Consider the following 57,394-nt stretch of genomic DNA (forward strand, 5'->3'; position numbering starts at 1 on the left):
AAAAATACCCCCCCCCCACTGCCCTGCTTGACAATAGATTTTACCGAATAAAAAACAAGAACCATAACCATATAAATAAACAAAGAAAACAAAAGAAACAATTAAAAAAATAATACAAATACCTAAATACAACCCACTACTTCCACGAAAAATAGCATTAGCCACATCCATTCTTGAATAAAATAAAAAAACTAAAATCTCCAAAAAAACCATTGCTAAAGAAACAAACCTATAACCATATTGGTAAAGAGCCGCCGAGTCACCAGAAACAAAATAATTTACAACCAAAGAATCAATCAAAATAAATAACGACCCCCAAAGCATAGGAAACCCATAATTTGAAAATATTTTCCAACAATCAATTTTAGAACCACGAAATACATTGCTAATATTAAGAAAACGCCAATTCAAAAAAGGAAAGCCCCTCATAACCACAAGAAATTGCATCAGCCTTGAGCAAAGCAAGGCCAGAGAAAAAGTCAACACTGATAAAGCGCCAAAATAAACAAAACAGAAAAAAATAAATATAAAAAAAACAACAGCCAACATCAACCCATTACGCTCTTTATTTAGATCACCTGAAAGCCGATAGTGATACCCGAAATAGACACAGATAGACTGCAGCATAAAGCTAAGCCAGAAGAGCAGTCCCACCCACCCCAAGAGGAAAATAAACGCAACCAGTCCAACTGCACCCATGCTAACAAATAGCCTAATCCTAAAAAAGCCGAGACTCTTTAAGAAAAATTTCTTCCGTTCCTTCCATGATTCTGCAACAGCATAATAAAGCCCCCAATCCTGAATCACATGAAGCAAAGCACCTAAAGTGAATGCCAAAGCTACAATAGCAAAATCAGACGGATTTGAATATTTTGCAAAGAAAAAAAGAACTAAACTCCCCAAAAAAATTCGAAGCATGTAAATAATTATAACGTTTATAATCATATTAATATATCTTACATGAATTCATCAAAAAACTTTTCTCCAACAAAGCACCGAACAATACAAAAAAGTAAGCAAAAACGACCGGCACTAAATAAAACCAAAATATAAGTACAGTTCCAGATGTAATAACCCTAATCGTAAAAACTAAAAAAATCACAAAAAACATTCTATATATATATCCGCGACAAAAAACAAATTTAGACAGCAATAAAGTCACTCCCCCAATCAAAAAACCAAACAAAAAAACCCCAAGCATGCCAAAATTCAAATAGGACTCACCAATAATAGTTATGCTTACACCCTCTCCATCAAATTTAAGATCGAGAATATCCTTTATATGATGCCCCGTGAACTTACCGTCACCTAAAACAGGGGAAATCATATCCAGCATGAAATACTCACCATACGAAAAACCTTGCCAACCAACAACATCAAAAATCAATTCAATATTTCCACCATAGACTATTAGCGGCCAAAAGAAAGATAACGCCCCAAACCCTTCGGTTCCTTCTTTGTATCGAACGTACCCCAATAATGACATAACTAAAAACAACAAGAGGGTTCCAGCAATCACTTTCCCACTAAGCAAAGTTTTAAATCTCAGCTTTTCACGACATAATAAAAAATACAAAACGACATGAACCAGTAAAAAGAAACATAGAGACCTATACCCTATCCCTATTAGCAGAAGAGATACGACCAACCAAGTCATTGGTAGCAAAAAACACCTTGCCAGCCTACTTCCATCTTTAAGACACATAACACTTAAATAAGAAATAGACACATAAATAAACCCAACCCCAAATATAATATACTTACCCACTCCCTGCTTCATCTGCACTCGCGCATTTTCTACATTTTCTGAAAGAGCTGGAACTCCACCCATTAAATAGTAGGCGTAAACAATCAGCGCAATTCCAACAAAAAGCCCAAGATGCATAGAATATCTCATAGGGACATTCGTCCCATACACGGGCCCTCGCCCAACTTTAAAAAATAAAAATCCAAAAATTAATGCCCCAAAACAATAACCACCTAAATGCAACAATACCAACCAAAATACATCTACCGAAACTAATTCCAACTCAAAGAAATAGGCAAGCGGAAAACTACACCCAACCAAGAGAGTCAAAAATAAAGGATAAATAAAAACAGCTCCCATACATACCTCTATAGAATTCCATTTAATGCATCACATATCCGTGACGCAGCTTTACCATCTCCGTATGGGTTATGAGCAAAACTCATTTTTTGGTATGCGTCATAATCCGCAAGTAATGCATTCATCTCTAAGACTAAACTACTTACTTGCGTTCCAACCAATTTAACTGTACCTGCTTTTACCGCTTCTGGGCGCTCCGTAGTGTCTCGCATAACTAAAACTGGCTTACCTAGGGACGGTGCTTCCTCTTGAATGCCACCAGAGTCGGTGAGAATCATGTAGGCACGGCTCATTAGGTAAACGAAAGGCAAGTAGTCCAACGGCTCAATCAGGTGGATATTGTTAATACCCGTTAGCAGGCGATTCACTGGCTCGCGGACATTGGGGTTGAGGTGGACGGGATATACGATATCCACCTCTGGATGCTGCTGGGCGACCTTCATCAAGGCCTGACAGATACGTTCGAAACCATCACCAAAGCTTTCTCGGCGATGACCGGTAACCAGTATCAACTTCCGCCGAGGATCAAGAAAGGCTGTCGGCTCGGCAGCTTGGGCCTTAAGGCTTACATCCTGATCGAGCCGCTTGACCACATCCAGCAACGCATCGATCACTGTATTGCCAGTGACCACTATGTTCTGCGAGTTGACCCCTTCGCGTAGCAAGTTGGCTTTTGAAGTTTCTGTGGGTGCGAAATGAAGATTGGCCAAGGCTCCCGTCAGCTTGCGGTTGGCCTCTTCTGGCCAAGGTGAGTACAAATTTCCAGTACGCAGACCTGCTTCCACATGTGCAACAGGGATTTGCTGATAGTAAGCAGCCAGGCTGGCAGCAAACGTAGTGGCCGTATCGCCGTGAACCAATACCACATCTGGCTTGAACTCTGCGAAGACGCTTTTCATTCCTTGGAGAATTGCGGTCGTTACGTCGGTCAGATCCTGGCCGGGCTTCATGATATTCAGGTCAAAATCCGGCTCAATGGCAAACAGCCGCAAAACTTGATCCAGCATTTCCCGGTGCTGCCCAGTCACGCATACTTTTGCCTCAAAACGTTCATCGGCAGCCAGCGCCAAAGCCAGTGGTGCCATCTTAATAGCTTCGGGACGGGTACCAAACACACAAAGGGTTTTCATCTATGACTATTCCTTGACCAGAGCATCCAACGGCCGTTTTTAACCAAAAAAACACAACTTCGACTCGGAAGCTGCTCAGATGTTCCAAACGATGTTTTATTCGATTGCACCACCTACTCAGCGACAATAGCCAAGTCAGGTTTTACGTTAATTTTAACCGTAACAATGGTTTAGTAACGCCTGTTCGATCACCACACATTGTTGTTAAGTAAGTCACATCGGTCTGCATTATTTCTTCTGGACAATGCCCGAAATTATAGCGACGGTACTCGGCAGGAGCAGAACCTGGCACTACCCCAGCGGTTTGCATTGCGGATAACGACTACCCAAAAAATCAAAAGTAACACGACGGGACACGGAACGCCGTCCGCTCCTCTACAAATGCATGCACGGTAGAGGTTAGATCTGCTTCACACACGCTACCGCCCCAGGATTTACCGTTGGTTTCCTGAGAACGTCAAAATCATCAAATTTTACTGGCGTAGCCAGGGGTGTTGCCTTGGTCTCGGCCAATGCCGAGGGTATTCAGTTCTTTATCACGCTCGTCAGCGGCATGCTGATCTGCTGCTGGCGGTTGAGCATATTGAGCAGCAGTAGCACGCGCTGCTCGCCATCCATGGCGACGAAGATGGCGTCCAGTTCGGCAAAGCCACCTTGGGTAATGCGTACGCTGTCCCCTGCTTCGAGGGCTGGTTTAACGATTGTCGCCGTACGTTGCTGCAGATGAGCAATCAGGCTGTTGTCGAGCCGCAGCGGCATGCCACCGAAAGCGACGATGCGGCTGACCCCACGGGTCGAGCGCAGCGGTGCCCAGTTGGCATCGGATGCCAGCTGTATAAATAGGTAACTGGGGAATAGCGACTCGCTGACGGTTTGCCGACGGCCACGCACAATACGTTCGCAGCTATGCTGCGGTCGATAGCAGGTATAACCCTGGCGCAGCAGGTGCTCTTCTGCACGCGCATCCTGGCGGGGCTTGCAATGCACGAGATACCAGGCCGGAGCCGTATCTACACTGCAGAGGATATTTGTGGCGCTTTGATTCATATGGGTAACAAGCAAATCGGTGCAACATCTGCAGACCGACAGTTCACTCCTGTTTGCAACTGGCCTGGTTGAGCCGGTTGCAGAATTCGTTTCAGCCTAGCCAGCCGTGGGATAGATAGGAAGGTCTTTTGGGCGTTGAGGCCACATTTATCTGTGTTGTCGGGCGCTGGTTAGGTGGCGGCCTGCTGGATCGCAGGAATGTTGGATCGCCAGCAAGCTGGCTCCTACAAAAAACGGACATTTACGCGCTTCCATACGGGTCACAGGCTGGCACCTACAGTTAGGCATCGTTAGTGCCGCTAGGGATTAACAGCTGCAGATTCCGTTGAGCCTTTTTGTAGAGCGCTTTCAGGCGTTCGCCGAATGCATGCTTTGCGCCAGGCTCACCATGCACAATCCTCACCTCTGACGGCCACTCTCGCATCCGCGTAACAAAATTCACCAATCCTTTTTGGTCCGCATGGGCCGAATAGCCACCTATGGTATGGACTTTAGCGCCAATCTTATAGCGCTCTCCGTCTAAATCCACGTAACCGCCACGCTCACCATACATCTGCATGGCACGGCCGGGAGTGCCTTGCGCCTGGTAACCGATGAAGAGTACGTCGTGCCGGGGGTCATGGAGCATGGCTTTGAGGTAATTGACGATTCGACCGCTGCTACACATTCCGTTCCCGGCGATGACAATGGCCGGACGTACGGTAGACGCCAGATGACGCACCATGGCCAGATGGGCCTGATGGCTGTCGACGGTGAGCAATTGCTCGAAGCCCAGCGGATTACGGCCTTGCTTGACGCGCTGCAGGGCTTCGTTATCCCAGAAGGGCTTTAGCTCGCGATACACCTGGGTAAAGCGGCTGGCCAGGGGCGAGTCGAGGATGATTGGGAGTGTAGGCCAGTCAGGGGGGACGAAGGAATCTTGGGCCCGCACAACATTCTGACCCTCACCCCTAGCCCCTCTCCCGGAGGGAGAGGGGAAACAAGCCCGCCCTTCTCCATCGGCATTCAGTTTTTTGCGGTGGATGATGTCTTCCAGTTCGTAGAGCAGTTCCTGGGTACGGCCGATGCTGAAGGCGGGGATCAGGACGGTGCCGTTGTTGGCCAGGGCCTGTTCGATAACGCGTTCCAGGCGCTGCCGGCGGGTGCGGCGGTCTTCGTGTAGGCGGTCGCCGTAGGTGCTTTCGATCACCAGGATGTCGGCGCGGTAAGGCGGCTTGGGTGCTGGCAACAGTGGCGCATGGGGCGCACCGAGGTCGCCAGAGAAGACGATGCGCTTTTTTTCACCGGACGCTGGGTAATGCAGATCGATTTCCACATAGGCCGAACCGAGGATATGCCCGGCGCGCTGCAAGCGGATTTTGGCCGTGAGCTGCGGCGTATCGATCAGGCTGAACCAGGCTTTGTAGGGCAAGGCGATGAGGCGCTGCTCAATCAGCTTGAGGTAGCGCTCGACCTGCTTCTGGTCGCGGCTGAAGCCCAGTTTGAAGGCATCCTCAAGCACGATCGGCAGCAATTTAGCCGAGGGTTCGCTGCAAAGGATCGGCCCCTTGAAGCCGGCGGCCAGCAGGTAGGGAATACGCCCAACATGATCGATATGCACATGGGTCGCAACCAGGGCCTTGATGCTAGCCAGCGGGAACTCAATGGCTAGACGATCTGCCGCAGATTTGCCCTCGGCAGAGGTTTCCGCGCCCTGGAACAGGCCGCAATCGATCAGCAGGCTGTGCTGGGCGTCCATCAAGAGCTGGTGACAGGAGCCGGTCACGCCGTCCTTGGCACCATGGTGGAGGATATCGGGGTAATCCATGTATTGATCCGTGTTAGTCCATTAACCATTGTGTCGCCAGCCCCGACCGCTTCCGTGCTCGATTTTTGGCTGAAAGCTGCTGACTGCCGACTGATAACACGCTTCCAGCTATGCGCTATGAGTTTCTCTAGCCGCTTCCCCCGCGCCCAAATCAAGCATGTCCGGCTTGCGTCGCACCATATTGCGAATCAGGGCAATAAACAGCCCCAGCATGCCGCCAAGCACCAGACCTAGCGCCAGGATCAGCGCTTTCTTGGGCTTGATCGGGCGCAAGGGCTCGACGGCTAGCTGATCGATGGAAACCAGTTTCAGGTTGGAAGCATCGACTTGAAGGTTGCGCAAACGTGCAGCCTCCTCACGCCAGACAGCCAAATCCTTGAGAAAAAGGTCTTCGTTTTCGCGCTTTTTCAGCGTTTCAATCTGCCGATTATTCGCCAGCAACTGCAGCTCTTTAGCGATTTGCGCGATACGCGGCTCGGTGAAATCATCCGAGCGGCGCTGGCGCAGTGCAGCCCGCTCGGCTTCTAGCGCTTCGCTGCCCATAAAGTACAAGGGAATCTGCTGATTGTTGACCTCGGTGCGGATTATGCTGCCTTGCGCCTCTCGCCCAACCTCGCCCAAAGCAGATGGCGTAGTGGGCTTGACGATATCCAGAGCCTTGGCGATACGGGCTGCTTCATCCAGCTGAGCGATGCGATTGTCGCGATGTGTCTTGAGTTGCTGGCGCAGGGCCTTGAGTTCGTCTTGCAACTCGGCGCGCTTGAGGTTATCTGCCTCCTGCAACTCAGCGATCTTGGATTCTTTACTGGCCTCATAGCTGGCGCGGGCCGCCGCCATCTTCAAATCGAGTTGATTCAGACGATTCTGGATCATGACCGCCAAATCATCGGCGATGCGCTCACGCTCATGCTGAAGCACATAGCCGACCAGACCATTGAGCAAGGCAACGCCATCGACGTCCTGCGGATAAGTCAGCTGTATACCGATATAGGCGCTCAGGTTATCGGTTTTTTTAGCGTCGGGCTGGAGCATCTTGAAGGCTTCATTATTAAAGCGTTCAAAGGTTTGCTCCAGGCTACGGTTAGGTTCACGCAGCGCCTCGAACAGCCCTTGATTGGCGCGAAAAAACTCCAGCCGGCTGTCATAGGAATCCAGACTAGCACCTATCCTCTGCATAGCCTGCTCTGGAGTAAGCTCATAGACACCGGTGCTGTTCAGCGCATCGAGATCCTTGATCGCTGCAGGCCGCACTACGCTTTTCACCTGATATTCAGGGGTGGCGAGAAAGGCATACGCCAATGCCAGCATACCAACCAGCAGCGTGACCAGAACGATCAGTACCTTTTGCGCCCAGAGTGCTTGAAAGAGCGCAACCAGGTCGATTTCATCATTGGAGGTTTGTTGCATTGCGGGAGAAACAACATTCACGTTCAAGATCCGTCTTCGGATAAAAGCGCCACTAACGCACCGACGAGCTATCCAGGAGCCTAACTATCCATTCAATCGCTACCACAAGAGCATATGGCAGGAATGGAGGGCACCCGTCCCGTCAGCAATAATTGCGCTGCATTGTGCCAGTGACTGGCGGTATTACAAGTCTTGACAACTTTTTGCATCCGCAAGCTGATAGACGGAAACCTGTGATATTCGCCTCTTTCTAAAGCGAAGCAGATATTGACAGAAGGCACCGCAGCAAATCTGCCGATGCAGCTCCTGCCGCTTTACTCGTCCTCATTCACCCGGTCGCGCAGCTCCTTGCCGGGCTTGAAGTGCGGCACAAACTTGCCATCCAGGCGTACCGAATCGCCCGTCTTGGGGTTACGCCCCACGCGTGGCGCGCGGTAGTGCAGTGAGAAGCTGCCGAAACCGCGGATCTCGATCCGATCCCCAGTCGATAATGCCTGCGACATCTGCTCCAGCATGGTTTTGATCGCCAACTCAACATCCTTGGACGAGAGCTGCCCTTGATGGGTAACGATGCGCTCGATCAACTCCGACTTGGTCATGGTTTTCCCTTCTTTTTCAAGCGGCTAGATCACTAGATAAAGAGGTTTTAGCACGCCTCGCCAGATTTGAACAGCCTATAAAACAACACCTTAGCGATTTTCAGGTACAAAAAAGGGCGACCGAAGTCGCCCTTTTTCTATGGATTAACCGAACTTAGTTCTGTTTTTCCATTTGTGCGCGGAGCAGATCACCAAGGGTGGTTGGACCCGCAGTTTCAACTTCCTGCTTGCGCATTTCTTTGATGGCTTCTTTTTCGTCTTCAACGTCTTTCGACTTGACCGACAAGCTGATTACGCGGCTCTTACGGTCGACGCTGATGATCTTGGCTTCGACTTCTTCGCCTTCTTTCAGAACGTTGCGCGCGTCTTCAACGCGGTCACGACTGATTTCGGAGGCTTTCAGAGTGGCTTCGATGCCATCGGCCAGGGTGATGATGGCACCTTTGGCGTCAACTTCTTTAACGATGCCGCGCACGATGGTGCCCTTATCGTTAACAGCAACGTAGTCGGAGAACGGATCTTCTTCCAGCTGCTTGATGCCGAGGGAAATGCGCTCACGCTCCGGATCAACGGAGAGGATCACGGTTTCCAGCTCGTCGCCCTTCTTGAAGCGGCGTACAGCTTCTTCGCCTACTTCGTTCCAGGAGATGTCGGACAGGTGAACGAGGCCGTCGATGCCGCCATCCAGACCAATGAAGATACCGAAATCGGTGATCGACTTGATGGTGCCGGAGATTTTGTCGCCCTTGTTGAACTGACCGGAGAAATCTTCCCACGGGTTAGTTTTGCACTGCTTGATACCCAGGGAGATACGACGACGCTCTTCGTCGATATCCAGAACCATAACTTCCACTTCGTCGCCGACGTTAACGACTTTGGACGGGTGGATGTTCTTGTTGGTCCAATCCATTTCGGATACGTGCACCAGGCCTTCCACGCCTTCTTCCAGCTCTGCGAAGCAGCCGTAGTCGGTCAGGTTGGTTACGCGCGCAGTAACACGGGTGTCCTGCGGGTAACGCGCCTTGATGGCAACCCATGGATCTTCGCCCAGCTGCTTGAGGCCGAGGGAAACACGGTTGCGCTCGCGATCGTACTTGAGGATCTTGACGTCGATTTCATCGCCAACGTTGACGATTTCCGACGGATGCTTGATGCGCTTCCAAGCCATGTCGGTGATGTGCAGCAGGCCGTCGACGCCACCCAGATCCACGAACGCGCCGTAGTCGGTGAGGTTCTTGACGATACCTTTGACTTGCTGACCTTCCTGCAGGGATTCCAGCAGAGCTTCGCGCTCGGCGCTGTTCTCGGCTTCCAGCACGCTGCGGCGGGAAACGACAACGTTGTTGCGCTTCTGGTCCAGCTTGATGACTTTGAATTCGAGCTCTTTGCCTTCCAGGTGGGTGGTATCACGCACCGGACGGACATCGACCAAGGAACCTGGGAGGAACGCACGGATGCCGTTAACGTCGACAGTGAAGCCGCCCTTAACCTTACCGTTGATAACGCCCGTAACCACTTCCTCAGCGGCGAAAGCTGCTTCCAGAACGATCCAGCACTCGGCACGTTTGGCTTTTTCGCGGGACAGCTTGGTTTCACCAAAGCCATCTTCAACCGCGTCCAGGGCAACGTGAACTTCGTCACCGACCTTGATGGTCAGCTCGCCAGCGTCGTTGTGGAACTGTTCCAGCGGGATGAGGCCTTCCGACTTCAAACCAGCGTGAACGGTTACCCAACCAGCTTGGTAATCGATGTCGACGATGATAGCGGTGATGATCGAGCCAGCCTGAAGGTTCAGGGTTTTTAGGCTTTCTTCAAACAGTTCAGCAAAGCTTTCGCTCATTTTAATTCCTGTTGATTCAGGGCAGGGAATCCGCCCAAACCACATTCCAGACAATGTGGGTACGTTCATATAAAAAGAGGCAAACGGGACGAGGACTGGATTCCCGTGCGCCTCCTTGCGAGCCGGTCAGCTTAAGCAGCTGTAGCTCTTATCATCCGGCGAGATCGCGATTGGCGACTTCACTCAGAATTCGTTCAAGCACTTGTTCGATGGAGAGTTCGGTTGAATCCAGCTGGATCGCATCGGCTGCCGGCTTGAGCGGGGCCACTGCACGCTGGGTATCGCGCTCATCGCGCGCCTGAATCTCATCAAGAAGACTCGCGAGATTAACATCATCGCCCTTGGCCTTCAACTGCAAGTAGCGGCGACGGGCACGCTCCTCGGCGCTGGCGGTGAGGAACACCTTCAGCGGCGCATCGGGAAATACCACGGTGCCCATGTCGCGACCATCGGCGACCAACCCCGGCATTTCCTGAAAGGCCTGCTGACGCTGCAGCAGCGCTTCACGCACGGCAGACAGCGAGGCCACCTGCGAAGCACCAGCACCGACCTGCTCATTACGAATCAGATCAGTGACTTCTTCACCTTCGAGAATGATGCGCTGACCATGGCCATCACCGGCAGCAATAAACTGCACATCCAGATGAGCGGCAAGCAGCTTCATCGCCTCTTCATTGGTCAGATCAACCCCGTGATTACCGGCGGCAAACGCCAGCAGACGATACAGCGCGCCCGAGTCCAGCAGATTCCAGCCCAGTTGTTTGGCCAGCAGGCCAGCAATAGTGCCCTTGCCTGAGCCGCTCGGGCCGTCGATGGTGATAACCGGTGCGACGATCATGCCTTGCCCTCCTCGGCCACACGGATGCCGATCTGGGCCGACAGCGCGAGGAAGTTGGGGAACGAGGTGGCGACGTTGGCGCAATCATGGATGCGGATTGGCGCCGTGGCACGCAACGAGGCGACGCTGAATGACATGGCAATGCGGTGATCGCCATGCGCCCAGACTTCACCGCCGCCGATGCTGCCACCTTCAATAATGATGCCGTCCGGCGTTGGCTCGGCCTTGACGCCCAGGGCGAGCAAACCATCGGCCATCACCTGAATCCGGTCGGACTCCTTGACCCGCAGCTCTTCGGCGCCACGTAGCACGGTGCGACCTTCGGCCACCGAAGCAGCAACGAACAACACCGGGAACTCGTCGATGGCCAGCGGCACCAGGTCTTCCGGAATGTCGATGCCTTTCAGCTTGGCGCTGCGCACGCGAATATCAGCCACGGTTTCGCCGCCGACTTCGCGCTGGTTTTCCAGCGTAATGTCGCCGCCCATCAGCTTGAGGATATCGATGACGCCGGTACGGGTCGGGTTGATCCCGACATGCTCCAGCACCAGTTCCGAGTCTTCGGCAATACTGCCGGCGACCAGGAAGAATGCCGCCGAGGAGATATCCGCCGGCACTTCGACATGGGTCGCGGTCAGCTTGTGCCCCGACTCGACGCTCGCCGTGCTGCCATCCACCGTGACCGGATAACCGAAGCCGCGCAGCATACGTTCGGTGTGGTCACGGGTTGGCGCCGGTTCGGTCACCGAGGTACGACCTGCGGCGTAGAGGCCGGCCAGCAGCAGGCAGGATTTCACCTGAGCGCTGGCCATGGGCATTTCGTAGTCCATGCCGGTCAGGCGCTGGCCGCCTTTGATATTCAGCGGCGGACGACCATCCGGGCCGGTTTCGATCACCGCGCCCATTTCCCGCAGCGGCTTGGCGACACGGTTCATCGGCCGCTTGGACAGCGAAGCGTCGCCGGTCAGCGTAGTGTCGAAGGGTTGCGCGGCCAACAAACCGGAGAGCAGACGCATCGAGGTACCCGAATTGCCCATATACAGCGGGCCAGCCGGCGCTTTCAGGCCATGCAGACCCACCCCGTGAATGGTCACGCGGCCATGGTGTGGGCCTTCGATGACCACGCCCATATCGCGGAACGCCTGCAGCGTTGCCAGGGCGTCTTCACCTTCCAGGAAGCCTTCGACGTGCGTAGTGCCTTCAGCCAACGAGCCGAGCATGATCGAACGGTGGGAGATGGACTTGTCGCCCGGAACGCGAATACGCCCGGAGAGTTTGCCGCCAGGGTTAGCCAGAAAAACCAGATCATTCGAGTGCATAGCGTCCACATAGGCCCTGCGGGCCAGAATTTTGCCGAAATGCTCACGGGCCACGCGGGCGCGGGTGAATACGCCCAGCAACTGATGCCCATCCCCTGCGTCAACCGCGTCGCGCAAGGCGTCGAGGTCGTCGCGAAATACATCCAGCGTGCGCAGCACCGCCTCGCGGTTGGCGAGGAAGATGTCGTGCCACATGACCGGATCACTGCCGGCAATTCGCGTGAAGTCGCGGAAACCGCCGGCGGCGTAACGAAAGATCTCCAGGTTCTCACTGCGCTTGGCCAGCGAGTCGACCAGGGTGAAAGCCAGCAAATGCGGCAGGTGGCTGGTCGCAGCCAGCACCTGATCGTGATGCTCGACCTCCATATGTTCCACATCCGCCCCCAGCTCGCGCCACAGGACGTCGACCAGCGCCAAAGCCGCCTCATCGCTGTGCTCGCAGGGGGTGAGAATCACCTTATGGCGGCGGAACAGCTGCGCATTGGATGCTTCCACCCCGCTCTGCTCGGAGCCGGCAATCGGATGGCCGGGGACAAAGCGCACCGCCTTGCCGGTAAAGGCCAGGCGCGCAGCACGCAGCACATTGCCTTTGGCACTGCCGACGTCGGTGAGGACCGCATCGCCCAGATCCAGCTTGGCCAGCTCGGTCAGCAGTTTCTCCATGGCCAGGATAGGCACCGCCAGCTGGATAATAGCGGCCCCCTGACAGGCGGCAGCCAGATCGACCTCGCAGCGGTCGACCACACCCAGCTCAACCGCCAGCCGCCGCGACTCGGGATCGAGATCGACACCTATCACTTCGCGAAACAGGCCGCGTTCACGCAAGCCCTTGGCGAAGGAGCCGCCAATCAGACCCAGGCCGATAACCACCAGGCGGCCGAGCTTAGGGGCAACAGGTTGCACCCGAGTGACAGCAGATTTGGCCTCACTCACGCGCTCAGCACCTTGGCCAGAGCCTCAAGAAAGCGCGCATTCTCAGCCGGCAGGCCAATCGATACGCGCAGGAAGTTCGGCATGCCGTAACCGGCTACCGGCCGTACGATAACGCCTGCGCGCAGCAGCGCCTGGTTGATCGCGGCGGTATCTCGGCCAAAGTCGACGGCAATAAAGTTGCCTTTCGAGGGTATCCAGCTCAGACCCAACTCGCGCAAGCCTGCTTCCAGCTGCGCCATGCCGGCATCATTGAGCTGACGGCTTTGCGCCAGGTAATCGGCATCATCCAGTGCCGCACAGGCCGCGGCCAGGGCCAGGCTGTTGACGTTGAATGGCTGACGCACACGATTGAGCACATCGGCGATCTGCGCCGAGCTTATGGCGTAACCGACGCGCAGCGCCGCCAGGCCATAGGCCTTGGAGAAAGTGCGCGAGACCAGCAGATTTTCATACCTGGCCAAATACGCCAAACCGTCCGGCAACTTATCGCCTTCGGCGTATTCGATATAGGCTTCATCCAGCACCACCAGCACATTGCTAGGCACGCGCGCGAGAAAGCGCTCCAGCGCGTCAGGGCCGAACCAGGTACCGGTCGGGTTGTTCGGGTTGGCGATAAATACCACACGGGTATTGGCGTCGATGGCGGCCAGCATGGCTTCCAGGTCGTGGCCATGATCCTTGGCCGGCACCACCTTGCCCTGGGCACCTACTGCCTGGGTCGAAATGGGGTAAACGGCAAAGGCATACTGGCTGAACACCGCATTAAGGCCGGGAGCCAGATAGGCACGAGCAACCAGATCGAGAATATCGTTGGAACCGTTGCCCAGGGTGACCTGGCTGAGCTGCACGCCGCAGCGCTCGGCCAGACGGCTTTTCAGCTCGAAGCCATTGCCATCAGGGTAACGGGTCAGATCATTCAACTCGCTGCGAATCGCTTCCAGCGCCTTGGCGCCGGGGCCTAGCGGATTCTCGTTGCTGGCCAGCTTGACGATGCTGGCCGGGTCCAGATCCAGCTCACGGGCCAGCTCATCCACCGGTTTGCCCGGCACATAGGGCGACAGCTGCTGTACGCCTGGCTGGGCCAGGGCGAGGAAATCGGTCATAGCAAAGCCTCACGCTTAAAGCCGCAAGCCTCAAGTACAGCCCGGCGTCGATGCGCGTGTAGCTTGAGACCTGAGGCGTGCCGCAGCAGTTTTAAAGTACCGCTTTGGGGTAGGAGCCCAGCACCTTGAGCGCCACGGCTTCCTGATTGATCTTTTCCAGCACGTCCTTGATCAGCGGGTCACGATGGTGCCCCACGAAGTCGATAAAGAACACGTAGGTCCACTTGCCGCTGCGCGACGGGCGGGTTTCGATGCGGGTCAGGTCGATGCCGTTGTTGTGGAACGGCACCAACAGCTCGTGCAACGCGCCCGGCTTGTTGCGCATGGAGACGATGATCGAGGTCTTGTCGTCGCCGGTGGGCGGCACTTCCTGGCTGCCGATGATCAGGAAGCGCGTGGAGTTGTCCGGACGGTCTTCGATCTTCTCGGCCAGCTTGGTCAGGCCATACAGGCTGGCCGCCATATCGCCGGCAATCGCCGCACTGTTCCACTCGCTTTTCACCCGCTTGGCTGCATCGGCGTTGCTCGACACCGCCACGCGCTCGACATTCGGGTAATGCGCATCCAGCCACTTGCGGCACTGGGCCAGGGACTGGGCATGGGAGTAGATGCGGGTGATCTTGTCGGTCTTGGTAGTTTCACCGACCAGCAGGTGGTGGTGAATACGCAGCTCGACTTCACCACAGATGACCATGTCATGTTCGAGGAAGCTGTCGAGGGTGTGGTTGATCGCGCCCTCGGTGGAGTTTTCCACCGGGACCACGCCAAAGTTCACCGCACCGGCAGCCACTTCGCGGAACACTTCATCGATAGCCGCCATCGGCACACTGATCACCGCGTGACCGAAGTGCTTCATCGCCGCCGCCTGGGAGAAAGTACCTTCCGGGCCGAGGTAGGCGACCTTGAGCGGGTTTTCCAGGGCCAGGCAGGAGGACATGATTTCACGGAACAGCCGCGCCATTTCCTCGTTACCCAGCGGCCCCTGGTTGCGTTCCATGATGCGCTTAAGCACCTGGGCTTCGCGTTCCGGGCGGTAGAACACCGGCTTCTCGCCTTCCGGCAGAGCCTTCATCTTCACCCGCGCGACTTCTTCGGCGCAGCTGGCGCGATCACTGATCAGTGCGAGAATCTTTTCATCGAGGCTGTCGATGCGCAGGCGCAGGGCCTGCAGTTCCTGCTCGGAAATTGGATCGGTCATCAGCCGTGCTCCTTCTCGAACTCGGCCATATAAGCCACCAACGCCTCGACGGCATCCAGGCCCACGGCGTTATAGATGGAGGCACGCATGCCGCCGACCGAGCGGTGGCCTTTCAGGTTGAGCAGGCCGCGCGCGTCGGCACCGGCGAGGAAGGCCTTGTCCAGCTTCTCGTCAGCCAGGCGGAACGGCACGTTCATCCAGGAACGGGCGTTATGGGCAATCGGGTTGCTGTAGAAATCGCTGGTGTCGATGGCCTTGTACAGCAGGTCTTTCTTGGCGCGGTTGATCCGCTCCATGGCGGCCACCCCGCCCTGCTCTTTCAGCCACTCGAACACCAGGCCCGAGAGGTACCAGGAGAAGGTCGCCGGGGTGTTGTACATCGAGCCGTTATCGGCAGCGACCTTGTAATTGAGCATGGTCGGGCAGACGCTGCGGGCACGGCCGAGCAGGTCTTCACGCACGATGGTCACCACCAGACCGCTGGGGCCGATGTTCTTCTGCGCGCCGGCATAGATCAGGCCGAACTTCGATACATCGATCGGGCGCGAGAGAATGTCGGAGGACATATCCGCCACCAGCGGCACATCACCGACTTCGGGAATCCAGTCGAACTGCAGACCACCGATGGTTTCGTTGCTGGCGTAGTGCAGGTAGGCGGCGTCTTTCGACAGCTGCCACTCGTTCTGCCCAGGTATGGCGAAATAGTCGTAGGCCTTGGCGCTGGCGGCGACATTGATGTGGCCGTAGCGGCTGGCTTCTTCAATGCTTTTCTTCGACCAGATACCGGTGTCGATATAGTCGGCAACGCCGTCTTCCGGCAGCAGGTTGAGCGGGATTTCAGCGAACTGCTGGCTGGCGCCACCCTGCAGAAACAGCACCTTGTAGTCGGACGGAATTTCCATCAGGTCGCGCAAATCCTGCTCGGCCTTTTCTGCGATGGCGGTGTATTCCTCGCTGCGATGGCTCATCTCCATGACCGACAGGCCTTTACCCTGCCAATCGAGGAGCTCCGCCTGGGCGCGTTGCAGAACAGCTTCAGGAAGCGCGGCCGGGCCGGCGCAGAAGTTAAAGGCTCGCTTGCTCACATCCACTCTCTCTCAGATTCACTGAACATCACCGCGCGTCGCGATGGCGCCATGTCCTGCATTACGTAGGATGGGTTAGACGCGCAGCGGCGTAACCCATCATTGCTGCCGGTGGCGGGTTACGTCTTCCTACGCATTCGATGGGTATCGCTTCGCTCAACCCATCCTACGGTTTATACAGATCACTCTTCGCTGGCTGGACTCTCGTCAGCGGCAGCATCCAAAGACTCAACCGAAGCATCGACAGTATCGTCACCCAGCGCCTCTTCGCCTTCCAGCAGCTCTTCGTCGTCCGCCGAAGGCTCCTGGACACGCTCAAGACCGACCAGGATTTCATCCTTGGCCAGCTTGATCAGGGTCACGCCCTGGGTGTTACGGCCCAGACTGGAGACTTCGCTGACACGGGTACGCACCAGGGTACCCTGGTCGGAAATCAGCATGATTTCCTCGCCTTCCAGCACCTGCACGGCGCCGACCAGCTTGCCGTTACGCTCGTTGCTGACCATGGCGATCACGCCCTGGCCGCCACGACCGCGACGCGGGAACTCGGCCATCGCCGTGCGCTTGCCGTAGCCGCGCTCGGAGGCGGTGAGAATCTGCGCGTCGGCCTCAGGAATCAGCATGGAGATGATTTCCTGGCCTTCCGGCAGACGCATGCCGCGCACACCGCGAGCGGTACGGCCCATGGTGCGGACCTTGCTTTCCTTGAAGCGAATCACCTTACCGCCGTCGGAGAACATCATCACTTCGCGGGCGCCGTCAGTCACGGCGGCGGAGATCAGGGTGTCATCTTCATCCAGCTTGAGGGCGATCAGGCCCGAACTACGCGGACGGCTGAACTGCACCAGCGGGGTCTTCTTCACCGTGCCTTTGGCCGTGGCCATAAAGATGTAGGCGCCGGTCGGCTCATCCGGGGTTTCGTCGTCAGTGTCATCGCCTTCGGCCAGGTCTTCGACTTCTTCAGCCTCGACCACTACACCTTCAATATCGTCCGGCTCGTCGCCTTCCGGCGCCTGCTGACGCAGGGCTTCCAGATCGATCTGCAGCATGGCAGTGATGCGCTCGCCTTCGTCTAGTGGCAGCAGGTTGACCAGCGGACGACCACGGGCGGCGCGCGAGGCTTCCGGAATTTCGTAGGTCTTCAGCCAGTAAACCTTGCCCTTGCTGGAGAACAGCAGCAGCGTAGCGTGACTGTTGGCCACCAGCAGATGCTCGATGTAGTCCTCATCCTTGATCCCAGTGGCCGACTTGCCCTTACCGCCGCGACGCTGCGCCTGGTAGGCATGCAGCGGCTGGCTCTTGGCATAACCGGTGTGGGAGATGGTGACCACCCGCTCTTCTTCGGTGATCAGGTCGGCCAGGCTCAGATCCAGACGGTTGTCGAGAATCTCGGTGCGGCGCTTGTCGCCGAACTCGGCCTTGACCGCTTCCAGCTCCTCGCGGATCACTTCCATCAGGCGCGTGGCGCTGGTGAGGATGCGGATCAGCTCGCCGATCTGGGTGAGAATTTCCTGGTATTCGGCCAGCAGTTTTTCATGCTCAAGACCGGTCAGGCGGTGCAGACGCAGCTCGAGGATGGCCTGGGCCTGTTCCGGCGAGAGGAAGTACTTGCCGTCGCGCAGGCCGTACTGCGGATCGAGATCGTCCGGGCGGCAGGCGTCGGCACCGGCGCGCTCGACCATGGTTTCCACCGCACTGGATTCCCACGGCGTGGCGATCAGCGCCAGCTTGGCTTCGGCCGGGGTCGGCGAAGCCTTGATCAGGGCGATGACTGGGTCGATGTTGGACAGGGCAACCGCCTGACCTTCGAGGATATGCCCGCGTTCACGGGCCTTGCGCAGTTCGAATACGGTGCGCCGGGTGACCACTTCACGACGGTGCAGAATAAAGGCTTCGAGCATGTCCTTGAGATTCAGGACCTTCGGCTGGCCATCGATCAGCGCCACCACGTTGATGCCAAACACGCACTGCATCTGGGTCTGGGCGTAGAGGTTGTTGAGCACCACTTCCGGTACTTCGCCACGACGCAGCTCGATCACAATGCGCATGCCGTCCTTGTCGGACTCATCGCGCAGCTCGGTGATACCTTCGAGCTTCTTCTCTTTAACCAGCTCAGCGATCTTCTCGATCAGCCGCGCCTTGTTCAGTTGATACGGCAGCTCGCTGACGATGATCTGCTGGCGGCCACCGACCTTGTCGATGTCTTCGATGATGGCGCGAGCACGCATATAGATGCGCCCACGGCCGGTGCGGTAGGCCTCGATAATGCCGGCGCGACCGTTGATGATCGCCGCAGTCGGGAAGTCCGGACCGGGGATGTACTGCATCAGCTCATCGACAGTCAGCTCGCCGTTGTCGATCAGCGCCAGACAACCGTTGATCACTTCAGTCAGGTTGTGCGGCGGAATATTGGTGGCCATGCCCACGGCGATGCCGCTGGAGCCGTTGACCAACAGGTTGGGGATCTTGGTCGGCATGACCGCCGGGATCATCTCGGTGCCGTCGTAGTTCGGCACCCAGTCCACGGTTTCTTTATGCAGGTCAGCCAGCAGCTCATGGGCCAGCTTGGTCATGCGCACTTCGGTGTAGCGCATGGCGGCGGCGTTATCACCGTCCACCGAACCGAAGTTACCCTGGCCATCGACCAGCAGGTAACGCAGGGAGAATGGCTGCGCCATGCGCACGATGGTGTCGTACACCGCGGTATCACCGTGCGGGTGGTATTTACCGATGACGTCACCGACCACACGGGCGGACTTCTTGTAAGCCTTGTTCCAGTCGTTACCCAACTCACTCATGGCAAACAGCACGCGGCGGTGCACGGGCTTCAAGCCATCACGTGCATCCGGCAGTGCGCGCCCAACAATTACGCTCATCGCGTAATCGAGGTAGGACTGCTTGAGTTCGTCTTCAATATTGACCGGGAGGATTTCTTTGGCCAGTTCGCCCATGAGTAGCCTTGTTCCTTTTTCTGGTGAAACTCCGCGCCGCTCATCCTGAGTGGTGTGGAGCCTGTCGCCGTGCCTTGAGGCTCATAGCGACTCACGACAAATCAATAAGTTATGCCATGTAACTGCGCAGGTAAGAGGCCCATAACGGGCACCCTCAAAAACCGCCGGAGCTTACCACAATCACCGCGGCGCACCTATCCCCAGCAGCACCCCACTGACCAGGGCTGCGTACTCGTTGAAAAACTCAATGCAGGCGCTTGCGGCACATCAATTGCGCCATTTTTTCCGCATCCGGACGATCAACCACACCTTTTTCGGTGACGATAAAGTCGATCAGATCGGCCGGGGTCACATCGAATACCGGATTAAGCGCTTCGATCCCGCCCGCGATGCGCTTGCCACCCAGCTCGAGCAATTCGCTGGCGTCGCGCTCTTCCAGCACGATGTCGTCACCGTGCTCCATGGCCATGTCGATGGTTGAACTGGGCGCCACCACCATAAAGCGCACGCCGTGGTGCATGGCATTCACCGCCAGCTGATACGTGCCGATCTTGTTGGCCACATCGCCATTGGCGGCGATGCGGTCCGCCCCAACGATGACCCAGGTGATACCACGGGTCTTCATCAGGTGCGCAGCGGCCGAGTCGGCATTCACCGTCACCGGGATGCCGTCAACCGCCAGCTCCCAGGCGGTCAGGCGCGAGCCTTGCAGCCAGGGGCGGGTTTCGTCGGCGTAGACCCGCTCAAGCAAGCCGTCATGAAAAGCTGCGCGAATCACCCCCAGCGCCGTACCGAAGCCGCCAGTCGCCAAGGCGCCGGCATTGCAGTGGGTCAGCAGGTTCTGCAGATTGCCCTGGTGCTTGCGGATCAGATCGACGCCCAGCTGGGCCATGGTCAGGTTGGCTTCGCGGTCACTTTGGTGGATACCGATGGCTTCGGCCTCCAGCAGCACCAGCGGATCGTCATGACTTTTCAGCCGATCCAGACGATCACGCATGCGCTCGAGCGCCCAGAACAGATTGACCGCCGTCGGCCGCGAAGCCGCCAGCAGGTCGAAATCTTCCTGCAGGGCCGCGCGCCAGTCGCCACCCGCCTGCAAACGAGCCCGCACGGCCAGGACAATCGCATAGGCCGCGCTGATGCCGATGGCCGGCGCGCCGCGTACCACCATGCTGCGGATCGCCTCGGCGACATCCGCCGCCACGTGGTAACTCAGCCAGCTCTCCGCGAAAGGCAGCGCGCGCTGATCGAGCAGGTGCAGAGCGCCGTCACGCCACTCGATGGCCCTGACCTTCTCTGCCGCTAGCAGTTGCTCGCGCATCACACACCTCCGCCGGAAAAAGCCGACCATTATACGCACAGCACTGCGCACATCGCGCCAGATCAGCTGCATGCAGCTTCAAGCCTAGGACGTTCCGCTATAAACTCGCCGCTTTACTGACTGCCGGAAGCGCTCCCATGCCGCAAGCCCCGCTTGACCTGCTGCTGTTACCCACCTGGCTGGTGCCAGTCGAGCCGGCTGGCGTGGTGTTGCTGGAGCATGGCCTGGGCATCCGTGACGGGCGTATCGCGCTGATCGCCCCGCGCGCCGAAGCGCTTAAACACAGCGCCCTGCAAGTGCTTGAGCTACCCGGCCGGCTACTCACGCCAGGCCTGGTGAACGCCCACGGGCACGCGGCCATGACTCTGTTCCGCGGCCTGGCCGACGATTTGCCGCTGATGACCTGGCTGGAACAGCACATCTGGCCGGCCGAGGCCAAGTGGGTCAACGAGCGGTTTGTCCAGGACGGCACCGAGCTGGCCATTGCCGAACAGCTCAAGGGCGGCATCAGCTGCTTCTCCGACATGTACTTCTTCCCGGAAACCGCCAGCCAGCTGGTGCACAGCAGCGGCATTCGGGCGCAAATCACCATTCCCGTGCTGGATTTTCCGATTCCCGGCGCCCGTGACGCCGACGAATCGCTGCGCAAGGGTCTGGCGCTGTTCGACGACCTCAAGCACCACCCGCGCCTGAGCGTGGCCTTCGGTCCCCATGCACCTTACACAGTGAGCGACGACAAGCTGGAAACCATTCGCATGCTCGCCGAGGAGCTGGACGCTGGCATTCATATGCATGTGCACGAAACCGCTTTCGAAGTGCAGCAAAGCCTGGAGCAGCGCGACGAACGGCCACTGGCGCGGCTGGCGCGCCTCGACCTGCTCGGCCCGCGCTTCCAGGCCGTGCACATGACCCAGATAAATGATGAAGACCTGGCCCTGCTGGTGGAAAGCAACAGCAGCGTGATCCATTGCCCGGAATCCAACCTCAAGCTGGCCAGCGGCTTCTGCCCGGTGGAAAAACTCTGGCAGGCCGGCGTCAACGTGGCCATCGGTACCGATGGCGCGGCCAGCAACAACGACCTCGACCTGCTCGGCGAAACCCGCACCGCCGCCCTGCTGGCCAAAGCCGTGGCCGGTTCCGCCACCGCCCTGGATGCCCACCGCGCACTGCGCATGGCCACCCTCAACGGCGCCCGCGCCCTGGGTCTGGACCAGCAGATCGGCTCACTGGAACTGGGCAAGGCTGCGGACATGGCAGTATTCAACCTCTCCGGCCTGGCCCAGCAACCGGTCTACGACCCGGTCTCGCAGCTGATCTACGCCGGCGGGCGCGCCTGCGTCGAACACCTGTGGGTAGGCGGCAAGCAACTGCTCGATGGCGGCCAACTGACACGCCTGGACGAGGCACGGATCATCGCCAACGCCCGCGCCTGGGGCGCGAAGATCGCCGGCAAGTGACTGCCAGCCCAGAGAATTCTGGGCACTGCGACAAACTGACATACATTGGACGCACAACAGCCGTCCAATCCACCCGGTGAAACTGGCAACATGAGCCTCTCGCCGCAGCCTGATCCAGGGATTTATATGAGCAACGTCGACCACGCCGAAATCGCCAAATTCGAAGCCCTCGCCCATCGCTGGTGGGACCGCGAAAGCGAATTCAAGCCGCTGCATGACATCAACCCGCTGCGCGTCAACTGGATCGACGAACGCGTCGGCCTGGCCGGCAAGAAGGTGCTGGACGTCGGCTGCGGCGGCGGCATCCTCAGCGAGTCCATGGCTCAGCGCGGCGCCAGCGTCACCGGTATCGACATGGGCGAAGCGCCGCTGGCCGTGGCCCAGCTGCACCAGCTGGAATCAGGGGTGAGCGTCGAGTACCGACAGATCACCGCAGAAGCCCTGGCCCTCGAGATGCCCGAGCAGTTCGATGTGGTCACCTGCCTGGAAATGCTTGAGCACGTGCCCGACCCCGCCTCGGTGATCCGCGCCTGCTACCGCATGGTCAAACCCGGCGGCCAGGTGTTCTTCTCCACCATCAACCGCAACCCCAAGGCCTATATGTTTGCGGTGATCGGCGCCGAATACCTGCTGCGCCTGCTGCCGCGCGGCACCCATGACTTCAAGAAATTTATCCGTCCGTCCGAGCTGGGCGCCTGGAGCCGCGAGGCGGGTCTTGAGGTCAAGGACATCATCGGCCTGACCTACAACCCGCTGAGCAAACGCTACAAGCTGGAAGCCGATGTCGACGTCAACTATATGATCCAGACCCTGCGCGAGGAGTGAGGCGCATGCGTTTACGCGCGGTTTTATTCGATATGGACGGCACCCTGCTCGACAGTGCGCCGGACTTTGTCGCCATCTGCCAGGCCATGCGCACCGCGCGCGATCTGCCGCCGATTGCCGACCAGCTGATCCGCGATCAGGTGTCCGGCGGCGCGCGCGCCATGGTCGCCGCCAACTTTGCCATGGACCCCGAGGCCGCAGGCTTCGAGGCCTTGCGCCTGGAGTTTCTCGAACGCTATCAGAGCCACTGCGCGGTACTCACCCGACCGTTCGATGGCATCAATGAGCTGCTCGATGAGATCGACCAGGCCAAGCTGATCTGGGGCGTGGCGACCAATAAGCCGCTGCGCTACGCCGAACCGATCATGCAACAGCTCGGCCTGGCGCAGCGCTCGGCGGTGCTGGTCTGCCCGGATCACGTCAGCCGCAGCAAGCCCGACCCGGAGATGATCCTGCTGGCCTGCGCGAAGATGGGCGTGGAGCCCGCCGCCACCCTGTTTATCGGCGATGACGAGCGCGATATCGAAGCCGGCCGCGCCGCCGGCTGCAAGACCGCCGCCGTCACCTACGGCTATATCCACCCGCAGGACAACCCACGCAACTGGGGCGCCGATGTGGTGGTTGACCATCCGCTGGAACTGCGCGCCGTGCTCGAACGAGCCCTGTGCAGCTGCTGAAGACGGCTTACCGAGCGCGCACTGACGCCACCCGCTTTTGAATTAATGAGGCTTTACCATGCATGACTATTCCGCCCGCTCCGACCTGCTCAAGGGCCGCGTGATTCTGGTGACCGGAGCCGGCCGCGGCATTGGCGCAACCGCCGCCAAAACCTTCGCCGCCCATGGCGCCACCGTACTGCTGCTGGGCAAAACCGAAGAAAACCTCAGCCGGGTGTATGACGCCATCGAAGCCGCTGGCCACCCGCAGGCCGCAGTGATCCCGTTTAACCTGGAAACCGCCCTGCCGCATCAGTACGACGAACTGGCAGCGATGATCGAAGCCGAATTCGGCAAACTCGACGGCCTGTTGCATAACGCCTCGATCATCGGCCCGCGCACGCCGCTGGAGCAGTTGTCCGGCGACAATTTCATGCGCGTGATGCAGGTCAACGTTAACGCCATGTTTATGCTCACCAGCACCCTGCTGCCGCTGCTCAAGCTCTCGACTGATGCGTCGGTGGTGTTTACCTCCAGCAGCGTCGGCCGCAAGGGGCGCGCCTACTGGGGCGCTTATGCAGTGTCGAAGTTCGCCACCGAGGGCCTGATGCAGGTATTGGCCGACGAGATCGACGGTATCGCCAGCGTGCGCGCCAACAGCGTTAACCCGGGCGCCACCCGTACCGATATGCGCGCCCAGGCCTACCCGGGGGAAAACCCGCAGAACAACCCGCTGCCTGAAGCGATCATGCCGGTCTACCTGTACCTGATGGGGCCGGATAGCACCGGCGTCAATGGCCAAGCATTTGACGCGCAATAAGCACTGAACAAGGCCGCCGGTTTTCCGGCGGCAAGCGAATCGACTGGCATCAAATTGCCAGCAGCCACGCCAGTTAACCGGCAAATATTTGCCGCTACCCCGCCCACGCAAAGCCTAACCCCATGAATTAAAAGCACTTTTAAAGCGCTATTAAGATTGGCATGGAACTCGCTATACCTCTTCCAATCGTCGCGTATCGCGCAAGAGGTAAGGCTTAATGGCCCCGTACAACCAGTCCAACACCATCGATTTCGACGCTGCCAAATTGCAGCGTCTCGGCTATGCCGGTCGCCTGCAGAAAAACCTCAAGCCGGTCAGCCTGGCGCAATTGCGCCAACAGTTGAGCCTGCGCCTGCAGACCTCCCTGGAAGCCGAGCGCATTCTCGAGCTGTTCTACAGCGAAGTGCAGCGCCTGGTGCCGCTCAGCGCCCTCAGCTACCAACTGGCCTCCTGCGACCTGCGCCTGGATCTGGGCGAACATGGCAACCACTCGGCCGGCTACCGCCTGAACCATGATGGCGAATACCTCGGTGAACTGACCTTTCGCCGTAACCAGCGCTTCAGTGAGGATGAGCTGGGCCAGCTCGAATCGCTGCTCGCCAGCCTGCTGTTTCCGCTGCGCAACGCCCTGCTCTACCGCGCAGCAGTACAAAGCGCATTGCGCGACCCGCTGACCGACACCGGCAACCGCATCGCCATGCAACAGACGCTCAAGCGCGAAGTGGATATAGCCCGGCGCACCCTGCAGCCGCTGTCTGTGCTGATGGTCGACATTGATCACTTCAAACGTATCAACGATAACCACGGCCATCTGGTTGGTGATCAGGCGCTCAAGGCCGTGGCCAGTGCGCTAAAAGACAGCCTGCGTAACATCGACATGGTGTTTCGCTACGGCGGCGAAGAATTCGTGGTGCTGCTCTCCAGCACTTGCCGCGAGTCTGCCTCAATGGTCGGTGAGCGCCTGCGCATGGCCGTTCTGGGTATCCAATACCTGGTGGAAAACCGCGCCATCGAACTGTCGGTGAGCCTCGGCTGCGCCAGCCTGCTGCCAGGCGAATCCATGGAAAGCCTGCTGCGCCGCGCCGACAGCGCGCTGTACGTATCCAAGCGCGACGGCCGCAACCGCCTGTCGATGGCCGGGTAAAACGTCCGGGTACAGAACGGCCGGGAGAGATTTTTAACGTCGCGCAGCGACGGCCCGCAGAGTGGCAGCCGTGGATGACTGGACACAAAAAAGGCGACCCGAGGGTCGCCTTTTTTATCGCAATGCTTTACTCCGCCTTAGGGCCGCGACCGAAGCCTGGGCGCTGACCTTCGCGGCTCGGCTGGCTGCGACGTTTGACCGGCGCACCAGCAGGCTTGCGCGATGGGCGATCGGTCAGCTCGACGCCCGGGCGCTGCGCACCCGGCTTGGCCGGACGCTTCTTGTTGACGTCACTCGGGCGCTCGGCAACCGGCGTGCCCTTGCTATGATCAGTACGTGGTGCACGCGGGGTGCGCACCGGACGCTCCTCAGCCTCACCACGCGCAGGGCGCGAACGACCCTGATCGCCCGCCGTTGCCGAACCGCCGCCATGGGCCGGACGCAAGGTGCGCTCCGGACGTGCGGCACGCCCCACCGGCTTGGCCGATTTACGTTGCAGACGGTCGATCTTGTCGCGGGCTTTTTCCTTCATATCCGGCAAGGCCACCGGCTTGAGGCCGACTTCTTCGCTGAGGATATCCACTTCGCGCTGGCTCATTTCGCGCCAGCGGCCCATGGTCAAATCCGAGGTGATAAACACCGGGCCGAAACGCACGCGCTTCAGGCGGCTGACCACCAGCCCCTGAGATTCCCACAGGCGGCGTACTTCGCGGTTACGGCCTTCCATCACCACGCAGTGATACCAGTGGTTAAAGCCCACGCCGCCCGGCGCAACCTTGATATCGGTGAACTTGGCCGGGCCGTCTTCGAGCATCACGCCAGCTTTCAGGCGTTCGATCATCTCTTCGTCGACTTCGCCACGCACACGCACGGCGTACTCGCGGTCCATCTGGAAAGACGGGTGCATCAGGCGGTTGGCCAGCTCACCGTCGGTGGTGAACATCAGCAAACCGGTGGTGTTGATGTCGAGGCGACCGATATTGATCCAGCGGCCATCTTTCGGCCGTGGCAGACGGTCAAACACGGTCGGACGGCCTTCCGGGTCGTCACGGGTGCAGATTTCGCCTTCGGGTTTGTTGTAGATGATCACGCGGCGCACGCTTTCGGCGGCTTCTTCGCGGCGGATCACCTTGCCATCGACGGCAATCGCATCGTGCAGGTCGACGCGCACGCCGAGGCTGGCGACTGCACCGTTGACCTTGACGCGGCCAGCGCTGATCCAGGCTTCTATTTCACGGCGTGAAGCCAGGCCCATGCGCGCCATGACTTTCTGCAGTTTTTCGCCTGCGGGGCTGTATTCTTCGATTTCTTCACTCATCTGGGCACCTCCCGGTGTGTTCTTTAGTGATTGGACGACTCGAGTCGTCGAAGGGTCGCGGAGCATACGCGAAAGCCGGCCGATTAGCACGACTTGAGGCTAGCTGGCAGACGAGCAGTCGTCAGCCTTTGCGACAATCGGCGCCTAGGTACTAACCCATCAATCGCTGTGATGGGTTAGCCCCCATGTCTACGCCCCTCAGTCAGGCAGCTGCTGTTTATCCAGGGTTTCATGGGCCGCATCGGCATCGTCCAGCTCATCGTCCTGCTCGGGTAAGTCGTCGAAATCGGTCTTCAGCCCCAGCTCCATCGAGTCGAGTTCGGCCAGCAGGCTGCTGAAACTGGTTTCCTCGCCCACTTCCACCGTCGGCTCATCGGCCAGGGCCTGGTCGGCACGGGCCTGCAGGCTTTGCGGCGCTTGCAGATCATCCTCGAAGGCCAGCGCCGGCTCAGGCTCCAGCTCGCGCAGAGCGGCCAGTGGCGGTAATTCATCGAGGCTTTTCAGGTTGAAGTGATCGAGAAAGGCCTTGGTGGTGGCAAACATCGCCGGTCGGCCCGGCACATCGCGGTAACCCACCACGCGAATCCACTCGCGCTCCAGCAGGGTCTTGACGATATGGCTATTGACCGCCACACCGCGCACGTCTTCGATTTCGCCACGGGTGATCGGCTGGCGATAGGCGATCAGCGCCAGGGTTTCCAGCATGGCGCGCGAGTAGCGCTGCGGGCGCTCTTCCCATAGACGCCCAACCCAAGGCGCATATTTTTCGCGCACTTGCAGGCGGTAACCGGACGCCACTTCGATAAGCTCGAAGGCGCGCCCTTCGCAGGACTTGCCCAGGTGCGTCAGGGCCTTCTTGAACACCGCCGGCTCCGGCCGCTCGGCTTCTTCGAAGAGTTCGAACAGACGCTCCAGCGATTGCGGTTTGCCGGATGCCAGCAGAAAGGCTTCGAGCAGGCTGGCCAGCTCACGAGGTTCGTTAAGGTTCATGCTTATTCAGCCCGCGCACGCATATGGATTGGCCCAAAAGCCTCATTTTGCACCAGTTCAACCAGGGATTCCTTGATCAACTCGAGCACCGCCATAAAGGTCACCACCACGCCGAGCTTGCCCTCTTGCGCGCTGAACAGGCTGGCAAAGGGCACAAACGCGCCGCCTTTGAGGCGTTCGAGCACCTCACTCATGCGCTCGCGGGTCGACAACGCTTCACGGGTGACCTGGTGGCTTTCAAACATATCGGCGCGGCGCAGCACCTCGGCCATCGACAGCAGCACCTCCTCCAGGCTGACGTCCGGCAGCAGCTTGCGCGCCCTTGCTTCGGGGGCATCCAGGCGCGGCACGGTGAGGTCACGGCCGACCCGGCTAAGACCGTCGATACCTTCTGCGGCGGCCTTGTAACGCTCGTATTCCTGCAGGCGACGGATCAGCTCGGCGCGCGGGTCGTCTTCCTCGGCTTCGACCTCACTGGAACGCGGCAGCAGCATGCGCGACTTGATCTCGGCCAGCATGGCGGCCATCACCAGGTACTCGGCCGCCAGTTCCAGACGCACCGACTGCATCAGCTCGACATAGCCCATGTACTGGCGGGTGATTTCCGCCACCGGAATATCCAGCACGTCGATGTTCTGCTTGCGGATCAGGTACAGCAGCAGGTCCAGCGGGCCTTCGAAGGCTTCGAGAAACACCTCCAGAGCATCCGGTGGGATATACAGGTCCAGCGGCATTTCGGTGACCGCCTGACCATACACCAGGGCAAAGGGCAGCTCCTGCTGGGCACTGGCCTGATCCTGGGGATGGCTGTCGGGGTGTTCCTGGGGCGGCACGCTGGACATGGTCACTCTCGAAAGTAGGTTCAGCGGTAATTCAGGCCAAGGGCCAGGCGCACTTCACTCAAGGTTTCCCGCGCTTCGGAGCGCGCACGCTCGGCGCCATCGGCGAGAATCTGCCGAACCAGATCAGGGTTGTCCTGATAATCCGCGGCACGCGCCTGCAAGGGTTGCAGCTCTTGCTGCAACGCCTCGACCAAGGCTGCCTTGCACTCCAGGCAGCCGATACCGGCGCTGCGGCAGCCTTGCTGCGCCCAGTCGCAGGTCGCGGGGCTGGAATAGAGTTGATGCAGTGGCCACACCGGGCAATTGGCCGGGTTGCCGGGGTCATCACGATGCACTCGCGCCGGATCGGTCGGCATACGGCGGATCTTCTCCTCGATGGCCGCGCCGCTGTCACGCAGGAAAATCGCATTGTTGTTGGATTTGGACATCTTGCCGCCATCCAGCCCGAGCAGCCTGGGCGACTCGCCGAGCATGGCCTGCGGCTCGATCAGCAGAATCTTGCCGCCACCTTCCAGGTAGCCGTAGAGGCGCTCTTTATCACCCAGGGTGATGCTCTGTTGATCCTTGAGCAGCGCCCGGGCGATTTCCAGCGCCTCGCCATCGCCCTGCTCCTGATAGGCCTTGCGCAGGTTGTTGTAGAGCGTCGCGGTTTTCTTGCCCAGCTTGATGATTGCCGCCTCGGCCTTTTCCTCAAAGCCTGGCTCGCGGCCATACAGATGGTTGAAACGCCGCGCCACATCCCGGGCAAACTCGATATGTGCCAGCTGATCGCTGCCCACTGGCACCACGCCGGCGCGGTACAGCAGAATGTCTGCGGCCTGCAGCAAGGGGTAACCGAGAAAGCCGAAGGTGCTCAGGTCCTTGCCGTGCAGCTGCTCCTGCTGCTCTTTATAGGACGGCACGCGCTCCAGCCAGCTGAGCGGGCAGATCATCGACAGCAGCAGATGCAATTCGGCGTGTTCGGGGACTTGCGACTGGATAAACAGCGTCGCCGAACTGGGGCTGACGCCGGCGGCGAGCCAATCCACGGCCATGTCCATAACGCGCTGGGACAGTGGGCCGACATCGTCGTAGTCAGTGGTCAGTGCGTGCAGATCGACAATGCAGAAGAAGCATTCGTAGGTGTGTTGCAGCTTCACCCAGTTTTTCAGCACGCCCTGGTAGTGCCCCAGGTGCAGCAGACCACTCGGGCGCATGCCGGACAGCACGCGGCGTTCAGCGTCAACAAGACTCAAACCGGATTACCTGAATAATCGAAAGAGCCCGATTATATATAGCCAGGCTCAAAGGTCATCCGTAAAAGGCGACGGATCACCGCACCCCACGCGAAACACCTCGGGCTCGTCGTTGAGCAGGCTGACCACGGTGGAGGCTTCCAGGCCGCCAAAGCCGCCATCGATGATCAGATCGACCTGATGTTCAAGAATCTGGCGCATCTCGTAAGGGTCGCTCATCGGCAGGGTATCGCCCGGCAGAATCAAGGTCACGCTCATCAACGGCTCATCCAATTCGGCCAGCAAGGCCATGGCAATCGGATGGCTGGGCACGCGCAGGCCGATGGTGCGGCGCTTGGCATGCAGCAGCATGCGCGGCACTTCACGGGTGGCGTTGAGGATAAAGGTGTAAGGCCCGGGGGTATGGCTCTTGAGCAGGCGGAAGGCGGCGGTATCGACCTTGGCAAAGGTGCTGAGCTGCGACAGGTCGCGGCATACCAGGGTGAAGTTGTGTTTATCGTCCAGCTGACGCAGGCGACGGATGCGCTCCACCGCGTTCTTGTCACCGATATGGCAACCCACTGCATAGGAGGAGTCGGTCGGATAGATCACCACGCCGCCGCTGCGGATAATCTCCACGGCCTGTTTGATCAGGCGCGCCTGCGGGTTTTCCGGATGAATCTGGAAGAATTGGCTCACGCTGGGCCCCGGGTCAAATTGCAGTAGGCTGCTGGACATATTGAAACCGTGCCCATAAGGGCGGTAGATCCTCGGGCACCGGACGATAAACGCCCAGCTCAGACCACTGGCCCGGCGCATGGAAATCACTGCCTGCGGTGACGAACATGCCGAACTCCCGTGCCAGAATCGCCAGACTGCCCACCTGCTCGGCTGGCTGCATACCGTTGACCACTTCCAGCGAATGCCCGCCGGCGCCGACAAAGTCGGCGATCAACTTGCGTCGTTTACTCCGAGTAAAGTCGTACTGCCAGGGATGCGCCAGGCTGATCCAGGCACCCGCGCGGCGCAGGGTATCGACCGCCTGGGCCAGCTCCGGCCAGTGCTGCTTGACATCGCCCAGCTTGCCCGAGCCCAGCCACTTGCGAAACGCTTCGGCGCGGTCCTTGACGTAACCGCTGCGCACCAGAAAGTCGGCAAAGTGCGGGCGCGCCGGCGCGTTGCCGCTTTCGCCCAGTTCCTGCTGCAGGGCCCGTGCACCTTCCAGCGCACCGGGCATGCCCTTGGCCTCCAGGCGTTTGCTGATTTCCGCGGCGCGCAACCAGCGCCCCTCGTGCAGTTCGGCAATGGCCTGCTGCAAGGCCGGTGCATCGCGGTTGAAGGCATAACCCAGCACGTGAATAGTCGCCCCGCCCCAGGTGCAGGACAGCTCAATACCATTGACCAACTGCATGCCCAGCGCTTGCGCTGCGGCACCAGCTTCATCGAGGCCATCGAGGGTGTCGTGATCGGTCAGCGCCAGCAGCCGCACACCGCGCTCAAACGCCCGCGCCACCACCACAGCCGGCGCCAGTGCGCCATCTGAAGCGGTGCTGTGGCAATGCAGATCAACGTCCATAGGTGGTACTTTCCGAGTCATTTATGTTTGTTATTATGCCGCTAGATGTGGATTCTTGCTGGCTTGCGCCACTATTTCCTCGACTTTGCCCGACCAGGCTGCTTTTCTCCCCTGGCTGCGGCTCGCGCCAACCACCTTTATTAAGGATTGAGATGCTCTACGCGATCATTGCCACCGATGTGCAGAATTCCCTGGAAAACCGCCTGAATGCCCGCCCGGCGCACCTGGCACGCCTGGAGCAGCTGAAAACTGAAGGCCGCCTGATCCTCGCCGGCCCGCACCCGGCCGTCGACAGCAATGATCCAGGCCCGGCAGGCTTTTCCGGCAGCCTGATCGTCGCCGAGTTCGAGTCCCTGCTGGCCGCGCAACAATGGGCCGATGCCGACCCCTACCGCGCCGCCGGGGTGTATGCCTCGGTGCTGGTAAAACCCTTCAAGCTGGTCTTGCCTTGAGCCAATCCTTCGCTGAATAACCCATAACAATAATTACAAAAATAGGAGTTCCGATGCGTCCAGGCCCGCTGTTTCTGCTCTTGACCCTGTGCTTACCGGCCGTCACCCAGGCCGAAGAAAACCCGCCGCCGCCGTTGGCAGAAGCCACTTCGGCGCAAACGCCGATTGATGAACTGGCGCCCAGCGAAAGCCGCAGTACAGAAGGGCAATACAGTGCCAGCGAACGTGAAAGCGTGCAGTTACAGCGCCTGCGCCAGGATAACCAGCGCCTCAAGCTGCAGCTGAAAAAAGCCCAGGCCAGCGCTCCACAGCCGCTGATCAGCGAACAGCAGATGTGGTTTGCCACCGGCGCCGGGGCTGGCCTGCTCGGGGTGATTATCGGCGCGCTCCTACGCCCTGGCCGGCGCTCACGCCGCGAGTGGCTCAACTGACCCATGAGTGAGCTGCTGTTAATCGACGACGACGTCGAACTCTGCGAACTGCTGACCAGCTGGCTGACCCAGGAAGGCTTTCAGGTCAGCGCCTGCCATGACGGTCACAGCGCGCGCACCGCCCTCGCCAAACACAGCCCGGATGCGGTGGTGCTGGATGTAATGCTGCCCGATGGCAGTGGCCTGGAGCTGCTCAAGCAGTTGCGCAGCGACCACCCGGAATTGCCGGTGCTGATGCTCTCGGCGCGCGGTGAACCGCTGGATCGGATTCTCGGCCTGGAACTGGGCGCCGACGATTACCTGGCTAAACCCTGCGATCCGCGCGAACTCACCGCGCGCCTGCGCGCCGTTTTGCGCCGCAGCCTGCCGGCCACGCCCAGCAGCCCACTCGATCTCGGCGACCTGCATTACAGCCAGGCGCGTGGCACCGTGACCCTGGGCGAACAGGACGTGCTGCTGACCCTCTCGGAAAGCCGCATCCTCGAAGCCCTGCTGCAGCATCCGGGCGAGCCGGTGGATAAACAGGAACTGGCGCAACTGGCCCTGGGCCGCAAGCTGACCCTGTATGACCGCAGCCTGGATATGCATGTCAGCAACCTGCGCAAAAAACTCGGCCCACACCCCGACGGCCGCCAGCGCATTCTTGCCTTGCGTAGCCGCGGCTACTACTACAGCGTTTAAAACCTGCTGCGCGTCAGCCCTGCTGCGCTCTTTACCTAAGCTTTACCTTGCCCTGACCGCCCTTGACCTTGACCGCCCTAGACTGGGCTCATCCGGTGTTTACCGGTTTCAGACAAGGAGACACAGCATGCGCAAGACCCTTACCGCAGTACTGCTCGCCCTGACCCTGCCGACCCTGGCCATGGCCATGCCCGAAGGCGACTCGCGGCACGGCGGCTATCATGGCGAGCACGGCTCGCGCATGCTCAAAGAGCTCGACCTGAGCAAAGAGCAGCAGCGCGAAATCCGTAAGCTGATGGGCGAGCAGATCAAAAGTCGCCATCAGATCACCAAGCGTTACCTGGACAAGCTGCCGGCGGCCGAACAAAAGGCCATGCAGGACGAATTGAAAGCTGCCAAAGACAAACAACAGAGCGCCATCCGCGCTCTGCTCCAGCCCGAGCAGCAGAAAGCCTTCGACGAGCACCAGAAGAAGATGCAAGAGCGCCGCGCCGAGCACCAGGCATTCAAAGCTTGGCAAGCCGAGCAGGCGAAAAACAACTAACCCGGGCACTGTTGCCCTTACGCCCATCAGGCTGCTGGCCTGATGGGCGTATGCATTTCCACTACAGCCATTACCACTAAGGAACCACCGTGCGGTCACTGTTCTGGCGCATCTTTGCCAGCTTCTGGCTGGCCATTGCCCTGGTTGCCGGGCTGTCCATGCTGCTTGGGCGCATGCTCAATCAGGACGCCTGGCTGCTCAGCCAGCACCCCGGTATGGACAACCTGGCCGAGAAGTGGACGCAGCGCTACGAGAAGAAAGGTCCCAGTGCCGCCCAAGCCCTGCTCGAACAACGCAAACGCAAATTCCGCATCGATGTACAGGTGCTTGATGACAGCGGCCAAGCCGTGGTCAAAGGCACCTTCCCACCCCGCGCGGCGGCCTTTGAGGCTCGCCATCGCAATGAGAAACGCCTGCCCTGGCGCCGTCTGAGTGTCGATTACACCAGCCCGCACAGCGGCGAAACCTACCTGTTTATCTACCGCATCGCGAACCCCGAAGTCGCCGCCTGGCAGCGCAAAAGCCTGCTCTGGCCGCTAAGTGCACTGGGCATCGCCATGCTGGTGCTGACCCTGTTCAGCCTCTGGCTGACGCTGTCCATCACCCGCCCGCTGAATCGTCTGCGCGGCGCGGTGCACGACCTGGGGCAAACCGCCTATCAGCAGAACAGCCTGGCCGAATTGGCCGAGCGGCGTGATGAACTCGGTGTGCTGGCGGCCGACTTCAACCGCATGGGCGAACGGGTGCAGGGCCTGATCAGCAGCCAGCGCCAGCTGCTGCGCGACGTCTCCCATGAACTGCGTTCACCGCTGGCGCGCCTGCGTATCGCCCTGGCGTTGACCGAGCGCGCCGATGCGGTCGAACGGGAAAAATACTGGCCGCGCCTGAGTCAGGAGTGCGACCGCCTGGAAGCGCTGATCAGTGAAATTCTCGCCCTCGCCCGCCTCGACGCCGAACCGGGCGCGGCGCAGCCAATCAACCTCGGCGAGCTGCTGCAAAAATTGCAGGAAGACGCGCACCTGGACGCGCCCGAGCAACAGATCAAGCTTCAACTGGCAAGCGACCTGCAGCTCAGCGGCTGGCCGGATATGCTGCAGCGCGCGCTGGACAACCTGCTGCGCAACGCCCTGCGTTTCAACCCGGTTGGCCAGGCCATCGAATTGACGGCCAGCAGAGACGCCGAGCAGCTATGCCTGAGCGTGCGTGACCACGGCCCTGGCGTTGCCCCGGAGCTGCTGGCCCGCCTGGGCGAACCCTTCTACCGCGCCCCCGGCCAGACCAGCAGCGGTCACGGCCTGGGTTTGGCCATTGCCCGCCGCGCCGCCGAACGGCATGGCGGCCAGCTGGAACTGAGCAATCATGCGCAAGGCGGCTTTGTCGCCACCCTGCGCTTGCCACTTACTCCGCCGAATCAGGCGCAGACCAAGCCCTGACAAAGTCACTGACCTGCACCTGCGGCACCGCGCGCAATTCGCGCTCCGGCGTGCCCAGGTAGAGGTAGGCAATCACCTGCTCATCGGCGCTCAGGCCCAGGCCGGCAGCGACCTGCGGGTTGTAGGCCATATCACCGGTGCGCCAGACCGCGCCAATACCCTGGGCATGAGCGGCCAGAAGAATGCCGTGGGCGGCGCAGCCGGCGGCCAGCACCTGCTCCTGCGCCGGCACTTTCGGGTTGGCCTGCACGCGGGCAATCACCACCACCAGCAACGGCGCACGCAGCGGCATGGCGCGCGCCTTGGTCACAGCCTCAGGGCTGGCATCGGCGGGCAAGGCACTGGCAAACAGCTCACCCAGCTGCGCTAGCGCCTCACCTTCCACCGTGAGAAAACGCCAGGGCCGCAGCTGACCATGGTCAGGCGCGCGCAAGGCAGCACGAAACAGCAGCTCGCGCTGCGCGGCATTGGGAGCCGGCGCCATCAGGCGCGGCGCGGAAACACGGTTTAGCAACGCATCAAGAGCGTCCATCAGCCACCTCGGCAATTGAAACAGGTGGCCATTCTAGTGCCTGTGCGGCGCAGACGGGTAACCGTGACTCAGGCCACTCGTTCCGGCGATACGCTCGGCATGATCGGCGGTACCAAGGGCGGCAAGCCATGTGCACTGCGCGCCGCATCGCAATGCGGGTTGTGCTCGCCATTGACCCAGGATGCCTCGAACTCGCGGCAGGTGCTGGAACGTTGCTCATACAGTGTGCAGCGCACGCCTTGGCCGACTTCACCGAGCAGGGCCGTGCAGCGTACGGGTTTGCTCTCCGTGCCGCGCATGGCGACTCGGTGTGGGGTGATCAGCACCACCTGATCATCGGGCACCACACCGCCCGCCGACTGGCACTCTCCCCAGAAAAATGACACACGAAAATGCGCGCAGCAGGCGCCACAGCTAAGACAAGGATTGCTATCGGACATGATTTGGCGGGCTCAGAAACCGGCAAGGGCCGGCACCTGGCGGCTATTCTATGCCGCACCAAGCGCTTGTAAAGCGCGCATTACGGCGGCTGTACAGCGGCGGCGGCGCGCGTAGAATAGCGCCCCTTTACCCCACCAGAGCCTGAGCCGAATCCATGTCATTGCCGACACTGCGCATCATTGCTTTTATTCTCGGCATCTTCCTGATCACCCTGGCCGCCAGCATGCTGATCCCCATGCTGACGCTGCTGCTGTATTCGCGCACCGACGACCTCAACGCCTTTCTCTGGTCCAGCCTGGTGACGGCCGCTGCGGGCATTGCCATGGTCATCCCCGGACGACCACAGGATGCACACCTGCGCCCGCGCGACATGTACCTGCTGACCACCGGCAGTTGGCTGGTGGTGTGCATCTTCGCTGCCCTGCCGATGGTGTTGATTCACCACATCAGCTACACCGACGCCTTCTTCGAGACCATGTCCGGGGTGACCACCACCGGTTCGACCATTCTGGTCGGGCTGGACCAGGCTTCACCGGGCCTGCTGATCTGGCGCTCGATGCTGCAGTGGTTGGGCGGTATCGGCTTTATCGGCATGGCGGTGGCGATTCTGCCGCTGCTGCGGGTCGGCGGCATGCGCCTGTTCCAGACCGAATCCTCGGACTGGGGCGAGAAAGTCATGCCGCGCTCGCATATGGCGGCCAAGTACATCCTGTTTATCTACCTGAGCCTGACCCTGAGCGGCTTTCTCGGCTTCTGGCTGGCCGGAATGACGCCTTTTGATGCGATCAACCATGCCATGACCTCGATCTCCACCGGTGGCTACTCGACCTCGGATGCCTCCCTGGCCAACTGGAGCCAACCGGCGGTGCACTGGGTCGCGGTGCTGTTGATGATTTTCGGCGGCCTGCCCTTTACCCTGTATGTCGCCACCCTGCGTGGTAATCGTAAGGCGCTGTTCAAAGACCATCAGGTACGCGGCTTTCTCGGCTTTCTCCTGGCCACCTGGCTGATCTTCGGCACCTGGCTGTGGCTGCACTCGGATAACAGCTGGCTGGATGCCTTTCGCATCGTCGCGGTAAATGTCACCTCGGTGGTCACCACCACCGGCTATGCCCTGGGCGACTACAGCACCTGGGGCAGTTTCGCCGTGCTGCTGTTCTTCTACCTGACTTTTGTCGGCGGCTGCTCGGGCTCCACGTCCGGCGGGCTGAAGATTTTCCGCTTTCAAGTGGCCTATGTGCTGCTCAAAGCCAACTTGCAGCAGCTGGTGCACCCGCGCGCGGTGATCAAGCAGCAGTACAACAACCACAACCTCGATGAAGAGATTGTCCGTTCGCTGATCACCTTCTCGTTTTTCTTCACCATCACCATCGGCGTAATTGCCCTGGGCCTGACCCTGCTTGGCCTGGACTGGGTCACCGCGCTGACCGGCGCAGCGACCGCGGTGTGTAACGTGGGCCCCGGTCTGGGCCCGATCATCGGCCCGGCGGGTAATTTCTCCAGCCTGCCGGATGCAGCCAAATGGCTGCTGACCATCGGCATGCTGCTCGGCCGCCTGGAAATTCTTACGGTACTGGTGTTGGTTACTCGGGCATTCTGGCGCCATTGAGTAAAATCGGCCGGGCGATAAACCTGCCCGATAACCTAAACTCCCGCTACTTGTGCAATGGAACCCGCTTAGATGGCTTGGCCGACCTTACGGATCATCGCGTTTATCAATGGCATCTTTCTTCTGACTCTGGCGATCAGCATGGCCGTGCCCATGCTGACCCTGGTGCTGTTTGCACGGCCTGACGAACTCAACGCCTTTCTCTGGTCCAGCCTGATCACCTTTATCGCCGGCATAGCGCTGATCGCCCAGGGCCGGCCCAAGGATGTGCAACTGCGCCCACGCGACATGTACCTGCTAACGGTGTCCAGCTGGGTGCTGGTGGGACTGTTCGCCTCTCTGCCCTTTATGTTCTCCCAGCACATGGGCGTGACCGACGCGGTGTTTGAAAGCATGTCGGGCATCACCGCCACTGGCGCCACCGTGCTAACCGGGCTGGACAACATGTCGCCGGGGATTCTGATCTGGCGCTCACTGCTGCACTGGCTCGGCGGGATCGGCTTTATCGCCATGGCCGTGGCGATTTTGCCGATGCTGCGCATCGGTGGTATGCGCCTGTTCCAGACCGAATCATCGGACCGTTCCGAAAAAATCATGCCGCGCTCGCATATGGTCGCCAAGTACATGATCGCCGCCTACCTGGGCATCAGCCTGCTCGGCTGCCTGGCGCTCTGGACCGCCGGCATGGGGGTGTTCGATGCGATCAATCACACCATGTCGGCCATCGCTACCGGCGGTTTTTCCACCTCCGATCAGTCATTGGGCAGATGGACCGAGCCGGCCGTGCACTGGGTCACCATCGTGCTGATGATTCTCGGCAGCGTGCCGTTTGTGCTGTTTGCCTCGATGCTGCGCGGCAACTACAAGGCCCTGATCCGCGACCAGCAAGTGCGCGGTTTTCTCGGCATCTTGCTGAGCATCTGGCTGCTGCTCGGCACCTGGTACTACCTCAACACCGAACTGCACTGGCTGGAAGCCATTCGCCATGTGGCGTTCAACACCACCTCGATCATGACCACCACCGGCTTTGCCCTCGGTGATTACACCCTGTGGGGCGGCTTTGCCGGCATGCTGTTCTTCTACCTGGGGTTTATCGGCGGCTGCTCGGGCTCAACCGCCGGCGGCCTGAAGATTTTCCGCTTCCAGGTGGCCTACGTGCTGCTCAAGGCCAACCTGTTGCAGCTGATCCACCCGCGCGCGGTGATCAAACAGCAGTACAACCGCCATCACCTGGATGAAGACATTGTCCGTTCGATTCTGACCTTCTCGTTCTTCTTCACCATCACCATCGCCGTGCTGGCCCTGGGCCTGACGCTGTGCGGGCTGGACTGGATTACCGCACTTAGCGGGGCGGCCAGCACCGTTTCCGGCGTCGGCCCCGGCATGGGCCCGATCATTGGCCCGGCGGGCAACTTCTCCAGCCTGCCGGATACCGCCAAATGGCTGCTGACCTTCGGCATGCTGCTGGGACGCCTGGAAATCCTGACAGTATTGGTGCTGATGCTGCCGGCGTTCTGGCGACACTAACAATGCAGTTACAGACGCGTACGGTACTCACCCGGAGTGGTATCAAACCAGCGGCGGAAGGCGCGGAAGAAGTTGCTGGGGTCGGAAAAGCCCAGCAGGTAGGAAATTTCCAGCAGGGTCAGATTGGCCTGACCCAAGTATTGGCCGGCCAGCTCGCGGCGCGTGTCATCCAGCAGATGCTGGTAGCTGGTGCCTTCATCCTGCAAACGCCGCTGCAAGGTACGCTCGGACAATAACAAGGCCTGCGCCACCGTCTCGCGTTTGGGCTCGCCCTGGGGCAGCAGGCGGCATAACACCTGGCGCACCTGATGGGTCACCCGGGTACCGGAAAAGCGCGTCAGGTAATCGCCGGCAAAACGGTCATGCAGCTGCGCCAGCGCCTCGTTGGCCGACGGCAGCGGTGCATCCAGATCGGCCCGTTCGAACAGCAGCGCATAGTGCTCGGCGTTAAACTTCAGCGGGCACTGGAACACCTCGTTATAGGGCGCCAGATCCTCTGGCGGCGGCCCCATCAGGCTGACCTGCCGCGGGCGCAGCGGTTTGCCGGTCAGCCAGCGGCAGAATGCCAATGAATACGCCAGCGAAGCTTCGGCGCTCTGCCGCGCCGAGGGCAGGCGATCACCATGGATCGCCAGCAGCATTTCATAACCCTCGGCAGTGGGATGGAAGCTGAGGTCGGCACCCTCACCGATAATCCGCTGGTAGCGCACCAGGCGGGTAAAGCCCTCCTGCAGATTGCGGCTGCTCATCACCGCATAACCCACCACATTGAACGATGATGGCCGCAGGCTCTTCGCCATATTCAGGCCAATCGCCGGATTGCCGGACGCCTGCACGGCCAGGTGCCAGAGGCGGGTCATGGCATCCTGGGCAAAGCGCGCATCGGGGTCGCCCAAGGCTGCATAGTCGAGCCCCAGCTGGGCAAACAGGTTGCGACAATCAACCCCGCCAAGTTCCAGAGCCGCGACAATGCCCGAAGCCCAGCTGGATGAAGTGGTACGTTCGCTCATGACTTGTTCTTATTAGAAGGGACTGAAGGACGACAGAAGGATACTAAACTGGCACCGAATGTCAGTGGCCCAGCGCGTCAGCCGACCTAGACTGCAAATAAGCCGTCCGCGCGGCAAGCAGAACAATAACCGGAGGCCCCCATGAGCACTGAAACCCACAAACGCTACACCAGCTTCGCTGAGTTCTACCCCTACTACCTGCAGGAGCACAGCAACGCCACCTGCCGCCGCCTGCACTATGTCGGCAGCCTGCTGGTGCTCTGCGTGCTGGGCTATGCCCTGGTCACTCAACAGTGGCTCTGGCTGCTTACCATACCGCTGATTGGTTACGGTTTTGCCTGGGTCGGCCACTTTGTCTTCGAAAAAAACCGCCCTGCCACCTTCGATTACCCACTCTACTCGTTGATGGGCGACTGGGTGATGCTCAAGGATGCGTTTACCGGGCGCATCAAGTTCTAGAAGGCCGACCGCTGACACATTCAGCGCAGCCGTTCGGCTGGCACGCTTGGCGGTTGTGGTGGGCTTGGTTATGATCCCTGACTATTTTGCGCAGCCTACTCGGTGCGCCATCCAGGTACCCGGCAGAGGTACCAGACAAGCAGCAGGGATTGTTCCATCGCATGAATGTCAAAAGCGCCCCCCGACTTACCACGCTGCCGGCACCGCCGCTGCGTGAGTACTATTCCCGCGTGCTGGCCTATATTGCCATCGCCGCGAGCATTGCCGCTGGCACCTACACCCAGCATTTCGGCTACGACATTCTCTGGATGGTGCCCTACGCCCTGCTCTATCCGCACCTGGCGCATCAACTGAGCCTGCGTTTCAAACGCGATCATCCACAACGCACCATCCTCAGCCTGCTGTTTATCGACGCCCTGCACTGCGGGATAGCACTGAGCCTGCTGGGCTTCTCGATTGTGCCGTGCCTGATGGCCCTGCTGACCATGGCCTTCAGCGCCTTGGTCATCGGTGGCCTGCGCTATCTCGGACTGGCCACCCTGATAGCCCTGAGCAGCGCGGTGTTTACCCTGGCGCTGGTCGAAGCCAAGCCGAATATCCACACCCCGGCGCTGGTGGCGTTGGTCAGCATTGCCTTCACCACGCTGTATATCTGCATCACTGCCTACTTTGTGCACCAGCAGGGCCTGCGCCTGGCGCAGGTGCGCAGCGAAATCAGCCGCGAACAGGAAAAAGCCGCACGCCTGGCGCGCAACCTGGCCAAGTACCTGTCACCGCAGGTGTGGGAATCGATCTTCACCGGCAAGAAGAGCGTGCGCCTGGAAACCCAGCGCAAGAAACTCACGGTGTTTTTCTCCGACATCAAGGGCTTTACCGAGCTGTCCGAGGAGCTGGAAGCCGAAACCCTGACCGACCTGCTCAACACCTACCTCAATGAAATGTCGAAGATCTGCCTGAAATACGGCGGCACTATCGATAAATTTATCGGCGACTGCGTGATGGTGTTCTTCGGCGACCCGAGCAGCAAAGGCGCAAAAAAAGACGCGGTAAATGCCGTGTCCATGGCCATCGCCATGCGCAAGCATATGAAGGTGCTACGCCAGCAGTGGCGTGCCCAGGGCATCACCAAGCCGCTGGAAATCCGCATGGGGCTGAACACCGGTTACTGCACGGTAGGTAACTTCGGCGCCGATACGCGCATGGACTACACCATCATCGGCCGCGACGTAAACCTCGCCAGCCGCCTGGAAAGCGCCGCCGAGTCCGGTGAAATCCTGATTTCCCACGAGACCTACTCGCTGATCAAGGACGTGATCATGTGCCGCGACAAGGGCCAGATCACCGTCAAAGGTTTTACCCGCCCGGTGCAGATCTATCAGGTGGTGGATTTCCGCCGCGACCTGGGCGCCACCTCCAGCTATGTCGAGCACGAGCTGCCGGGCTTTTCCATGTACCTGGACACCAACGGCATCCAGAACTTCGACAAGGAAAAGGTAATCCAGGCCCTCGGTCAGGCCGCCGACAAATTGCGCGACAAGGTCATCATGTAGCACTTAGCGGGGTCGACTGACACCGCTCACCGTCGAGCAGCGGCTGCTGCGCGAGAAACTCCAGCGCCGAGGCCCGCCAGGATTGCCGCGCCGCCAATTCGGCGCAGCGCCCGCGGTCCAGCTCCAAGGCCGCCACACAGGCCGCGCGCAAGTCCGCATGCATGGCCCCGCTCACCCCAGCCTGCAGCACATCCAGCGGCCCGGCCACCGGAAACGCCGCCACCGGCGTGCCGCAAGCCAGGGCCTCAAGCATCACCAGACCATAGGTGTCGGTGCGCGAGGGGAATACCAGCACGCTGGCGTTCTGAAACGCCTCAGCCAACGCCTGGCCATGCTGATAGCCGAGAAAACGCACCTGCGGATAGGCCGCCTGCAACACCTCACGCTGCGGGCCATCGCCGACCACGCGCTTTTCTCCCGGCAAGTCGAGGGCCAGAAACGCCTGGATATTTTTCTCCGGGGCGATCCGCCCGACATACAGAAACACCGGCTCCACCTGGTTTGGCGGCGTCACGGATGGACAAAACAGCCGCGTATCGACGCCCTTGCGCCACAGCAGCAGACGCTTGAAGCCCCAGCCGGCAAACTCATCGCGCATGCGCTCGGTGGTCACCAGCACCGCCTGGCTCGGCCGATGAAACGTGCGCAGAAAGGCATAGCCCCAGCGCAGCGGCACCCAGGGCCAACGCGTGTGTACGTACTCGGGAAAGCGCGTGTGAATGGCGCTGGAAAAAGCCAGGCCGCGCTTGCTCAGCCAGCGCCGCGCCGCCCAACCCAGCGGGCCTTCGGTGGCCAGGTGCACGCAGTCCGGCTGAAACGCGCGAATCGCCGGACCAACCCGCCAGAGGTTCCACACCAGGGGAATTTCCGGGTAACTGGGGCACGGCAACGCACGAAAATCCGCCGGTGACAGCAGCTTGACCTGATGGCCAAGGCCACGCAGCTCGCTGATCAACGCCTGCAGACTGGTGACTACGCCATTGACCTGCGGCGACCAGGCGTCGGAGACGATCAGCATCCTCACAGGACCGGCTCGGCAGCCACAACCGGGGCAGCCTGCAGCTGACGCGCCTGATCATCGGCCAGGCGATACAGCTCGATGCGGCCATCCAGATGCTCGATCAGCGCCGTGCAGGACTCCACCCAATCGCCGCAATTCATGTACTCGACCTCACCCATGGGGCGGATTTCAGCATGGTGGATATGCCCGCAAATCACGCCATTAAAGCCACGCTTGGCGCACTCATGGACGATGGCCTCTTCAAAATCGCTGATGAAATTCACCGCGCTCTTGACCTTGTGCTTGAGGTACGCCGACAGCGACCAGTAGCCATAGCCATAACGGCTGCGCCAGACATTCAGCCAGCGGTTAAGAGTAAGGGTGAAGCCATAGGCCGAGTCGCCGAGAAAGGCCAGCCAACGGTGATAGCGGGTGATCACGTCAAACTGGTCGCCATGAATCACCAGCAGGCGACGGCCATCGGCGGTAAGGTGCTCGGCCTCGTCGACCAGCTGGATATTGCCGAGCATCAGGCTGGAGTAACGGCGCAGAAATTCGTCATGGTTGCCGGTAACGTAGATCACCTCGGTGCCACGTTTACTCATGGTCAGCAGGCGGCGGATCACATTGCTGTGCGACTGCGGCCAGTACACCCCGCTGCGCAGCTTCCAGCCGTCGATGATGTCACCGACCAGATAGATCTTGTCAGTCTGATAGCGCTTGAGAAACGCCGCCAGGTGTTCGGCCTGACAATCCCGGGTGCCCAGGTGCACATCGGAAATCCACAGGGTACGGACACGTTGCTTGCGGCTGGGCTTGGCGAGCTGAGCGCTGGTCATGGACGACCTCCGGCTGGGTTTGCTCGAGTCTGCGCAGGCGTGGTGAAAGGTGCATGACAGTGCCGTGGCGATTCGATGACAGCGCCAGCGATGGCATCTGCGGGTAGACTTGTGGCCTGCCCAAGGAGCCCACCATGTCCTCGCTGCTTTCGCTGCGTCATTACCGCCATGAACTGCTCAGCCACAGCCATAACCACGCGCAGCTGGTGTTTGGCCTGAGCGGCCTGCTGGAGTTCGAAATTGCCGGGCATGGCAGCCAGGTGAAGCGCCAGACCCTGGCCGTGGTGCCCAGCGATGCGCAGCACGCCTGCGGCAGCAAAGACGGCAGCCACTGCCTGGTGCTCGATGTACCCACAGACAGCTGGCTGCAACAACAGCTGGGCCGGCACCTGGATGCCACCCGCCGCCTGCTGGAAAAACCCGCCGCCGTCAGCCTGAACCCCGCACAGAGCCAGTTGGTCAGCTGGCTGGCCGCCAGCCCGATCAATGACCCGGTGATTGCCCAGCAAGGCGCCGCGCTGCTCTTGGCCAGTCTGGCCAATGGCAATATGCCCACCCATACGACCCGTCGCCTGCCGCTGGCGGCGCTGGATGCGCATATCGACCAACATGCCGCGCACCCCTTGCAGGTGGCCGATCTGGCGCGCCTGGCCGGCCTCTCGGCGGCGCGTTTTCACGCCCGCTTTCTCGACGAGACCGGGCAAACACCGATGGACTATGTGCGCAGCCGTCGCCTACAGCTGGCGCGTCAGCTGCTGCACGGCAGCGACCTGGCGATTGGCGAGGTCGCCGCACGGGTTGGCTACAGCTCACAAAGCGCCTTTAGCGCCGCCCTGTCGCGCCATCTCGGCGTTACGCCGCGGCAACTGCGCCGCACGACCTAATCCGCCGACGAGAGCCTGACAACAAAACCCGCGACTCCTGAGACAGACACGGGCACTGAGAGCCACCTAGACTGCCCGACAGAATCGAGGAGCCGCCTATGCAAAACATCCAATGGCAGGATTTCGAAAAGGTGCAGCTGCGCGTCGGCACCATTCGCGCCGCCCGCCCCAATGAGCAAGCCGTAAAACCCGCCTACGGGCTGCAAGTGGATCTCGGCGAGCAGGGCCTCAAGACCTCCAGCGCCCAGCTCACCGCCCACTACAGTTGCGAGCAGCTACTCGGCCGCCAGGTGCTGTGCGTGTGCAATTTCGCCGCCAAACGCATCGCCGGCGTGCGTTCCGAGATGCTGGTGAGCGGCGTGTATGACGCCGACAACCGCGTGGTACTGGCCGGCTTCGACAAACCGCTACCGAACGGCGCACGCCTGGCATGAATCAGCGTAATGCGCTGTGGGCCATCCATCTGGGCGCCCTGCTGTTTGGCCTATCCGGCATCTTCGGCAAGCTGGCCAATACCACCCCGCAGATGATCTCCGCCGGCCGCTCCATCTTCGCCGTGGCAGCCTTGTTGCTGTTCGCCAAGCTGATCAGTAATGCCCGCCTGGTGCGCCTCGGTCTGCGCCAGAGCGCTCTGCTGGCCCTTGGCGGCTTGCTGCTTGGCGCTCACTGGTGGAGTTTTTTCGAGTCCGTGCATATTTCCGGCGTGGCCATCGCCACCCTCGGCTTTGCCAGCTTCCCGGCGTTTACCGTGCTGCTGGAGGGTTTGCTGTTCCGTGAGCGCACGCGGCCGGTCGAATACGCCATGGTGGTCCTGGTGTGCCTGGGCCTGGTGCTGGTTACCCCGGATTTCGACCTAAGCAGCCAGGCCACCAGCGGTCTGCTCTGGGCGGTGCTGTCGGGCCTGCTGTTCGCCCTGCTGTCGCTGCTCAACCGCGCCAGCACCCGTGGCGTCGAGCCGGTGCAGGCGGCGCTGTACCAGAACCTCACCGTGCTGCTGGTATTTATGCCGCTGGCCTGGCCGACGCTGCCCAGCGTGCAGGCCCAGGATTGGTTGTGGATGGCCATGCTCGGGATCTTCTGCACGGGCCTGGCGCACAGCCTGTTTGTCGCCAGCCTGCGGGTTCTCAAGGCGCGCACCACGGCGGTGATTTTCGCCCTGGAGCCGATCTACGGGATTGCCTTCGCCTGGCTGCTATTTAGCGAAGTGCCGACTCTGCGCATGCTCGCCGGCGGCCTGCTGATCATCAGTGCGATCTTTCTCTCGGCGCGCCTGGCCAAGTGAGCCACTGCCCAGCCCGACCAACAGAACATCATAACGGCCGGGGAAGCGCTGTTTATCCAGGCAAAGCAGCACTGCGCGGCCGCTCTCATCGTCATATGACGGTTACAGCGTTAAGCCGCATCGCGTAACAGACGGACAGCCGATAGCTCGGCTGTCTCATGCGCATGCAGCGGCGCTCCGTTAACCCTGCAACACGCTGCGGCCAGTGCCGATTGGGATGCGCTTGGCCTTGGCCTCTTCCGGCACGATGCGCACCAGGTCGATATTCAGCAGACCGTTGACCAGGCTGGCAGCCTTGACCTCGATATGGTCGGCCAGGCGGAACGACAGCTTGAACGCACGCTGAGCGATGCCCTGGTACAGGTAGGTGACGTTCTCGGCGCTGCTATCACGCTTGCCGCCGCTGACGGTGAGCACGCCGCGCTCGACTTGCAACTGCAGATCGTCTTCCTGGAAGCCCGCCGCCGCGACTACGATGCGGTATTGGTCGTCGGCATACTTCTCGACGTTGTAGGGTGGGTAGCTGCTGCCCGCCTCGTTGCGCATGGCCGACTCAAACAGGTCATTGAAACGGTCGAAGCCAACGGACTGACGGAACAGCGGGGTCATGGAAAATGCAGTGCTCATGTCTAAATCTCCTGAGTTTCAGCGAGTCATGCAGGACCCGACTTCGGCATCCTGCATGACTGAAAATGTGGCTACTCCGATACATTTCAAGCCTCTGCAAAAATTTCTTACAGGAGCGAACGCAGATGGGAAAAGTCATGCTGATTACCGGTGCCAGCCGTGGTATCGGCGCCGCTACCGCCAGGCTGGCAGCCGCTCAGGGCTATGCGCTGTGCCTGAATTACCAGCGGCAGCAGGCAGCAGCTGAGGCGCTGGTGAGCGAGATCACCCAGAGCGGTGGCCAGGCCATCGCCGTGCAGGCCGATGTAGCCGACGAAGGCCAGGTGATGCAGCTGTTCGCCCGCCTCGACCAACACTTCGGCCGCCTCGATGTACTGGTCAATAACGCCGGCATCCTGGAGACCCAGATGCGTTTGCAGCAGATGGAGCTGGCGCGCTGGCAGCGGGTGTTCGCCACCAATGTGTTCGGCAGCTTTCTCTGCTGCCGTGAGGCGATCAAACGCATGTCAACGCGCCAAGGCGGCAACGGCGGCGCCATCGTTAACCTGTCCTCGGCGGCCGCGCGACTCGGCGCGCCGGGGGAATATATCGACTACGCCGCGGCCAAGGGCGCCATCGACAGCATGACCCTGGGCCTGGCCAAGGAAGTCGCCGCCGATGGGATTCGCGTCAACGCCGTACGACCCGGGGTGATTGCCACCGCGATTCACGCCAGTGGCGGCGAGCCGGAGCGGGTCGCGCGGGTCAGCCAGAGCGTGCCCATGGGCCGTGGTGGCCTGGCCAGTGAGGTGGCCACAGCGATTCTCTGGCTGGCCAGCGAGCAGGCGTCTTACACCAGCGGCGCGCTGCTGGATGTCAGCGGCGGACGCTAGCCGAAACGATGGGTTACGCCGCGCCTAACTACCCTCTTGCCGTGCAAGCATTTCAGCGGCTAACCCATCCTACGCACTGCATTTCAGCTCGGCAAAGTCGATACCGAGCAAGGTATCGATACGCAGGCAGTCGCTCTCACGGCGCAGCAGGTTGAACAGTTCGGTGGCCTCGGGGTAGCTGCGGGTGAGCATGGCCAGCCATTGCTTGAGCCGCCCTGGCGCATAGCGTGGCGACATCTTGCGCCGCGCCTGCAGCCAAAAGTCGGCCAGCAGCGGCTGCAGCTCAGCCCAGCTCATGGCCGCCATGTCCTGCCCGGCCTTGGCGGCGGCGATCTGCCGGGCCAAGTCCGGACGGGCCACCAGGCCGCGGCCGAGCATGATGTCCTCAACTCCGCTGACCTCACGGCAGCGCCGCCAGTCATCCAGGCTCCAGATCTCACCATTGGCGAATACCGGCACCGCAACCGCATCCTGCACCCGCGCCACCCACTCCCAGTGCGCCGGCGGCTTGTAGCCTTCGACCTTGGTCCGCGCGTGCACCACAATCTGCGCCGCGCCGCCATCGGCCAGGGCCTGGGCGCACTCCAGGGCATAGTCCTTGTGATCAAAGCCCAGGCGCATCTTCGCCGTCAGCGGAATGGCCGCCGGCACCGCACGCCGCACTTCGCGGACGATGGCGTGGAGCAGCTCAGGTTCCTTGAGCAGCACCGCACCGCCACGGGACTTGTTCACCGTCTTGGCCGGGCAGCCGAAGTTGAGGTCGATCACCGGTGCGCCCAGGGTGCAGGCAAACGCCGCGTTATCCGCCAGGCAGGCCGGATCGGAGCCGAGAAACTGCACGCGCAGGGGCGTGCCGGCGGCCGTTTGCGCGCCGTTGAACAGTTCAGGCGCGAGCTTCTGGTAGGTGCTGGCGGGCAACAGCCGCTCGGTCACCCGAATAAATTCCGTCACGCACCAGTCGATGCCACCCACCTGAGTGAGCACATCGCGCAGGATTTCGTCGACCAACCCCTCCATCGGGGCCAGGGCGATTTGCATAAGTTCAGCTCTCAGAAAAACGCCGCGTAGTGTACGCGGCGCGGTGGTGCAACGCTCAGGCATTAGCCCAACGGCGCGTCACAGCTCCATGGGGAAAACCGGCTGCAAGGCCGCGCCATAGCCTTCAACAAACTCGGGGGGCATGCGCTTGGGCTTGCCGCTGGACAGCTCGATGCAGACAAAGGTGGTCTTGGCGCGCAACAGGGTCACGCCATCTTCCGGGCGAATCAGCTGGAAACGCCGGTCCATCTTCAGGCGCTGGTCGGACTCGACAATCCAGGTGGCCATCTGCAGCTGCTGGTCTTCATAGGCGCTGGCCAGGTAATCGATCTCATGGCGCAGCACCGCCATCGCGCGATCCAGGCGGCGGTACTCGCTCAGGTCCAGGCCGAGAAACTGCGAATGGCGCCAGGCGCAGCGCTCCAGCCAGCTGACGTATACCGCGTTATTGGCATGACCGAGGCCGTCGATATCCTCTGCCGCGACCTGGATGTCGATGACGAAGGGGTTATGCAGATCCCAGCTCATACCGACTGCTCCAAGCTGCCAGCCAGGGCGCGGGCCTCGGCGGCGAGCTGGGTGATCTGGTCCCAGGCGCGGGCGCGCACCAGGTTGCTCGGCGCGATCCAGGTACCGCCGACGCACGCCACGTTGGGCAGGCGCAGGAAGCCCAGCAGGTTATCCGGGGTTACCCCGCCGGTGGGGCAGAAGCGAATACCGGTAAAGGGGCCCTTGAAGCTCTTGAGCATCTTGATGCTGGTGGCGCCATCGGCTGGGAACAGCTTCAACGAGCGATAGCCGTATTCCAGCGCCAGCAGCACTTCGGACGGCGTCATCACCCCGGGCAGATACGGCAGGCCGGAGTCTTCCGCCGCCGCCGCCAAGCGTTGAGTACAACCGGGGCTGACGGCGAACTGCGCGCCGGCCTCGCGGGCTTCGAGAAACTGCTCGGCATGGATCACCGTGCCGGCACCGATCAACAGCTCCGGCAGTTCCTTGCGCATCGCCGCCAGAGCATCCAGCGCCCGTGGTGTGCGCAGGGTCACTTCCAGCACGCGAATGCCGCCGGCGTGCAGCGCGCGGGCCAGGTCCACCGCCAGGCTGATGTCCTCGATCACCAGCACCGGCAACACCGGGCGGGCCTGTTGCAGCACCGCATCTATGGTCAGGCTCATGCCTTGCTCCCTGTTCGACTTCTAGTCTTCAAATAAGCTGCTGGCACCCTGCTCGGCGGTACTGACCAAGCGGCGTTGCCCGGCGAACATTTCCAAACCAAAGCCCAATTCCAGCTCGGTCGTAGCCGCGCTCAATGGCCGTGCAGCCAGCTGTTGCTCAGTCAGCTCGACCCGCAAAATGCCCTGTTGCGCATCCAGCAGCAGCCAGTCGCCCTCCTGCAAACGCGCCAAGGCGCCACCAGCGGCCGCTTCCGGGCACACGTGCAGCGCCGTGGCCACCTGGCCCGAGGCGCCCGACATGCGCCCGTCGGTGACCAGTGCCACTCGCTGCCCGGCCTGCTGCAGATTGGCCAGCAGCGGCATCAGTTTGTGCAGCTCAGGCATGCCATTGGCCCGTGGGCCTTGGAAGCGCACCACCAGCACCAGGTCACCTTGCAGCTCGCCGGCCGCATAGGCCGCCAACACCGCCGCCTCGGTTTCGAAAATCCGCGCCTGGGCACGAATCCGCCAGAACGCCGGGTCGACCGCCGAGGTTTTCAGGATGGCGCGGCCCAGGTTGCCCTCAAGCAGCACCAGCCCGCCCTCCTCAGAAAACGGCTCGGCGACCGGCCGCACGATATCCAGCGCCGGGCTCTGCGCCGGCAGCTCGCGCCAGGCCAGGCGCTCGCCATCCAGCCAGGGCTCACGGGTGTAGGCGTACAAGCCATGCCCGGCGGCGGTGGCCACATCGTTATGCAACAAGCCGGCGCCGAGCAGCTCACGCAGCAGCCAGGCCGGGCCGCCAGCGGCCTGGAACTGATTCACGTCCGCCGCGCCATTGGGATAGACCCGCGCCAGCAGCGGCACCACCTTGGACAGCGCGGCGAAATCATCCCAGATCAGCTCATAGCCCGCCGCCCGGGCGATGGCCGGCAGGTGCAGGGTGTGATTGGTCGAGCCGCCGCTGGCGAGCAGCGCCACCACGGCGTTGATCAGCGCCCGCGCATCGATCTGCTGACCGACCGGTAAATAGCGCTCACCCTGGCGGCTGTTGTGCGCCACCAGGCGCGCCGCTTCATCGGTCATGGCATCGCGCAGCGGCGTAAAGGGGTGAATAAAGGCACTGCCCGGCACATGCAGACCCATGGCCTCCATCAGCAGCTGATTGGTATTGGCGGTGCCGTAGAAGGTGCAGGTGCCGGCCTGGTGATACGCGGCCAGCTCGGCGGCCAGCAGCTCATCACGACTGGCTTCGCCACGGGCGTAACGCTGACGGACGGCGGCCTTCTCCTTATTCGGCAGGCCCGACTGCATCGGCCCAGCCGGGACGAACACCGCTGGCAGATGACCGAAATGCAGCGCGCCGATCAGCAGGCCAGGGACGATCTTGTCGCACACGCCCAGGTACAGCGCGCCGTCAAAAATCCCGTGGGTCAGGCCGATGGCAGCGGCCTGGGCAATCAGATCGCGGGAGAACAGCGACAGCTGCATGCCGCCCTCGCCCTGGGTGATGCCATCGCACATGGCCGGCACCCCGGCAGCGAACTGCGAGGTCGCGCCGGCCTTGGCCAGCGCCACTTTCAGGCGCTCGGGATACTCCCTGAGCGGTGCATGGGCGGAAAGAAGATCGTTGTAGCTGGAGATGATCGCGACATGCGGCGAGCCGCCCTGCTTGATGATCAGCCGCGCCTCATCGGGCTGCGCCGCCAGGGCATGGGCCAGGTTGGAGCAACCCAGCGCCTGGTGCGCAGTACGCCCGGCCGCCAGGGCCAGGCGCTGCAAATAGCGTTCGCGGCGTTTGGCCGAACGCTTCTCCAGGGCGGCGGTAACCTGCTCAACAACCGGATGCAACATGACGGGTCCCTTTATCGGCGAGGTACAGGCTTACAGTGTAACGGCTTAGCGCCTGTTGTTAACGCAGCAGGGGCAACGCGCAGTGGTTCTCAGGGTGCCCAGTAGATATTCACCGGCAAGGGGCTGCGCCGTAGCCAGGCGTAGAGGGGCAATTCGCGGGCACCGGGTTGGTCGGCCAGCACCGCGTCAATCAACTCGCGCTTGCGCTCGCCAAACGCCAGCAAGCCCAGCCACTGGCCACGCTGCAACATCGCCAGGTTCAGTGACAGACGCTCGCGCGGCTCCTGCGGCGCCAGCGCCGGCAAGGCCGCAGGCGCGGCATCAGGGTTCAGCGCCGCCATCAGACCAGGCATACCGGGGAATAGCGATGCAATATGGCCGTCTTCGCCCATGCCCAGCAGCACCGCGCTAAACAGTGGCCACTGCGCCAGCTGCTCGCCCCAGTTCAACGCCGCCTGCACCAACGTCGTGCCCTGGCGTGGATCCAGGCAGTTCGCCTGTGGCAACCCCTGATGCAGCAACAGCCAGTTGCTCTCGGCTGCCTGTACCGCCACCCAGCGCTCATCACTGGGGCTGAGGTCGATACGCTGACTATCCAGTTGCTGCGCCAGCAGGGGCAGCAACGCCTGCGGGCTACTGCCGCCGGGCAGTATCAGCCCGGCGCGGGGCTGCTGCGCCAGCGTGGCCTGGAGCTGCGCCAACAGATCGGTCGCCAGCATCTGCAGGCAGGTGCCGCGCTGAGCATGGTTATGAAACAAATTTTGGCTCATAAGCAACCCTGACTAAGCTATCGGTATGCCCTAAGGCCGCGCAATAATGCGCCATTGTCGTGTTTGCCAACATCCTTGCCATGGAAAGCCTGCTTTGATTGTGTTGCTGCGCGTATTCCTCTTGCTGTTATTGCCGGCACTGGGGCAAGCCGCAAGCCTGTCTCTGCTGCCCAGTGACTCAGCGTTGCTGCCAGGCCCGGCCATGCACGTGTGGGCAGACCCCGACGGCCTGGCGGACATCCACAGCGTTCGCCAACTGCCGGCATCGGCCTGGCAAACGGTGGCTCGCCGCGATGCCAGCTTCGGCTACAGCGGTTACGCCTACTGGCTGCGTTTTACTGTGCATAACCCTGCAGAAGGGCCGATCAACTGGGTCCTGCTGGTCGGCAACTCGCTGCTCGACACTCTGGATGCCTACGGCCTGGACGACGGCCGGGTGTATCAAGCCGGCGATCAACGGCCGTTCCAGCAACGCTGGGTCGATCACCGTCAGCTGGTGCTGCCGTTCAGCCTAGCCGCCGGGGAAACCCGCGAGCTGATCCTGCGCATGCAGACCGATGGCTCGGCCAACCTCAGCGCCAGCCTGATGAGCGCTGAAACCTTCAACCGTCACGAGCAACGTATGTTACTGCTGCAGGGCCTGTTCTTCGGCGCCCTGCTGGTGATGATGATCTATAACCTGTCGATCTTTATCATCACCCGCGACCGCAACTACCTGTGGTACAGCCTGTTTGTCGCCAGTTTCAGCCTCTACCAGTTCATCCAGCTGGGTTTTGCCCTGCAATGGTTCTGGCCCGAGTCACTGGCCTGGCAGCAGATGAGCTTCCCGTTCAGCTCGGCGCTGGCGACCCTGTTCGGCGTGCTGTTCACCTATGGCGTACTCGACCTCAAGAACCAACACGCGGCCTACCGCTGGATCTGCCGCGGCCTGATTGGCAGCAGCCTGCTGGTGATGGCGCTGGCGTTGGTTGCACCCTACCTCGTGGCGCTGATCGGCAGTTTCGTGCTGCTACTGGTCTGCGCGATTTTCGGCTGTATCTTCACTGCGCTGCGCTGGCGCGACGGCTATCGGCCGGCCAAGCTGTTCGCCCTCGGCTGGTCGGCCCTGATTATCGCCAGCCTGTTCAGCGTGCTCAGCGGCACCGGCCTGATCGCTAATTCCCAGCTGACTCTGCATGCCCAGCAGATCGGCAGCCTGCTTGAGCTGGTGATTTTCTCGATTGCCCTCGGCTCACGCATCCGCCAGGCGCAAAGCGATTATCAACTGGCTCAAGTACGACTATTTGCCAACGAACACCAGTTACGCATGGAGCAGGCCAAGAGCCTGGACCTGCAGCAACAGATCAACGAAGGCCTGGAAGCCCGCGTAGAGGAACGCACCGCCTCTCTGCAACAGGCCCTGCAAGACCTCTCCAGCGCCAACCGCCAGCTGGCCGAACTCAGCCGTCGCGACAACCTCACCGGGCTGTTAAACCGCCAGGCACTCAACGACGAACTGGAACGCATGCTCGCCCAGGCCAAACGCAGCCAGCAGCCAATTGCCATGCTGATGATGGACCTGGACCACTTCAAGAAGGTCAACGACCAGCACGGCCACCTGGTTGGCGACGCCTGCCTGCAGCACGCCGCCCTGCGCATGCAGCAACGCATGCGCGGCAACGACCTGCTGGTACGCTTCGGCGGCGAAGAGTTTGCCGCCGTACTCTGCGACACCGACCAATCTGGCGCGCTGGGCTTGGCCGAGCAGCTGCGTGCAGACCTGGCCAGCCACCCCTGCGTACACCAGGGGTTGAGTATCGACCTGAGCCTGAGCATCGGCGTGTATGCACTGATACCGGATAGCAGCAGTGATCGCGAGCAACTGCTACGCCACGCCGACCAGGCGCTCTATCGGGCCAAGGCCGCCGGGCGTAACCAGGTTATCGGTTATGAAGCCAGTGCCTTGGGCGATGTCTGACTCAACGAGCCCAACAGCTCCAGAACGCCCTGCACAACCCGCGGATCAGCCAATACGCGCTGATGCCCGCCGCTTTCCAGGCGCAGCAGGCGACTGTCGAACCAGCTCTGATGAATCGCCTGCGCCTCGCTAAACGGCACCATCGGATCGTCCACTGCATGCACGATCAAACCGGGAAAATCCAGCTGGTAGTGCGCACTATCAAGCTGCCCAGCGGGAATCCCGGCCTTCTCCTCAACCAGCCGGACAAAGTGCGCGCGTGCCTGACGCGGCAAGCCCATGTAGCGCGAGAAGAGCCGCAGCATGGTCAGAATTCGACTGGGCGCAGCAATGCTTATCAACGCCTCGGTACGCAGGCCTAGCTGGGTGGCCAGCAAGGCACTGGCGCCGCCCATGGAATGGCCAATCACCGCTTTCAGCGGCGGCAACTCACTGGCGGCCTCCAGCAAGGCACGGGCAAACAGCACCACATTAGCCTCACGCCCCGGCGAACGGCCATGCGCCGGCGCATCCAACGCCACCACCCCATAACCGGCATTGACCAAGGCCTTGATCAGCGCGGCGAACTGCGTCGGCCGCCCTTCCCAACCATGCATCAGCAACACCGCCGGCCCGCTGCCCCAACGCAGCGCCGACAAACCGAAACGCAGGGTGATGCGCTCGGCCTGCGCCAGTAGCGGCAACTCCCAATCCCGCGGCGGCAAGGTGTGCGGCGTCATAAATTCCCGGCGCAGCTTGCTGGCCAGGGCATGCGGCGCCAGCAGACCAATCGATGTGTTGAAACCACGAACCCAGCTCATGTTGTTCATTGCCATGCTCCTCAGACGATTGCCGATTTAGCGGCACGCAAGACTCGATCAGACAACTCGCCAGGGCCGAGCGCGCGTGCCAGCGCCAGCCCTCCGACCATCAGGGCGATATCGGCCAACGCCTGATCAGCCTCCTCAGGGCTGCCCGCCAGCTGCGCCGTCATCAGCTCGATATGCTCCGCCAGCACCGCACGAAAACCGTCCGGCATACGCGCCAGCTCACCTACCGAACTGGGCAGCGGACAACCCTGCTCGCTGGCATCGCGGTGCTTGCGCGACAGATAGAAAGCCGCCAGCAGCACCCGGCGTTCATGGGCAGGCAGCGCCTGATCAAGCTGCGCGAGCCGCTGCCGACGCTGGCAGAGCATTTGCTGGAACACTTCCAGCATCAGCGCGTCCTTGCTCTCGAAGTGCGCATAGAAGCCGCCCACCGTCAGCCCCGCAGCGCCCATGACCTCACCGACGCTAGGTTCCGCCGGGCCGCGCTGCAACAAGGCGGCGCTGGCAGCGGCGAGAATCCGTTCACGGGTCTGAGCTTTCTTGTCGTTCATCGTCGCCTCCGAATATTACGATTGAAATATTATGCTCGTAATGATTTTAAGCAAGCACCAAGCACGACCATTGGTCGGCTGCATTCGGGCAAAAGGAAATTTTTAGGCTGAAAAAACAAAAGGGCCATTCCATAAGAATGACCCTTCAAAATCCCGCAGAGCGGGCAAAAATGGCGTCCCCTAGGGGACTCGAACCCCTGTTACCGCCGTGAAAGGGCGGTGTCCTAGGCCACTAGACGAAGGGGACGAAACCTTCGAAGAACAAGGCCAGCTTTACGCTGGCCCCGTGGCAGTTTTTACTACTGCAAAATTGGTGGAGATAAACGGGATCGAACCGTTGACCTCTTGCATGCCATGCAAGCGCTCTCCCAGCTGAGCTATACCCCCAGATTTATCGCCTCTCGGCTCACAGCCCAAACCGGCACTGCTTTTTGAAACTGGCGTCCCCTAGGGGACTCGAACCCCTGTTACCGCCGTGAAAGGGCGGTGTCCTAGGCCACTAGACGAAGGGGACGTAACCCTTCTACAACCAACCAGCTACAAGAGCTGATTGTGGCAAGCCTTGCGGCTTTGAAGATGGTGGAGCTAAACGGGATCGAACCGTTGACCTCTTGCATGCCATGCAAGCGCTCTCCCAGCTGAGCTATAGCCCCATCTCAAGGACGGGGCGCATGTTAAGAGCACGCCCCACACCTGTCAACAAAATTTTTACTGGCATCAGCATTCTTTATGCTGACAGAACAACCACTTACCCCATCCCGGCACGCCAAAACGACGGCCGGACGGGACAACCAGCAACTTAGAGAATAGTCGCCAGCAGTTTTTCCCACTCTTTGTTTTCTTTCTTCGATACGCCGCCAAGCAGCTCGATGGCCTGACGCAGACGGAAGCGCGTCAGGTCAGGACCAAGGATTTCCATGGCGTCCAGTACCGACACCGAGCTGGCATGGCCGGTGACGGCAGCGAACATCAGCGGCATGGCGTCGCGCAGCTTCAGCTCCAGGTGCTCGACCACCGCCTGGATACAGCCGGTGATCTGGTCTTTTTCCCACTGACGCAGCGCCTCGAGCTTCCACAGGATCAGCTGCATGACCTGGCGCACCTGCTCGGCCGAGAGTTTCTTGTGCTCGAACAACGCGGCATCCGGAGCCACGCCGCCAGCGAAGAAGAAACTGGCCAACGGCGCGATCTGGCTGAAGGTCTCGACCCGACCCTGCACATGCGGGGCAATCTGCATCAGGTAGTTGCTGTTGAATGCCCATTTCTGCGCCCCGGCAGCGAACTCCTCGACGCTCAGTTCGCGCATCCACTGGCCGTTGAGCCAGGACAGCTTCTCCAGATCGAAGATCGGCCCGCCCAGCGACACCCGGTTGATGTCGAAGTGTTCGACCATCTCGTCGAGACTGAATTTTTCGCGCTCATCCGGCATCGACCAGCCCATGCGGCCGAGGTAGTTGAGCATGGCCTGGGGCAGGAAGCCCATGCGCTCGTAGAAGGTGATCGAGGTCGGGTTCTTGCGCTTGGACAGCTTGCTCTTGTCCGGGTTGCGCAGCAGCGGCAT

Annotated in this window: 54 protein-coding genes and 4 tRNA genes (1 of these 58 cut by a window edge); 19 read left to right on the forward strand and 39 right to left on the reverse strand. The window is 60.4% G+C overall.

Annotated features, from left to right (window positions below):
* The 15 genes from WA145_RS17090 to mtnA all read right to left on the reverse strand — a co-directional run.
* A partial coding sequence (locus WA145_RS17090) for a hypothetical protein (RefSeq protein ID WP_422582717.1) occupies positions 1-945 on the reverse strand: 945 nt, incomplete at its 3' end.
* A 1-nt stretch (position 946) separates the two neighbouring features.
* Complete coding sequence (locus tag WA145_RS17095; RefSeq protein ID WP_422582718.1) at positions 947-2,107, reverse strand: O-antigen polymerase; 1,161 nt, start codon at positions 2,105-2,107, stop codon at positions 947-949.
* Between the two features lie 8 nt (positions 2,108-2,115).
* Positions 2,116-3,237 (reverse strand): non-hydrolyzing UDP-N-acetylglucosamine 2-epimerase, encoded by a 1,122-nt coding sequence (wecB, locus tag WA145_RS17100; protein ID WP_422582719.1) that lies wholly within the window; start codon positions 3,235-3,237, stop codon positions 2,116-2,118.
* Positions 3,238-3,762: 525 nt separating this feature from the next.
* Positions 3,763-4,284: a transcription/translation regulatory transformer protein RfaH gene (gene rfaH, locus WA145_RS17105; RefSeq protein WP_422582720.1), complete on the reverse strand. Its 522-nt coding sequence runs from the start codon at positions 4,282-4,284 to the stop codon at positions 3,763-3,765.
* Positions 4,285-4,564: 280 nt separating this feature from the next.
* Positions 4,565-6,091: an MBL fold metallo-hydrolase RNA specificity domain-containing protein gene (locus WA145_RS17110; protein WP_422582721.1), complete on the reverse strand. Its 1,527-nt coding sequence runs from the start codon at positions 6,089-6,091 to the stop codon at positions 4,565-4,567.
* Between the two features lie 108 nt (positions 6,092-6,199).
* Positions 6,200-7,519, reverse strand: coding sequence for a Wzz/FepE/Etk N-terminal domain-containing protein (locus tag WA145_RS17115; protein WP_422582722.1), 1,320 nt, complete (start codon positions 7,517-7,519; stop codon positions 6,200-6,202).
* A 293-nt stretch (positions 7,520-7,812) separates the two neighbouring features.
* Positions 7,813-8,097: an integration host factor subunit beta gene (gene ihfB, locus WA145_RS17120; protein WP_090387490.1), complete on the reverse strand. Its 285-nt coding sequence runs from the start codon at positions 8,095-8,097 to the stop codon at positions 7,813-7,815.
* Positions 8,098-8,251: 154 nt separating this feature from the next.
* Positions 8,252-9,937, reverse strand: a complete 1,686-nt coding sequence (gene rpsA / locus WA145_RS17125; protein ID WP_160015557.1) for a 30S ribosomal protein S1 — start codon at positions 9,935-9,937, stop codon at positions 8,252-8,254.
* Between the two features lie 151 nt (positions 9,938-10,088).
* A complete protein-coding gene (gene cmk / locus WA145_RS17130) occupies positions 10,089-10,775 on the reverse strand; it encodes a (d)CMP kinase (RefSeq protein WP_275961339.1) in 687 nt (228 codons plus the stop codon).
* Positions 10,772-13,027: a bifunctional prephenate dehydrogenase/3-phosphoshikimate 1-carboxyvinyltransferase gene (locus WA145_RS17135; protein ID WP_422582723.1), complete on the reverse strand. Its 2,256-nt coding sequence runs from the start codon at positions 13,025-13,027 to the stop codon at positions 10,772-10,774. Before WA145_RS17135 ends, cmk begins: the two co-directional genes overlap by 4 nt.
* Positions 13,024-14,130 carry a histidinol-phosphate transaminase gene (hisC, locus tag WA145_RS17140; RefSeq protein ID WP_422582724.1) on the reverse strand — a complete coding sequence of 369 codons (1,107 nt, stop codon included), beginning with the start codon at positions 14,128-14,130 and terminating at the stop codon, positions 13,024-13,026. Before hisC ends, WA145_RS17135 begins: the two co-directional genes overlap by 4 nt.
* 91 nt (positions 14,131-14,221) lie before the next feature.
* Complete coding sequence (pheA, locus tag WA145_RS17145; RefSeq protein WP_422582725.1) at positions 14,222-15,328, reverse strand: prephenate dehydratase; 1,107 nt, start codon at positions 15,326-15,328, stop codon at positions 14,222-14,224.
* Positions 15,328-16,413 (reverse strand): 3-phosphoserine/phosphohydroxythreonine transaminase, encoded by a 1,086-nt coding sequence (gene serC / locus WA145_RS17150; protein ID WP_422582726.1) that lies wholly within the window; start codon positions 16,411-16,413, stop codon positions 15,328-15,330. The genes pheA and serC overlap by 1 nt, the downstream gene beginning before the upstream one ends.
* 182 nt (positions 16,414-16,595) lie before the next feature.
* A complete protein-coding gene (gene gyrA / locus WA145_RS17155) occupies positions 16,596-19,364 on the reverse strand; it encodes a DNA gyrase subunit A (protein ID WP_422582727.1) in 2,769 nt (922 codons plus the stop codon).
* Between the two features lie 244 nt (positions 19,365-19,608).
* A complete protein-coding gene (gene mtnA / locus WA145_RS17160) occupies positions 19,609-20,685 on the reverse strand; it encodes an S-methyl-5-thioribose-1-phosphate isomerase (RefSeq protein WP_422582728.1) in 1,077 nt (358 codons plus the stop codon).
* Between the two features lie 137 nt (positions 20,686-20,822).
* On the opposite strand from mtnA, the gene WA145_RS17165 reads away from it, so the two are divergent.
* The 5 genes from WA145_RS17165 (at position 20,823) to WA145_RS17185 (ending at position 25,587) form a co-directional block, all read left to right on the forward strand.
* Positions 20,823-22,142, forward strand: coding sequence for a TRZ/ATZ family hydrolase (locus WA145_RS17165; protein WP_422582729.1), 1,320 nt, complete (start codon positions 20,823-20,825; stop codon positions 22,140-22,142).
* 126 nt (positions 22,143-22,268) lie between these two features.
* A complete protein-coding gene (gene ubiG, locus WA145_RS17170; protein WP_422582730.1) occupies positions 22,269-22,967 on the forward strand; it encodes a bifunctional 2-polyprenyl-6-hydroxyphenol methylase/3-demethylubiquinol 3-O-methyltransferase UbiG in 699 nt (232 codons plus the stop codon).
* A gap of 5 nt (positions 22,968-22,972) precedes the next feature.
* Positions 22,973-23,644, forward strand: a complete 672-nt coding sequence (gene mupP, locus WA145_RS17175) for an N-acetylmuramic acid 6-phosphate phosphatase MupP (RefSeq protein ID WP_422582731.1) — start codon at positions 22,973-22,975, stop codon at positions 23,642-23,644.
* Positions 23,645-23,702: 58 nt separating this feature from the next.
* Positions 23,703-24,443 (forward strand): YciK family oxidoreductase, encoded by a 741-nt coding sequence (locus tag WA145_RS17180; protein WP_422582732.1) that lies wholly within the window; start codon positions 23,703-23,705, stop codon positions 24,441-24,443.
* A gap of 217 nt (positions 24,444-24,660) precedes the next feature.
* The gene (locus tag WA145_RS17185) at positions 24,661-25,587 is read left to right on the forward strand and encodes a GGDEF domain-containing protein (RefSeq protein ID WP_422582733.1); all 927 of its coding nucleotides are present in this window, start codon (positions 24,661-24,663) and stop codon (positions 25,585-25,587) included.
* 127 nt (positions 25,588-25,714) lie between these two features.
* Here the strand turns inward: WA145_RS17185 and rluB are convergent, their stop codons facing one another.
* The 6 genes from rluB to WA145_RS17215 all read right to left on the reverse strand — a co-directional run bounded on the left by rluB (position 25,715) and on the right by WA145_RS17215 (position 31,527).
* Complete coding sequence (gene rluB / locus WA145_RS17190; protein ID WP_422582734.1) at positions 25,715-26,905, reverse strand: 23S rRNA pseudouridine(2605) synthase RluB; 1,191 nt, start codon at positions 26,903-26,905, stop codon at positions 25,715-25,717.
* A gap of 198 nt (positions 26,906-27,103) precedes the next feature.
* On the reverse strand, positions 27,104-27,895 hold the full coding sequence (gene scpB, locus WA145_RS17195; RefSeq protein WP_422582735.1) for an SMC-Scp complex subunit ScpB: 792 nt from the start codon (positions 27,893-27,895) through the stop codon (positions 27,104-27,106).
* A gap of 2 nt (positions 27,896-27,897) precedes the next feature.
* Complete coding sequence (locus WA145_RS17200) at positions 27,898-28,596, reverse strand: segregation and condensation protein A (protein ID WP_422582768.1); 699 nt, start codon at positions 28,594-28,596, stop codon at positions 27,898-27,900.
* Between the two features lie 161 nt (positions 28,597-28,757).
* Positions 28,758-29,972, reverse strand: a complete 1,215-nt coding sequence (locus WA145_RS17205; protein WP_422582736.1) for a tryptophan--tRNA ligase — start codon at positions 29,970-29,972, stop codon at positions 28,758-28,760.
* Positions 29,973-30,020: 48 nt separating this feature from the next.
* Entirely contained in the window at positions 30,021-30,650 is a 630-nt protein-coding gene (locus tag WA145_RS17210) for an L-threonylcarbamoyladenylate synthase (protein WP_422582737.1), read from the reverse strand.
* 13 nt (positions 30,651-30,663) lie between these two features.
* Complete coding sequence (locus WA145_RS17215) at positions 30,664-31,527, reverse strand: PHP domain-containing protein (protein WP_422582738.1); 864 nt, start codon at positions 31,525-31,527, stop codon at positions 30,664-30,666.
* A gap of 152 nt (positions 31,528-31,679) precedes the next feature.
* Between WA145_RS17215 and WA145_RS17220 the strand changes: the two genes are divergently transcribed.
* From WA145_RS17220 to WA145_RS17240, 5 genes are all read left to right on the forward strand, one after another.
* Positions 31,680-31,979 (forward strand): YciI family protein, encoded by a 300-nt coding sequence (locus WA145_RS17220; RefSeq protein ID WP_422582739.1) that lies wholly within the window; start codon positions 31,680-31,682, stop codon positions 31,977-31,979.
* Between the two features lie 53 nt (positions 31,980-32,032).
* Positions 32,033-32,410, forward strand: a complete 378-nt coding sequence (locus WA145_RS17225) for a translation initiation factor 2 (RefSeq protein WP_422582740.1) — start codon at positions 32,033-32,035, stop codon at positions 32,408-32,410.
* Between the two features lie 3 nt (positions 32,411-32,413).
* On the forward strand, positions 32,414-33,091 hold the full coding sequence (locus tag WA145_RS17230) for a response regulator transcription factor (RefSeq protein ID WP_422582741.1): 678 nt from the start codon (positions 32,414-32,416) through the stop codon (positions 33,089-33,091).
* A gap of 127 nt (positions 33,092-33,218) precedes the next feature.
* Positions 33,219-33,635 (forward strand): LTXXQ domain protein, encoded by a 417-nt coding sequence (locus tag WA145_RS17235; protein WP_422582742.1) that lies wholly within the window; start codon positions 33,219-33,221, stop codon positions 33,633-33,635.
* 89 nt (positions 33,636-33,724) lie between these two features.
* Positions 33,725-35,068: a sensor histidine kinase gene (locus WA145_RS17240; RefSeq protein WP_422582743.1), complete on the forward strand. Its 1,344-nt coding sequence runs from the start codon at positions 33,725-33,727 to the stop codon at positions 35,066-35,068.
* On the opposite strand, the gene WA145_RS17245 is transcribed toward WA145_RS17240, so the two are convergent.
* A complete protein-coding gene (locus WA145_RS17245) occupies positions 35,034-35,600 on the reverse strand; it encodes a nitroreductase family protein (protein WP_422582744.1) in 567 nt (188 codons plus the stop codon). The genes WA145_RS17240 and WA145_RS17245 overlap by 35 nt on opposite strands.
* Before the next feature lie 68 nt (positions 35,601-35,668).
* Positions 35,669-36,040: a YkgJ family cysteine cluster protein gene (locus WA145_RS17250; protein ID WP_422582745.1), complete on the reverse strand. Its 372-nt coding sequence runs from the start codon at positions 36,038-36,040 to the stop codon at positions 35,669-35,671.
* 155 nt (positions 36,041-36,195) lie between these two features.
* On the opposite strand from WA145_RS17250, the gene WA145_RS17255 reads away from it, so the two are divergent.
* Together WA145_RS17255 and WA145_RS17260 are read left to right on the forward strand one after the other, a co-directional pair.
* Positions 36,196-37,650 (forward strand): TrkH family potassium uptake protein, encoded by a 1,455-nt coding sequence (locus WA145_RS17255; protein ID WP_422582746.1) that lies wholly within the window; start codon positions 36,196-36,198, stop codon positions 37,648-37,650.
* 72 nt (positions 37,651-37,722) lie between these two features.
* Positions 37,723-39,177 (forward strand): TrkH family potassium uptake protein, encoded by a 1,455-nt coding sequence (locus tag WA145_RS17260; RefSeq protein ID WP_422582747.1) that lies wholly within the window; start codon positions 37,723-37,725, stop codon positions 39,175-39,177.
* A gap of 8 nt (positions 39,178-39,185) precedes the next feature.
* On the opposite strand, the gene WA145_RS17265 is transcribed toward WA145_RS17260, so the two are convergent.
* Entirely contained in the window at positions 39,186-40,187 is a 1,002-nt protein-coding gene (locus tag WA145_RS17265) for an AraC family transcriptional regulator (protein ID WP_422582748.1), read from the reverse strand.
* A gap of 141 nt (positions 40,188-40,328) precedes the next feature.
* Here WA145_RS17265 and WA145_RS17270 point away from each other — a divergent pair, with 141 nt between their 5' ends.
* Positions 40,329-40,646: an Mpo1-like protein gene (locus WA145_RS17270; RefSeq protein ID WP_422582749.1), complete on the forward strand. Its 318-nt coding sequence runs from the start codon at positions 40,329-40,331 to the stop codon at positions 40,644-40,646.
* Between the two features lie 161 nt (positions 40,647-40,807).
* Positions 40,808-42,196 carry an adenylate/guanylate cyclase domain-containing protein gene (locus tag WA145_RS17275; protein ID WP_422582750.1) on the forward strand — a complete coding sequence of 463 codons (1,389 nt, stop codon included), beginning with the start codon at positions 40,808-40,810 and terminating at the stop codon, positions 42,194-42,196.
* Here WA145_RS17275 and WA145_RS17280 read toward each other — a convergent pair.
* Positions 42,189-43,220 (reverse strand): glycosyltransferase family 4 protein, encoded by a 1,032-nt coding sequence (locus WA145_RS17280; protein ID WP_422582751.1) that lies wholly within the window; start codon positions 43,218-43,220, stop codon positions 42,189-42,191. The genes WA145_RS17275 and WA145_RS17280 overlap by 8 nt on opposite strands.
* Positions 43,217-44,035 (reverse strand): UDP-2,3-diacylglucosamine diphosphatase, encoded by an 819-nt coding sequence (locus WA145_RS17285; RefSeq protein WP_422582752.1) that lies wholly within the window; start codon positions 44,033-44,035, stop codon positions 43,217-43,219. The genes WA145_RS17280 and WA145_RS17285 overlap by 4 nt, the downstream gene beginning before the upstream one ends.
* A 134-nt stretch (positions 44,036-44,169) precedes the next feature.
* Between WA145_RS17285 and WA145_RS17290 the strand changes: the two genes are divergently transcribed.
* The 3 genes from WA145_RS17290 (at position 44,170) to WA145_RS17300 (ending at position 46,201) form a co-directional block, all read left to right on the forward strand.
* Positions 44,170-44,919, forward strand: a complete 750-nt coding sequence (locus tag WA145_RS17290; RefSeq protein WP_422582753.1) for a helix-turn-helix domain-containing protein — start codon at positions 44,170-44,172, stop codon at positions 44,917-44,919.
* Between the two features lie 98 nt (positions 44,920-45,017).
* The gene (locus WA145_RS17295) at positions 45,018-45,353 is read left to right on the forward strand and encodes a tRNA-binding protein (RefSeq protein ID WP_422582754.1); all 336 of its coding nucleotides are present in this window, start codon (positions 45,018-45,020) and stop codon (positions 45,351-45,353) included.
* Entirely contained in the window at positions 45,350-46,201 is an 852-nt protein-coding gene (locus tag WA145_RS17300; RefSeq protein WP_422582755.1) for a DMT family transporter, read from the forward strand. The genes WA145_RS17295 and WA145_RS17300 overlap by 4 nt, the downstream gene beginning before the upstream one ends.
* Positions 46,202-46,381: 180 nt before the next feature.
* On the opposite strand, the gene WA145_RS17305 is transcribed toward WA145_RS17300, so the two are convergent.
* Positions 46,382-46,828, reverse strand: coding sequence for an Hsp20 family protein (locus WA145_RS17305; protein WP_422582756.1), 447 nt, complete (start codon positions 46,826-46,828; stop codon positions 46,382-46,384).
* Between the two features lie 125 nt (positions 46,829-46,953).
* Between WA145_RS17305 and WA145_RS17310 the strand changes: the two genes are divergently transcribed.
* Positions 46,954-47,700 carry an SDR family oxidoreductase gene (locus tag WA145_RS17310; RefSeq protein WP_422582757.1) on the forward strand — a complete coding sequence of 249 codons (747 nt, stop codon included), beginning with the start codon at positions 46,954-46,956 and terminating at the stop codon, positions 47,698-47,700.
* A 69-nt stretch (positions 47,701-47,769) separates the two neighbouring features.
* On the opposite strand, the gene WA145_RS17315 is transcribed toward WA145_RS17310, so the two are convergent.
* The 5 genes from WA145_RS17315 to WA145_RS17335 form a co-directional block, all read right to left on the reverse strand.
* On the reverse strand, positions 47,770-48,738 hold the full coding sequence (locus WA145_RS17315; RefSeq protein WP_422582758.1) for a tRNA dihydrouridine synthase: 969 nt from the start codon (positions 48,736-48,738) through the stop codon (positions 47,770-47,772).
* A gap of 78 nt (positions 48,739-48,816) precedes the next feature.
* Complete coding sequence (locus WA145_RS17320) at positions 48,817-49,266, reverse strand: acyl-CoA thioesterase (RefSeq protein ID WP_422582759.1); 450 nt, start codon at positions 49,264-49,266, stop codon at positions 48,817-48,819.
* Positions 49,263-49,913: a bifunctional 4-hydroxy-2-oxoglutarate aldolase/2-dehydro-3-deoxy-phosphogluconate aldolase gene (locus WA145_RS17325; protein ID WP_422582760.1), complete on the reverse strand. Its 651-nt coding sequence runs from the start codon at positions 49,911-49,913 to the stop codon at positions 49,263-49,265. Before WA145_RS17325 ends, WA145_RS17320 begins: the two co-directional genes overlap by 4 nt.
* A gap of 21 nt (positions 49,914-49,934) precedes the next feature.
* Positions 49,935-51,743 carry a phosphogluconate dehydratase gene (gene edd / locus WA145_RS17330; RefSeq protein ID WP_422582769.1) on the reverse strand — a complete coding sequence of 603 codons (1,809 nt, stop codon included), beginning with the start codon at positions 51,741-51,743 and terminating at the stop codon, positions 49,935-49,937.
* 92 nt (positions 51,744-51,835) lie between these two features.
* On the reverse strand, positions 51,836-52,516 hold the full coding sequence (locus WA145_RS17335) for a 6-phosphogluconolactonase (protein WP_422582761.1): 681 nt from the start codon (positions 52,514-52,516) through the stop codon (positions 51,836-51,838).
* 100 nt (positions 52,517-52,616) lie between these two features.
* On the opposite strand from WA145_RS17335, the gene WA145_RS17340 reads away from it, so the two are divergent.
* Complete coding sequence (locus WA145_RS17340) at positions 52,617-54,473, forward strand: sensor domain-containing diguanylate cyclase (RefSeq protein WP_422582770.1); 1,857 nt, start codon at positions 52,617-52,619, stop codon at positions 54,471-54,473.
* Here the strand turns inward: WA145_RS17340 and WA145_RS17345 are convergent.
* The 7 genes from WA145_RS17345 to gltX all read right to left on the reverse strand — a co-directional run.
* Complete coding sequence (locus WA145_RS17345; RefSeq protein WP_422582762.1) at positions 54,443-55,282, reverse strand: alpha/beta fold hydrolase; 840 nt, start codon at positions 55,280-55,282, stop codon at positions 54,443-54,445. The two genes, WA145_RS17340 and WA145_RS17345, sit on opposite strands and share 31 nt — an antisense overlap.
* A gap of 11 nt (positions 55,283-55,293) precedes the next feature.
* A complete protein-coding gene (locus WA145_RS17350; protein ID WP_422582763.1) occupies positions 55,294-55,833 on the reverse strand; it encodes a TetR/AcrR family transcriptional regulator in 540 nt (179 codons plus the stop codon).
* Positions 55,834-56,004: 171 nt separating this feature from the next.
* A tRNA-Glu gene (locus WA145_RS17355) sits at positions 56,005-56,080 on the reverse strand.
* Positions 56,081-56,144: 64 nt separating this feature from the next.
* Positions 56,145-56,220: transfer RNA gene (locus WA145_RS17360), tRNA-Ala, on the reverse strand.
* Between the two features lie 51 nt (positions 56,221-56,271).
* Positions 56,272-56,347: transfer RNA gene (locus tag WA145_RS17365), tRNA-Glu, on the reverse strand.
* A gap of 63 nt (positions 56,348-56,410) precedes the next feature.
* A tRNA-Ala gene (locus tag WA145_RS17370) sits at positions 56,411-56,486 on the reverse strand.
* Between the two features lie 146 nt (positions 56,487-56,632).
* Positions 56,633-57,394 carry the 3' portion of a glutamate--tRNA ligase gene (gene gltX, locus WA145_RS17375; protein ID WP_422582764.1) on the reverse strand. It continues 720 nt past the right edge of the window, so the window shows 762 of its 1,482 coding nt (coding positions 721-1,482); its start codon lies off the right edge, out of view; its stop codon occupies positions 56,633-56,635.

The organism is Pseudomonas sp. (genome assembly GCF_049301935.1).
In the GTDB taxonomy this organism is placed as follows: Bacteria; Pseudomonadota; Gammaproteobacteria; order Pseudomonadales; family Pseudomonadaceae; genus Aquipseudomonas.

Excerpts from the sequence above, each read along its gene's own strand:
- WA145_RS17095 (WP_422582718.1), bottom strand. The coding sequence starts at position 2,107 with ATGGGAGCTGTTTTTATTTATCCTTTATTTTTGACTCTCTTGGTTGGG.
- wecB (WP_422582719.1), bottom strand. The coding sequence starts at position 3,237 with ATGAAAACCCTTTGTGTGTTTGGTACCCGTCCCGAAGCTATTAAGATG.
- rfaH (WP_422582720.1), bottom strand. The coding sequence starts at position 4,284 with ATGAATCAAAGCGCCACAAATATCCTCTGCAGTGTAGATACGGCTCCG.
- WA145_RS17110 (WP_422582721.1), bottom strand. The coding sequence starts at position 6,091 with ATGGATTACCCCGATATCCTCCACCATGGTGCCAAGGACGGCGTGACC.
- ihfB (WP_090387490.1), bottom strand. The coding sequence starts at position 8,097 with ATGACCAAGTCGGAGTTGATCGAGCGCATCGTTACCCATCAAGGGCAG.
- rpsA (WP_160015557.1), bottom strand. The coding sequence starts at position 9,937 with ATGAGCGAAAGCTTTGCTGAACTGTTTGAAGAAAGCCTAAAAACCCTG.
- cmk (WP_275961339.1), bottom strand. The coding sequence starts at position 10,775 with ATGATCGTCGCACCGGTTATCACCATCGACGGCCCGAGCGGCTCAGGC.
- hisC (WP_422582724.1), bottom strand. The coding sequence starts at position 14,130 with ATGACCGATTTCCTCGCCCTGGCCCAGCCAGGCGTACAGCAGCTGTCG.
- pheA (WP_422582725.1), bottom strand. The coding sequence starts at position 15,328 with ATGACCGATCCAATTTCCGAGCAGGAACTGCAGGCCCTGCGCCTGCGC.
- gyrA (WP_422582727.1), bottom strand. The coding sequence starts at position 19,364 with ATGGGCGAACTGGCCAAAGAAATCCTCCCGGTCAATATTGAAGACGAA.
- mtnA (WP_422582728.1), bottom strand. The coding sequence starts at position 20,685 with ATGCGCGAGCAACTGCTAGCGGCAGAGAAGGTCAGGGCCATCGAGTGG.
- WA145_RS17165 (WP_422582729.1), top strand. The coding sequence starts at position 20,823 with ATGCCGCAAGCCCCGCTTGACCTGCTGCTGTTACCCACCTGGCTGGTG.
- ubiG (WP_422582730.1), top strand. The coding sequence starts at position 22,269 with ATGAGCAACGTCGACCACGCCGAAATCGCCAAATTCGAAGCCCTCGCC.
- mupP (WP_422582731.1), top strand. The coding sequence starts at position 22,973 with ATGCGTTTACGCGCGGTTTTATTCGATATGGACGGCACCCTGCTCGAC.
- WA145_RS17180 (WP_422582732.1), top strand. The coding sequence starts at position 23,703 with ATGCATGACTATTCCGCCCGCTCCGACCTGCTCAAGGGCCGCGTGATT.
- WA145_RS17185 (WP_422582733.1), top strand. The coding sequence starts at position 24,661 with ATGGCCCCGTACAACCAGTCCAACACCATCGATTTCGACGCTGCCAAA.
- rluB (WP_422582734.1), bottom strand. The coding sequence starts at position 26,905 with ATGAGTGAAGAAATCGAAGAATACAGCCCCGCAGGCGAAAAACTGCAG.
- scpB (WP_422582735.1), bottom strand. The coding sequence starts at position 27,895 with ATGAACCTTAACGAACCTCGTGAGCTGGCCAGCCTGCTCGAAGCCTTT.
- WA145_RS17215 (WP_422582738.1), bottom strand. The coding sequence starts at position 31,527 with ATGGACGTTGATCTGCATTGCCACAGCACCGCTTCAGATGGCGCACTG.
- WA145_RS17220 (WP_422582739.1), top strand. The coding sequence starts at position 31,680 with ATGCTCTACGCGATCATTGCCACCGATGTGCAGAATTCCCTGGAAAAC.
- WA145_RS17225 (WP_422582740.1), top strand. The coding sequence starts at position 32,033 with ATGCGTCCAGGCCCGCTGTTTCTGCTCTTGACCCTGTGCTTACCGGCC.
- WA145_RS17230 (WP_422582741.1), top strand. The coding sequence starts at position 32,414 with ATGAGTGAGCTGCTGTTAATCGACGACGACGTCGAACTCTGCGAACTG.
- WA145_RS17235 (WP_422582742.1), top strand. The coding sequence starts at position 33,219 with ATGCGCAAGACCCTTACCGCAGTACTGCTCGCCCTGACCCTGCCGACC.
- WA145_RS17245 (WP_422582744.1), bottom strand. The coding sequence starts at position 35,600 with ATGGACGCTCTTGATGCGTTGCTAAACCGTGTTTCCGCGCCGCGCCTG.
- WA145_RS17250 (WP_422582745.1), bottom strand. The coding sequence starts at position 36,040 with ATGTCCGATAGCAATCCTTGTCTTAGCTGTGGCGCCTGCTGCGCGCAT.
- WA145_RS17255 (WP_422582746.1), top strand. The coding sequence starts at position 36,196 with ATGTCATTGCCGACACTGCGCATCATTGCTTTTATTCTCGGCATCTTC.
- WA145_RS17260 (WP_422582747.1), top strand. The coding sequence starts at position 37,723 with ATGGCTTGGCCGACCTTACGGATCATCGCGTTTATCAATGGCATCTTT.
- WA145_RS17265 (WP_422582748.1), bottom strand. The coding sequence starts at position 40,187 with ATGAGCGAACGTACCACTTCATCCAGCTGGGCTTCGGGCATTGTCGCG.
- WA145_RS17270 (WP_422582749.1), top strand. The coding sequence starts at position 40,329 with ATGAGCACTGAAACCCACAAACGCTACACCAGCTTCGCTGAGTTCTAC.
- WA145_RS17275 (WP_422582750.1), top strand. The coding sequence starts at position 40,808 with ATGAATGTCAAAAGCGCCCCCCGACTTACCACGCTGCCGGCACCGCCG.
- WA145_RS17285 (WP_422582752.1), bottom strand. The coding sequence starts at position 44,035 with ATGACCAGCGCTCAGCTCGCCAAGCCCAGCCGCAAGCAACGTGTCCGT.
- WA145_RS17290 (WP_422582753.1), top strand. The coding sequence starts at position 44,170 with ATGTCCTCGCTGCTTTCGCTGCGTCATTACCGCCATGAACTGCTCAGC.
- WA145_RS17295 (WP_422582754.1), top strand. The coding sequence starts at position 45,018 with ATGCAAAACATCCAATGGCAGGATTTCGAAAAGGTGCAGCTGCGCGTC.
- WA145_RS17300 (WP_422582755.1), top strand. The coding sequence starts at position 45,350 with ATGAATCAGCGTAATGCGCTGTGGGCCATCCATCTGGGCGCCCTGCTG.
- WA145_RS17305 (WP_422582756.1), bottom strand. The coding sequence starts at position 46,828 with ATGAGCACTGCATTTTCCATGACCCCGCTGTTCCGTCAGTCCGTTGGC.
- WA145_RS17310 (WP_422582757.1), top strand. The coding sequence starts at position 46,954 with ATGGGAAAAGTCATGCTGATTACCGGTGCCAGCCGTGGTATCGGCGCC.
- WA145_RS17315 (WP_422582758.1), bottom strand. The coding sequence starts at position 48,738 with ATGCAAATCGCCCTGGCCCCGATGGAGGGGTTGGTCGACGAAATCCTG.
- WA145_RS17320 (WP_422582759.1), bottom strand. The coding sequence starts at position 49,266 with ATGAGCTGGGATCTGCATAACCCCTTCGTCATCGACATCCAGGTCGCG.
- WA145_RS17325 (WP_422582760.1), bottom strand. The coding sequence starts at position 49,913 with ATGAGCCTGACCATAGATGCGGTGCTGCAACAGGCCCGCCCGGTGTTG.
- WA145_RS17335 (WP_422582761.1), bottom strand. The coding sequence starts at position 52,516 with ATGAGCCAAAATTTGTTTCATAACCATGCTCAGCGCGGCACCTGCCTG.
- WA145_RS17345 (WP_422582762.1), bottom strand. The coding sequence starts at position 55,282 with ATGAACAACATGAGCTGGGTTCGTGGTTTCAACACATCGATTGGTCTG.
- WA145_RS17350 (WP_422582763.1), bottom strand. The coding sequence starts at position 55,833 with ATGAACGACAAGAAAGCTCAGACCCGTGAACGGATTCTCGCCGCTGCC.